General features: G+C 59.8%; 49 protein-coding genes and 3 pseudogenes. 35 read left to right on the top strand and 17 right to left on the bottom strand.

All coding sequences use genetic code 11. The annotated features are described in order from the left end of the window. The 3 genes from NKI66_RS30945 to NKI66_RS30935 form a co-directional block, all read left to right on the top strand. Positions 1-354 (top strand): hypothetical protein (locus NKI66_RS30945; protein WP_352753864.1); only part of this gene is annotated, 354 nt, incomplete at its 5' end. Between the two features lie 603 nt (positions 355-957). Beyond that, complete coding sequence (locus tag NKI66_RS30940) at positions 958-1,440, top strand: Crp/Fnr family transcriptional regulator (protein WP_352753863.1); 483 nt, start codon at positions 958-960, stop codon at positions 1,438-1,440. Between the two features lie 1,283 nt (positions 1,441-2,723). Continuing rightward, positions 2,724-3,179 (top strand): Ros/MucR family transcriptional regulator, encoded by a 456-nt coding sequence (locus NKI66_RS30935; RefSeq protein WP_352753862.1) that lies wholly within the window; start codon positions 2,724-2,726, stop codon positions 3,177-3,179. A 37-nt stretch (positions 3,180-3,216) separates the two neighbouring features. On the opposite strand, the pseudogene NKI66_RS30930 reads toward NKI66_RS30935, so the two are convergent. The 3 genes and pseudogenes from NKI66_RS30930 to NKI66_RS30920 all read right to left on the bottom strand — a co-directional run bounded on the left by NKI66_RS30930 (position 3,217) and on the right by NKI66_RS30920 (position 4,010). Then, a pseudogene (locus NKI66_RS30930) lies at positions 3,217-3,469 on the bottom strand (hypothetical protein). Then, positions 3,420-3,785: a hypothetical protein gene (locus NKI66_RS30925; RefSeq protein ID WP_352753861.1), complete on the bottom strand. Its 366-nt coding sequence runs from the start codon at positions 3,783-3,785 to the stop codon at positions 3,420-3,422. Before NKI66_RS30925 ends, NKI66_RS30930 begins: the two are co-directional and overlap by 50 nt. A 15-nt stretch (positions 3,786-3,800) precedes the next feature. After that, a complete protein-coding gene (locus tag NKI66_RS30920; RefSeq protein ID WP_352753860.1) occupies positions 3,801-4,010 on the bottom strand; it encodes a hypothetical protein in 210 nt (69 codons plus the stop codon). A 625-nt stretch (positions 4,011-4,635) separates the two neighbouring features. Between NKI66_RS30920 and NKI66_RS30915 the strand changes: the two genes are divergently transcribed. From NKI66_RS30915 to NKI66_RS30880, 8 genes are all read left to right on the top strand, one after another. Continuing rightward, entirely contained in the window at positions 4,636-4,977 is a 342-nt protein-coding gene (locus NKI66_RS30915) for a hypothetical protein (protein ID WP_352753859.1), read from the top strand. A gap of 139 nt (positions 4,978-5,116) precedes the next feature. After that, the gene (locus NKI66_RS30910) at positions 5,117-6,640 is read left to right on the top strand and encodes an FAD-dependent oxidoreductase (protein ID WP_352753858.1); all 1,524 of its coding nucleotides are present in this window, start codon (positions 5,117-5,119) and stop codon (positions 6,638-6,640) included. Continuing rightward, complete coding sequence (locus tag NKI66_RS30905; RefSeq protein WP_352753856.1) at positions 6,637-7,923, top strand: SDR family oxidoreductase; 1,287 nt, start codon at positions 6,637-6,639, stop codon at positions 7,921-7,923. Before NKI66_RS30910 ends, NKI66_RS30905 begins: the two co-directional genes overlap by 4 nt. Then, entirely contained in the window at positions 7,923-8,405 is a 483-nt protein-coding gene (locus NKI66_RS30900; protein WP_352753855.1) for a DUF2269 family protein, read from the top strand. The genes NKI66_RS30905 and NKI66_RS30900 overlap by 1 nt, the downstream gene beginning before the upstream one ends. A gap of 272 nt (positions 8,406-8,677) precedes the next feature. Then, positions 8,678-8,830, top strand: coding sequence for a hypothetical protein (locus tag NKI66_RS30895; protein WP_352753854.1), 153 nt, complete (start codon positions 8,678-8,680; stop codon positions 8,828-8,830). A gap of 684 nt (positions 8,831-9,514) precedes the next feature. Continuing rightward, positions 9,515-9,802 carry a hypothetical protein gene (locus NKI66_RS30890; protein ID WP_352753853.1) on the top strand — a complete coding sequence of 96 codons (288 nt, stop codon included), beginning with the start codon at positions 9,515-9,517 and terminating at the stop codon, positions 9,800-9,802. A 716-nt stretch (positions 9,803-10,518) separates the two neighbouring features. Beyond that, complete coding sequence (locus NKI66_RS30885) at positions 10,519-10,818, top strand: hypothetical protein (protein WP_352753852.1); 300 nt, start codon at positions 10,519-10,521, stop codon at positions 10,816-10,818. A gap of 73 nt (positions 10,819-10,891) precedes the next feature. Beyond that, positions 10,892-11,065 carry a hypothetical protein gene (locus NKI66_RS30880; RefSeq protein ID WP_352753851.1) on the top strand — a complete coding sequence of 58 codons (174 nt, stop codon included), beginning with the start codon at positions 10,892-10,894 and terminating at the stop codon, positions 11,063-11,065. A 1,183-nt stretch (positions 11,066-12,248) separates the two neighbouring features. On the opposite strand, the gene NKI66_RS30875 is transcribed toward NKI66_RS30880, so the two are convergent. Continuing rightward, complete coding sequence (locus tag NKI66_RS30875; RefSeq protein WP_352753850.1) at positions 12,249-12,548, bottom strand: hypothetical protein; 300 nt, start codon at positions 12,546-12,548, stop codon at positions 12,249-12,251. 38 nt (positions 12,549-12,586) lie between these two features. Further along, positions 12,587-12,805: a hypothetical protein gene (locus tag NKI66_RS30870; RefSeq protein WP_352753849.1), complete on the bottom strand. Its 219-nt coding sequence runs from the start codon at positions 12,803-12,805 to the stop codon at positions 12,587-12,589. Between the two features lie 406 nt (positions 12,806-13,211). Between NKI66_RS30870 and NKI66_RS32725 the strand changes: the two genes are divergently transcribed. Beyond that, positions 13,212-13,481, top strand: coding sequence for a terminase small subunit (locus NKI66_RS32725; protein ID WP_502900983.1), 270 nt, complete (start codon positions 13,212-13,214; stop codon positions 13,479-13,481). Between the two features lie 400 nt (positions 13,482-13,881). Beyond that, positions 13,882-14,208: a KTSC domain-containing protein gene (locus tag NKI66_RS30855; RefSeq protein ID WP_352679891.1), complete on the top strand. Its 327-nt coding sequence runs from the start codon at positions 13,882-13,884 to the stop codon at positions 14,206-14,208. On the opposite strand, the gene NKI66_RS30850 is transcribed toward NKI66_RS30855, so the two are convergent. Further along, complete coding sequence (locus NKI66_RS30850) at positions 14,184-14,387, bottom strand: hypothetical protein (RefSeq protein WP_352679889.1); 204 nt, start codon at positions 14,385-14,387, stop codon at positions 14,184-14,186. The two genes, NKI66_RS30855 and NKI66_RS30850, sit on opposite strands and share 25 nt — an antisense overlap. Next, positions 14,384-14,572: a DUF3606 domain-containing protein gene (locus tag NKI66_RS30845; RefSeq protein WP_352679887.1), complete on the bottom strand. Its 189-nt coding sequence runs from the start codon at positions 14,570-14,572 to the stop codon at positions 14,384-14,386. The genes NKI66_RS30850 and NKI66_RS30845 overlap by 4 nt, the downstream gene beginning before the upstream one ends. 110 nt (positions 14,573-14,682) lie before the next feature. Here NKI66_RS30845 and NKI66_RS30840 point away from each other — a divergent pair, with 110 nt between their 5' ends. After that, positions 14,683-15,543 (top strand): ATP-dependent DNA ligase, encoded by an 861-nt coding sequence (locus NKI66_RS30840; protein WP_352753848.1) that lies wholly within the window; start codon positions 14,683-14,685, stop codon positions 15,541-15,543. 86 nt (positions 15,544-15,629) lie between these two features. Further along, positions 15,630-16,454 (top strand): non-homologous end joining protein Ku, encoded by an 825-nt coding sequence (gene ku / locus NKI66_RS30835; protein WP_352753847.1) that lies wholly within the window; start codon positions 15,630-15,632, stop codon positions 16,452-16,454. Here the strand turns inward: ku and NKI66_RS30830 are convergent, their stop codons facing one another. From NKI66_RS30830 to NKI66_RS30820, 3 genes and pseudogenes are all read right to left on the bottom strand, one after another. Then, a complete protein-coding gene (locus tag NKI66_RS30830; protein ID WP_352753846.1) occupies positions 16,455-16,832 on the bottom strand; it encodes an SOS response-associated peptidase family protein in 378 nt (125 codons plus the stop codon). Between the two features lie 50 nt (positions 16,833-16,882). Next, a pseudogene (locus NKI66_RS30825) lies at positions 16,883-17,152 on the bottom strand (SOS response-associated peptidase family protein); the annotation flags it as partial. Between the two features lie 17 nt (positions 17,153-17,169). Next, a complete protein-coding gene (locus tag NKI66_RS30820; protein WP_352679876.1) occupies positions 17,170-17,640 on the bottom strand; it encodes a hypothetical protein in 471 nt (156 codons plus the stop codon). Positions 17,641-17,899: 259 nt separating this feature from the next. Here NKI66_RS30820 and NKI66_RS30815 point away from each other — a divergent pair, with 259 nt between their 5' ends. Further along, complete coding sequence (locus tag NKI66_RS30815; RefSeq protein ID WP_352679873.1) at positions 17,900-18,145, top strand: hypothetical protein; 246 nt, start codon at positions 17,900-17,902, stop codon at positions 18,143-18,145. Between the two features lie 43 nt (positions 18,146-18,188). Here the strand turns inward: NKI66_RS30815 and NKI66_RS30810 are convergent, their stop codons facing one another. Then, positions 18,189-19,043 (bottom strand): plasmid partitioning protein RepB C-terminal domain-containing protein, encoded by an 855-nt coding sequence (locus NKI66_RS30810; RefSeq protein WP_352679870.1) that lies wholly within the window; start codon positions 19,041-19,043, stop codon positions 18,189-18,191. Further along, entirely contained in the window at positions 19,043-20,608 is a 1,566-nt protein-coding gene (locus tag NKI66_RS30805; protein WP_352753845.1) for a recombinase family protein, read from the bottom strand. Before NKI66_RS30805 ends, NKI66_RS30810 begins: the two co-directional genes overlap by 1 nt. A gap of 250 nt (positions 20,609-20,858) precedes the next feature. Here NKI66_RS30805 and NKI66_RS30800 point away from each other — a divergent pair, with 250 nt between their 5' ends. Together NKI66_RS30800 and NKI66_RS30795 are read left to right on the top strand one after the other, a co-directional pair. Continuing rightward, positions 20,859-21,173: a YMGG-like glycine zipper-containing protein gene (locus NKI66_RS30800; protein WP_027040217.1), complete on the top strand. Its 315-nt coding sequence runs from the start codon at positions 20,859-20,861 to the stop codon at positions 21,171-21,173. 128 nt (positions 21,174-21,301) lie between these two features. Then, positions 21,302-21,913, top strand: a complete 612-nt coding sequence (locus NKI66_RS30795; protein ID WP_128304605.1) for a class I SAM-dependent methyltransferase — start codon at positions 21,302-21,304, stop codon at positions 21,911-21,913. 104 nt (positions 21,914-22,017) lie between these two features. Here the strand turns inward: NKI66_RS30795 and NKI66_RS30790 are convergent, their stop codons facing one another. Then, the gene (locus NKI66_RS30790) at positions 22,018-22,344 is read right to left on the bottom strand and encodes a GYD domain-containing protein (protein ID WP_352679864.1); all 327 of its coding nucleotides are present in this window, start codon (positions 22,342-22,344) and stop codon (positions 22,018-22,020) included. A 478-nt stretch (positions 22,345-22,822) separates the two neighbouring features. Next, a complete protein-coding gene (locus NKI66_RS30785) occupies positions 22,823-22,978 on the bottom strand; it encodes a hypothetical protein (RefSeq protein WP_352679861.1) in 156 nt (51 codons plus the stop codon). A gap of 32 nt (positions 22,979-23,010) precedes the next feature. Between NKI66_RS30785 and NKI66_RS30780 the strand changes: the two genes are divergently transcribed. From NKI66_RS30780 to NKI66_RS30725, 12 genes and pseudogenes are all read left to right on the top strand, one after another. After that, the gene (locus tag NKI66_RS30780) at positions 23,011-23,238 is read left to right on the top strand and encodes a hypothetical protein (protein ID WP_352679858.1); all 228 of its coding nucleotides are present in this window, start codon (positions 23,011-23,013) and stop codon (positions 23,236-23,238) included. A gap of 189 nt (positions 23,239-23,427) precedes the next feature. After that, the gene (locus NKI66_RS30775) at positions 23,428-23,883 is read left to right on the top strand and encodes a hydroxymethylglutaryl-CoA lyase-like TIM-barrel protein (RefSeq protein ID WP_352753844.1); all 456 of its coding nucleotides are present in this window, start codon (positions 23,428-23,430) and stop codon (positions 23,881-23,883) included. Next, positions 23,882-24,091, top strand: a pseudogene (locus NKI66_RS30770) (SOS response-associated peptidase family protein); the annotation flags it as partial. The gene NKI66_RS30775 and the pseudogene NKI66_RS30770, both read left to right, overlap by 2 nt. Before the next feature lie 192 nt (positions 24,092-24,283). Further along, on the top strand, positions 24,284-25,306 hold the full coding sequence (locus NKI66_RS30765) for a LacI family DNA-binding transcriptional regulator (RefSeq protein WP_352679852.1): 1,023 nt from the start codon (positions 24,284-24,286) through the stop codon (positions 25,304-25,306). Between the two features lie 171 nt (positions 25,307-25,477). After that, positions 25,478-26,491, top strand: a complete 1,014-nt coding sequence (locus NKI66_RS30760; protein WP_352753843.1) for an SIS domain-containing protein — start codon at positions 25,478-25,480, stop codon at positions 26,489-26,491. Positions 26,492-26,518: 27 nt separating this feature from the next. Continuing rightward, a complete protein-coding gene (locus NKI66_RS30755) occupies positions 26,519-27,841 on the top strand; it encodes an ABC transporter substrate-binding protein (RefSeq protein ID WP_352753842.1) in 1,323 nt (440 codons plus the stop codon). 8 nt (positions 27,842-27,849) lie between these two features. Then, entirely contained in the window at positions 27,850-28,812 is a 963-nt protein-coding gene (locus NKI66_RS30750) for a carbohydrate ABC transporter permease (protein WP_352679843.1), read from the top strand. Continuing rightward, complete coding sequence (locus NKI66_RS30745) at positions 28,809-29,669, top strand: carbohydrate ABC transporter permease (protein WP_352679840.1); 861 nt, start codon at positions 28,809-28,811, stop codon at positions 29,667-29,669. The genes NKI66_RS30750 and NKI66_RS30745 overlap by 4 nt, the downstream gene beginning before the upstream one ends. Before the next feature lie 21 nt (positions 29,670-29,690). Continuing rightward, positions 29,691-30,545: a sugar phosphate isomerase/epimerase family protein gene (locus NKI66_RS30740; protein WP_352679837.1), complete on the top strand. Its 855-nt coding sequence runs from the start codon at positions 29,691-29,693 to the stop codon at positions 30,543-30,545. Then, a complete protein-coding gene (locus tag NKI66_RS30735) occupies positions 30,542-31,405 on the top strand; it encodes a PfkB family carbohydrate kinase (RefSeq protein ID WP_352679833.1) in 864 nt (287 codons plus the stop codon). The genes NKI66_RS30740 and NKI66_RS30735 overlap by 4 nt, the downstream gene beginning before the upstream one ends. Further along, positions 31,402-32,820, top strand: a complete 1,419-nt coding sequence (locus NKI66_RS30730) for an NAD(P)/FAD-dependent oxidoreductase (protein WP_352679830.1) — start codon at positions 31,402-31,404, stop codon at positions 32,818-32,820. The genes NKI66_RS30735 and NKI66_RS30730 overlap by 4 nt, the downstream gene beginning before the upstream one ends. Positions 32,821-32,862: 42 nt before the next feature. Continuing rightward, positions 32,863-33,954, top strand: a complete 1,092-nt coding sequence (locus NKI66_RS30725) for an ABC transporter ATP-binding protein (RefSeq protein WP_352753841.1) — start codon at positions 32,863-32,865, stop codon at positions 33,952-33,954. Positions 33,955-34,101: 147 nt separating this feature from the next. Here NKI66_RS30725 and NKI66_RS30720 read toward each other — a convergent pair whose 3' ends face one another. Next, positions 34,102-35,202 (bottom strand): LacI family DNA-binding transcriptional regulator, encoded by a 1,101-nt coding sequence (locus NKI66_RS30720; protein ID WP_352679897.1) that lies wholly within the window; start codon positions 35,200-35,202, stop codon positions 34,102-34,104. Between the two features lie 218 nt (positions 35,203-35,420). On the opposite strand from NKI66_RS30720, the gene NKI66_RS30715 reads away from it, so the two are divergent. From NKI66_RS30715 to NKI66_RS30700, 4 genes are all read left to right on the top strand, one after another. After that, on the top strand, positions 35,421-36,263 hold the full coding sequence (locus NKI66_RS30715) for an ABC transporter substrate-binding protein (RefSeq protein WP_352679824.1): 843 nt from the start codon (positions 35,421-35,423) through the stop codon (positions 36,261-36,263). A gap of 96 nt (positions 36,264-36,359) precedes the next feature. Next, on the top strand, positions 36,360-37,901 hold the full coding sequence (locus tag NKI66_RS30710) for an amino acid ABC transporter permease/ATP-binding protein (protein WP_352753840.1): 1,542 nt from the start codon (positions 36,360-36,362) through the stop codon (positions 37,899-37,901). A 60-nt stretch (positions 37,902-37,961) separates the two neighbouring features. Beyond that, positions 37,962-39,086: an NAD(P)/FAD-dependent oxidoreductase gene (locus tag NKI66_RS30705; RefSeq protein WP_352679818.1), complete on the top strand. Its 1,125-nt coding sequence runs from the start codon at positions 37,962-37,964 to the stop codon at positions 39,084-39,086. A gap of 406 nt (positions 39,087-39,492) precedes the next feature. Beyond that, entirely contained in the window at positions 39,493-39,801 is a 309-nt protein-coding gene (locus NKI66_RS30700) for a hypothetical protein (RefSeq protein ID WP_352679816.1), read from the top strand. A gap of 191 nt (positions 39,802-39,992) precedes the next feature. Here the strand turns inward: NKI66_RS30700 and NKI66_RS30695 are convergent, their stop codons facing one another. Both NKI66_RS30695 and NKI66_RS30690 read right to left on the bottom strand, forming a co-directional pair. Then, complete coding sequence (locus NKI66_RS30695) at positions 39,993-40,661, bottom strand: Crp/Fnr family transcriptional regulator (RefSeq protein WP_352679894.1); 669 nt, start codon at positions 40,659-40,661, stop codon at positions 39,993-39,995. 366 nt (positions 40,662-41,027) lie between these two features. Further along, positions 41,028-41,243, bottom strand: a complete 216-nt coding sequence (locus tag NKI66_RS30690; RefSeq protein ID WP_352753839.1) for a hypothetical protein — start codon at positions 41,241-41,243, stop codon at positions 41,028-41,030. 140 nt (positions 41,244-41,383) lie between these two features. On the opposite strand from NKI66_RS30690, the gene NKI66_RS30685 reads away from it, so the two are divergent. After that, positions 41,384-41,642 (top strand): ATP-binding cassette domain-containing protein (locus NKI66_RS30685; RefSeq protein WP_352753838.1); only part of this gene is annotated, 259 nt, incomplete at its 3' end.

Here is a 41,642-nt window from a genome sequence, read left to right as displayed (position 1 = left end):
TTAAGCGTAAGCTCTGAAATCGTCATGTGTCGAAGCCCTCAAAGGCTCCGAACATCGTCCTTCACGCCGATCACCGAAAGGTGCCGTCGCGACATCGCTTACGACGCTCGCCAAGGTGGCGCCGGATCTCGGCAAGCAGTCGACCGTTGCACTTCGCAAGCCCTGAACGCCGTGTGCGTCTATCGTTGCACCACCATGGAGGAACTCCGCACTAAGGCCGAGTTCTTGAAAGAGTTCGCCACTGGCAAATACGGCGACGTCCAGCCCGAGGACGTTGATGCGCTGCTCTGGTCGTTCCTGCCGGAAGAAGCATTGGAAGACGCGGTCAAGGCTTCGGAAGGCGGTGCAGCCTGAAGCTGTCGCATTTGGCCCGCTGCCTCACGGTGGCGGGCGTTTCTATTCCTTGTGTTGAACGATGTAGCTATTGCTGATGGCTTTGCTCCCAACGCCCCGCGTGACAACAACGGTGGTGTACCCGGCGGGCAATGAACCGGTGACAGTCTCGTCGACAGGATGGCATCGTCCGACGATTTCCCCGTTTGGCGCACCTGCGAGCCTGTCTTTCAGAGATGCCCGACACGCGTCCAACGACGCATATGTGGTCGGCGCGGCATCAATGGGCTTGCAGACAGCCTGGCCTGGGCTGCAAGAGAGTAAAAGCAATACTGCTGCGGTTGCCGGGTCCATTGTCGAAGCTCCACTGAGACCAAGCCTCAACGCGGATCGACGACCTTTGTTGCACAGGCAGCCCGGCGACGGCCCGCTGCCTCACGGTGGCGGGCTTTGCCAACGCTGCTGACGCGGAATGTCCTTATATTAGCGATAAAAGATATATTAACGGCCGTGATGCAGCCTTCCCACAAAGCATGGGGATGGGGGAAACACCTCCTCGTCGACGTTCCAACGCGCGCCCCTTGGAGCCGGCGGACCGTAGACCAATGCGGAGCACACGCATGAGTGTCGGAGCATAGCGACGTTCGAACGGTGAGCGCTTGCAGTGTTGGCTTCATAGATCACTCGGCTATCCGGCTGCTCTGCGAACGCTACCCTAGGCTGGCGGCAAATCTTTGGCGAACGACACTGGTTGATGCATCGATCTTTCGCGAATGGGTGGTCAATGTAGGGAAGCGCCAAGCACTTGGCCGAGTGGCCCATCTTCTCTGTGAGATCATGCTGCCTATGGACGACGCCGGCCTCGCGTTCGATCAAAGCTGCGCTTTTGCTGTGACGCAAGCTGACCTTGGGGAGGCCACAGGGCTGTCAGCTGTCCACATCAACCGGACACTCAAGGCTCTTCGAGAAAAGCAGCTTACTTCGCTCGTGAATGGCCAATTGACCATCCATGATTGGGAAGGACTGGCCATTCTTGCTGAGTTCCGTCACGATTACCTGCACTCAGCAAGGACCAAGCGAAGGGTGGAGTCCTTGTCGATGCACTGATTGCTGCAGGGGGGAATCTTCAGATTGCCGCGGTGAAGAGTTTTTCGGCGGCCCTTGGGGTCGATCTGCTTGCTTGGCTACTCGGCGCGCAGTGCACAAAAATTTCAATACGAATGACGTACCCGGCGCTTGCATGCATTCCGACGAGTCCGGTTGAAGGAAAACATCGGTAACTGTCCTCAGTGCAAACTGCCTGGAGTCCGGATCGCAAGATTCTGCCCAGCCGTAACATCCCATTTATGAATCTGGACCCTCGAACTCGGTGAGAGAGCACGTCGAGCTGCGCAGGTATTCAGTCAAACTTGCCGGCCACTGGGATTGGATGCTTCCAAAATCGAACTGGGCGCCACTGGCATGAAGCAAGGCTGCGACCAAATTCTCGTCGGCTGACTTTTTGCCGGTGTATAGGCGCAAAAGCTCGTGCGCCTGGACTTTCCAATCGCACTCCGGGCTGTCCCTTATGGGTGACGTAAGGGTCCGAGAGAGTATGTCGAAATCCAACAGCGAAATACCCGGTCGGCTTCCTTTCATGACCAAATCCGTCCTGTTGATCTGTGGTGCCCGGCCAGCCAAAACAGCCGTCGAGATCGCACTCTTCACGGCAAGAACCATTTCGGTTCCTAGCCCGCTGAGACGGCTCCACAAAAACTCAAAGGTAAGTTTTGTTGTCGATCACCCGGCAAATCGCAGGTGAGGGGGGTCTTCGGCGGACCAATCAAACTTGATCAGGCGGCATCTCTCATTTCTGCGTCGTTGACGGGAAGCTCCTGGGACGACAGGTCACTCTGTCGAGCCCAATTCCGCTCAGCATCGAGCAGTTCATTCTCTCCAGTCAAGCCGTTCATAAACAGTCTGAGTACGTGTGTAGCTATGCGCTCTCCGTCCTGCGAAGCGACACGTACACCGCGCTCTTTACAGACCGTCCTACAAACATGGGCAAGCACCATAATATCGCTCGGCTCCAAAAACCGACCTGGATATAACATACCGTCCTCCGTGGAAAAGCTACCGTGAGCTTTTGATTACGCGAGGTCACCGGCAGCCACAATTAACTATGATAGTCGTGTACTCGACTCTGCAGAAAGTTCGAGCGGCGCCTCCAAACGCATCCGGGATAGCACTACAGCCGAATACGGGGCTATTTAGCAAGGCGAGGTGCCCTCCAAGCTTAGAATTTAGACAAGGTTCTTCGCGTGAGAGACCCACCATGATCCGCGGGCCGTTGCACTTTGTGCACCTCCTTAATAGAGACAGAGGCACATCAGATGGGAAAGCCTTCAACCATGCAGAATGACGCTGAAGCTCAGCAGGTCCAGTTGTTGCAGCTCACTGCCGACATAGTGGCGGCGTATGTTCAGAAGAACGCGATCCCGGCGGCCGTTCTCCCCGAATTGATCGCCAGTGTGAATTCTGCCTTGTCGCAATTGAGTCAGCCGGTGGTAGCGCCGCCGCCCGCGCTTGTTCCGGCAGTTAATCCAAAGAAGTCGGTTTTTCCCGATTACATCGTCAGCCTAGAGGACGGACGCAAGTTCAAGTCTATGAAGCGCCACCTTGGTTTGCTGGGAATAACACCCGACGAATACAGAGCCAAATGGGGCCTCGCACGAGACTATCCGATGGTGGCGCCGAGCTACGCGGCTCAACGGTCGGAGCTCGCCAAGTCTTCCGGTCTTGGCCGCAAGGCAGTTGCGAAAACGCGAGCAAAGAAAGCGCCAACAAGGCAGAAGGCCAAGGCCTAGCGGCGGTCCGTATACACTCTTCTTGCGGCAACGGTGGTCATTCCATATCTGGCACGTCGCCCGCCCACAAAGAGGGTTGTGGGCTCCCCATATTCGCCAAGCGAAGGATTGGCATCGCGCGACCACGCAGTGACGCCAGCGTGTTTACCCGCCAGCCCCCTCGCGGTCCTTATGGCGCGGTCCTCGGTCTGCTGCTCGGCTGGCCCAAAGACGAGCTGAAGGTCGCCGCTCTCATCGCGGTCAAATGCTGTGACGACGATGAGTCTCGGGGCCTTCTGTTGCGGCAGCAAGCTGTCTGAGGCTCTCCCTTCGCTGGGCCACCGGCTGGCGTGACGTGACCGGCTCGCTGGGAACAAACTCAGACGTGCCTATGATCGGTATCATCGATGCCTCCCGCTCTGGCCGTGCCTGTTTAGCTCTCAGCTCAACGATTTCGTCATCTCGTCTGGCAATTCGGCTTTCCAGATTGGCGATGCGCTCTGCTAAGAAATAGCGCCCAACTGCAAATCCACCGCCTCCGAACAGCACGGCGAATGTGGCGAAGGCTGTCGGCTGGGCGATGACCAGTTCGGCGTTATTGCCAATGAAAGCGATAAGGTCGTGCATCGAGAGCCGCCTAAGTCATGCCAGCACAGGCGGCGTGGGATCGTAGCTGATCGCCACGAAGCCAGGGTACCTGTTGGCGAGAGCGAGGATTTGGGTCTCAAGCTCGCAGGTGTAGGCCATGAGCGCCTTCACGGCCTCAAGCGGGCTTTCGTAGCGAGCGATGAGCTCCTCCGCTTTCGAGTGCAATTCGGCTTCGGCGTCGGCGTCCAGATGCATTGCGGCCATTTCGGTCTCCTAGATCTAGCGACTTGCCCGGCGCGGTGCGGAGAGGGCGGGTCAAGCTGTTCTTGCAGATGGCAATTGAGGACAATCATTTCTTTGAACGCCTTCACAGGGTCGCCCTTATGCTGAGCAACGAACTTGTCAGGGATTGCCTGCAAAGCAGCTTCCTGGCGGCTGTGAGCGTCACAACGTGGTCCATGAGATCGCTCCAAAAGATTGTGCGCACAGTGAACAAAAACGGAACATAATTGTCAAGGTCGAATTGGCTGGGCGTGGATGGAGTTCCTATCTGGGCTACAGTTGGGGCGAGGAATACTGGCCCTAGCAATGCTTCGGCATCGTAGCCCCCGTCGGCGAGCAGCATTGAGCCTAACCCCTTTGCCAAGTCCGCTGCGGAGGCGATGTCGCTCGCCTGGCCTGAGCGGCCTGCCTTGGGCGCCGACAAGAGCGTGGATTTGGTTGTCAGTCCGGCTCGGAAACGTGTTGACGATCATTTCGTTGACCATCAGCCTTGAGGCCCTGCTCGTCGCTTCGATGACGTGCAGCAACCTTGCGATGCGATCGAGATACACCTCAAGGAACAATCAACCCGCAACCCCGTTGGGCAGGATCGCGTCAGGAGAATGCTGTGCGACATATGATGTTGGGAGCTCTGGCCGGCCTTGCGGCGACGATGGCGATGACCAGCGCCATGAGGCGGTTCCATGGGGTGCTGAACGACACGAGTCGCTACCCATTGCCGCCCCGTGAAATTGTTGAGCGCCTGAACATCGGGGGCGATGAAAGGCAGGCGCGAACGAATACTCTGTTGGCCCACTTCGGCTTCGGCGCGATGAGCGGTGCAGCGTTCGCGCTTTTGCCACGCCGTCGCGGCAGCGGCACACTCTATGGCCTCGGTGTGTGGGTTGGATTCCTGCAGCGCGAATTCTTGCCCCCGCATGGCGCCATCCTGCAGAGAGGAATCTGCTGATGATCGCCGTGCACATGGTGTGGGGTATCGTGCTCGCGAAATCGCTCAGCGAACTGGAAGCCGCGGAATCGGAGGCGTTCGGCAGGCCTGTGGACGCCAAACAGTCAGTCTTGGAAAGGCGAGAGAGAGGGCCTGACCGATGAAGTCGATCCCGTTTTGGCTAGATCGAGAGCCGGAGGTTTCATTTCGTGCCTTGCAGGGCGATCACAACTTCGAAGTCGCGATCGTCGGCGCGGGTATCGTGGGACTGCAGACTGCCTGTCTGCTGCGGGGCTCGGGTCTGAGGGTAGCGCTCCTCGAGGCACGTCAGATCGGCCAGCAGGCCACCGGCCGCTCCACCGCCAAGGTCACATCCCAGCATGGGCTCAAATTCGCTTCCCTCATTCGCAATTTCGGCCGCGAAGGCGCGAAGCTTTACGCGGACGCGAATGAAAAGGCCAAGGAGGAGATCGCTGCACAGTGCTTGCTTATGGTGGATAAGGCCAAGCTGGAAGCCAAACCTGCCTTCATCTATGCTGAAGACGAACAACAGGCGGACACGTTACGCCGTGAGGCCGACGCCGCCGCATCGCTTGGATTGCCCGCCGAATTCCTGTCCGATCCGGAGCTGCCCGTTACGGCGACCGCGGCGCTCCGCTTTTCCGGCCAGTACCAGTTCGATCCGTATCTTTATCTTTGCAGGCTGGCCCGTCTGGTGAGCGAGAGCACCATCTCCGTTTTCGAAAACAGCCGCGTTCTTGAGATTGCAGGCGAGGGGCCTTATCAGTTGACTCTGGCTGGCGGCATTGTGACCGCCGGTAAGGTCGTCGTCGCCACGCAGATGCCCATCATCGGAGACGGACTCTTCTTTGCCAAGGCTTTTCCATTCGCGCATCCGGTCGCGGCAGCGCCACTGCCGGAACAAGCAAGAGTGGACGGCATGTTCATCAGTGCCGGCAGGCCGTCTCATTCCTTTCGCACGACGAACCGTGACGGCAAGCGCTTTCTTGTCGCCGCCGGCGGCGAATTCAAGACCGGAGACCGCGAGGCTGCGGATCGCGCCGTCGCCGACATGCTGGCCTTCCTCGAGGCAACGTTCGCTATCAACCAACCGTCGCACCTTTGGATAAACGAAGATTTCCGATCAATGGATGGAATGGCCTTTGTCGGCTTGGCGAGTTCTTCCAAACCAGACCTTCTTGTTGCTACCGGTTTCGACGCATGGGGCATCACACAAGGTGCCGTTGCAGGAGAGATCCTCGCGTCGCAGCTTCTCGGCAAATCCCATCCTGCGGCGGAGATCTTCGACGCGACTCGTATCAAGCCGCTCGCAGGCGGCCCGACGTTCATATCCGAGAACGTCAAGACGGCTACTCATTTGGTGGCCGAACGGCTCCTGGGTTCAAGAACTATGGAAATCAGCAAGATCCGCCCCGGAGAAGGGGGGGTGATCGAGCACGACGGAGAGCAACTGGCTATCAGGAAGGCGCACGACGGTACGGTAACCGCCCGCTCCGCGATTTGCACCCATCTCGGCTGCGTTGTTGGATGGAATCCGGTCGGCCGGACGTGGGACTGCTCATGCCATGGATCTCGCTTCGATGAAGCGGGTGAGGTTCTTTCCGGCCTCGCGACGAGACCGCTCGAGCCGCGAGCGTCGCCGAATGCCGGGCACGCTAAATGAGAGTTCTCGTCACCGGCGCGTCGGGTTTAATCGGGGCCGCGCTTTGCGCGCGGCTGGCGGCCGGGGGACATGACGTCGTTCGTGTGCTCCATCGCCCCAGTGTTGCCCCGTTCACCGGGCCTACTCCCATCTTGCTCGACATGGCTAATGCGCTGCGGACGCAGGACTGGATCCCTCATCTTGCCGATGCCGATGCCGTTGTGAACTGCGCCGGCGTTCTGCAGGACAGCGTTCGCGAGAATACCCAGCACGTCCATACAGGCGGCGCCTCGGCACTCTTTGCCGCGTGTGAACAGGCAAATGTGAAAAAGGTCATCCACTTCTCGGCTATCGGCGTCGATCGCCAGCAGCCGTCCGCTTTCTCCGCCAGCAAGCTTGCTGGCGATGAGGCATTGATGGCGCGCGATCTCAACTGGGTGATCCTGCGCCCCTCGGTTGTGCTGGGGAGGCCGGCGTTCGGCGCAAGCGCGCTTTTTCGTGGTCTCGCTGCTTTGCCACTGTTGCCTGTGATGCCCGACACGGGTCGTCTTCAGGTCGTACAGCTCGACGACGTGATCTCCACCGTTCTCTTCTTTCTTAGGCCCGACAGCCCATCGCGCCTCGCTCTGGAGCTGGCTGGGCCTGAAGCCCTTTCCATGAACAAGGTCGTTGCCTGCTACCGCCACTGGTTCGGATGGAACAGCGCCCGGGAATTCATCCTGCCCAATTGGGCCGCAGCAATCCTATACCGGGCTGGGGATGCGGCGGCTCAGCTCGGCTGGCGTCCGCCGATGCGCAGCAATGCCGCAAAGGAGATCGAGCGGGGCGCGGTCGGTGATCCCCAGCCGTGGATAGCGGAGACCGGCATTCAACCGTCAAGTCTTGCAACCGCACTCAGCCTTAACCCTGCCACGGTGCAGGAACGATGGTTCGCTGGTCTCTACGTTGTTAAGCCTGCCATCTTCGTTGTGCTACCCTTCTTCTGGATCATGACCGGCGTTATTTCCCTCACCACCGGCTGGCGCAGCGGAGTTGAGTTGCTCATCGACACCGCGGTCGGCGCGCTGGCCGGGCCGGCTGTCGTCGCCGGCGCGCTGGCCGACATGATCGTCGGTGCGCTGATCGCCTGGCGCCCGACCGGCCGGCTTGGTCTCTTCGGCGCAATCGCGCTGTCGCTTTTCTATGCGATCGCTGGGAGCATTCTGCGACCGGAGCTCTGGAACGAGCCGCTCGGCCCGCTGATGAAAATCCTGCCGATCCTGGTTCTGCATTTTGTCGCTCTGGCGGTGCTGGAGGAACGCTGATGATCTATTTCGTGCTAAAATACCTGCATGTCATCGGTGCGGCTGTGCTGTTGGGAACTGGCGCCGGCATCGCCTTCTTCATGCTTCTGGCACACCGAACCGGAAATGCCGCGACCATCGCGGCTGTCGCCCGCATCGTCGTCCTCGCCGACTTTCTGTTCACGGCTACGGCCGTTATTGCGCAACCTGTGACCGGAATCGCTCTCGCCCAGTACGCGGGCTATTCGCTTGCTGAAGGATGGATCGTTCTTTCGATCCTGCTCTACATTGCCACCGGCCTGTTCTGGCTGCCTGTGGTGTGGATGCAGATCAAGATGCGCAATCTCGCCATATTGGCCGCGGCGTCCAACCAACCCCCGCCTGAGCGTTACAATCAGTTGTTCAGGCTCTGGTTCGCCTTCGGCTTTCCAGCCTTTGCGGCTGTGCTCGCCATCTTCTGGCTGATGATTGCGCGCCCGCCGATCGAGTGGCTGGCCTTTTAGCCGTCGTGGCTCGCTAAACGCCGCCCTGCGGCGTCTGTTCCCGTGACTAGGAAAAACCAAACCGAGCCATCACGATCGAGGCATTACCTTGCGCCTCCGCGGCGCCAGTGCCCTTCGCCCCGGCTGGCGAGGACAGCAACCACCAAGAATGCGAGGGCCGCTGGTTCCTTCTGGGCGAAGGAGATACCCAAGGCGGCGATTTCAATGCCGAACCGGCGTTTCGCGACGCGTTCCAGTCCAGGCGCTGTCTGATTATGGCCGACGGCTTCTGAATGGAATATCTCGCCCGGCCGATGGCAAGGAAGACCATTGGCAACATCTACCTGCCGGCCATGCGCCGTTCCATCTGCCAGCCTGTGGCCCACAAATCCAATCTCGACATCACCAGTTGCACTATTGTCATCGAGCCAGCGGAGAGCCGATGAGAACCTGCCCGATCGGCGAGCGGTCATTCTCGATCAGGCTAACTATGATGCTTGGGTGGCCCGACGACGCCGAAGGAAGGACATCCTCAGCCATAATATGAAGGGTCAATTGCAGTTCAATCGTGTCGGCCGGGAGGTCAACGCGACGGTTGTCAACAAGCTTTCCATCGACCCAGGCCTTGGTCGGGCCGACCAATCCGACGAACCGCTAAGGTTTGCGGAAGGCATGACGCCGGCGCCTGACGAGCAGGCGCGGATCCAAACCAATTCTGTGAACATGCCGATTGCGGCAAGGGTGCGCCGCGCTTCGCTAATTCAGACGGTACATTGGTGTACTTGTCGGCGATCGATCAGATGTCGAAAATCCAACCCGATCTCATCGATCGGGCGTGTTATTCCAGTGCTCCGTCGCGGTTTGTGAGACGCTATGTATGGGCTTCGAGGACTAGAATTGTAGGTGATGCCGAAGCGAACCTCGTTGTATCAAGCGTCGGCAATAATATGTACCGATGTCTAATGAAGCTGTGCTCGCTCCACACGTTATTGCAAGCCGTTCAAATTTGAACTTCCGCACTAATGCTTTGTCGAGGGCATCCCATGTAGTCACTTGAGCCTTCTGCGCCGTGAGGTTCCACCGTTCTTGAATGGCCGTCGGCGACGATAACGACGAATTAGGAGAACGCAATGACTCGCAGTCACGTTGAACGTCTTGATGAGTTTAGGGAAATTCTGGTCGCGACTCGACGCGAAGGAATTCGTAATGTGCACCATACTCGCGACGCGATGCGGGCAAGTGGCTTTCAAATTGGGGATAGCGACGGCTCCAGCTACGGAGCCGAGCTGAAGGCGCTCCAAGAGCAAATTGAGGCAGTCGACCGCGCCGTCGAAGACGAGAAGCGGCTGACCTTGGCCGTCGAGAGCGCGGCTCAATCCCGGCGAATGACCAAACCCAGAATCGTGAAGAGAACATAAAATTAGATACGGTCCTTGGCGCTCCTCATGTCAATCGACCTGCGGCAGCCGATCTGAATAGCGCCGGCCGGCCGCGCGCACCGCTCGGCGCGTGTCGCACACGGACGAACGCGGTTGATCGTCTTCCGCGCTCGTCGGTGAAGGCGGACACGGCATCGTCGACATGGAGGTGTTGCCGATGTCGTCCCCAGTCGTCCGTCCGCTGGCGATCTCCCTCAGTTCAGCACGATCGGAAGTCGACCGCGACGAAGTCGACCGCCATTGGCGGCCGTGCGTCGGTCGGCCCGACCACGGTCACCAGAGTGCCACAGGCTCGATTAGGCCCTGGGATCGCGTAGGCGCCGGCCTCTCGTGGAGTTGCGCGAAGAGACCACCTTGCAAATGTGCTTTCTTCAATGGGAGAGCCTCATATCGCTGTTCCCAGCTGAGTTGGCGTGCTCGCATCACAGTAAGCCAGTCACGCGCATCCCGGCGCTAAGCAAAGGCTGGCAAGAATCTTTCCGGGCGATGCTCGCACAAACGCAGACCGTGATGTTCCCGAGGTGGTTTATGGCTAACTCTGAAGAGGCAATCGACCTCGAGTACAATACCGAAGCATGACTACGAGCCCGTCGCCATTGCGCGCGATGGGCTGCGGGTATGCGATTGCGCATTTTCTTGGAACCGTCGTTTCGCAGCGAAGTTCGGTGCCGAAGGGAACCGATATGGAGTTGATCATGAAACAGGTTCTTTTCGCTTCAGCCATTATGGCACTGTCAACTGGCCTCGCATTTGCGCAATCGACCGACACGACCACAGGCGGATCGTCGACCTCGGCAACCAAGACCATGCCGAGCACTACGACCGATCAGGGGACGGATTCGACCACCACGAGTGGAACGAACTCGAACTCCGCCAAGGACTGCGCTCCGGGTCAACAAACTGGCAGCGCCAAGCAGGCCGCCCCAGGTCAACAGGACACCGATGCTAACTCGGCTGCTCCTGGTCAGATGAAAAAGACCACGGAAGGCTGCTGACCTGCCGGGACGGCAGGCTTTTTCCTTCCGTGATCGAAAGCGCATTCCGGGAGTTGGTTCAAAGGAGGAGCCAATGAAAAAGGATGGCGATGGACGTGTGGACAAAGACACTCAGCAACTGCTTGTCCGACGTTTGTCTGAAGAAGTCGGCATTTCAGAGCCGGACGCGCGCGATCTGATCAAGCTTATCGGAACAGACTGGAATTCGCTGCTTCGTGAAGCCCGATTTTTGAAGGAGCGCCATTAGAGTCCGCCGCCTATTGGGGCGCGGCGGCTGACGACCTCTATCCGACATTGGTCGGCACGGTCACTCAACTCAATGCTTCGGCTGCTTGATCGTGTCGGCTGCTGCCCGATAATCCCTACACAATGCGCCTGTGAAATTGCCATGCTGCTTGCCGGTAAGTGGCGTAAGAATCTCTGGCAAAAGCCATCGTCGAGACGGTCGAGCGGCTGACGAAGTAGGCCCGCCGCTGAGGGACACTGAAACAGCGACGGGCCTTTTGCTTTGAGACCTGGCCCGGAAGCCAAGCTGCAAACCAAACTTCGATTTCACGAACAGGTTCCAGCCTTACGAAAAATTAGCGCCTGCGGAGACTCGCAGGTAGGCCCGCCAACTGAGGATCTGAAGACCGTCCTTCTAGTTGCGATGTTGCAGCCGGGTCTACCCCGCAGCGGGCAATCAATGAGTAACGGAGGCTTTGAACCGGGTTGCCGCCCACGAGACTGACCTGCCGTAGGCTCTCGTATCCACTGCTTCATTCTCACTGCAACTGCCGCAACAAATGCTGCTGTCGCCGCATCGCACGCCCTCACGGCCCGTTGGATGCCAAGATGACGGCAGCGCTCTTCAACGTCAATCATACTTCTCGGCAAGGTCTGCGGCGTTATACGGGTTGTCGAAGATCCCACCGTTATTAGGCTCTTCCTTGCTGCTCCAAGAGGCGCGGTGTCATCGACTGTGCCGTTGTGAAAGCGAAGGAACACCTAAGCTGCGAGGTCCTCGGCCGCAAGACTGTTTAGTTCAAAGCCGCCCTCGATCGGAACTTGTTCAAATACGCGTTGGCAAAGGGCGAGGTCGCTCGGATAAAGGAGGCCACGATCAACTCAGAGACCCGCTCCACACCCTTACGCTGGTCGATAAGTCGTCGAGGCCCTATCGAGGCGATGCTCGAGATCGATTGCCTCATCGGTTTGGCTGAGGATAAAGCGGCGAGTTCGATCATAGCGATCGATGCTCGGCAATTGGATCGCAAAACCTAACGGGTTCTTGGCTTGTTCCTATTGTGGTATTCCCCTACGTGTTGCTCACGGCACATTCATGCTCGGAGATGCGCCGGGAGCCCGCCCAGTCAGGCGGGTTCTTTGTTAAAATCGCCCGGCAGCCCCGGAAAACGTTTTCCAGCTGGTGCGGAGTGTTGCCACCCCCACTACTGCTGCTCGGGCATTTCAGTATTTTCCTGAGGGTCTTTTTTCACGCCTGGGCTGGGTGACGTGTCCGCTGGCGCACTACCGCCCTGGTTTTGCTCAGGAGCACGCTTGAACGGTGCCATCTGCCAAGAGCCGTTCGATAAAGGCGTAAGTACAAAGAATGCCATCAGGCCGAGAAAAATAAGGGCGATAACCGCCACGCCCCACGCCATGAGTCTTCGCGTGCCGCGTTGTTCTTGCCTGCGAGATAGGTTGTCCGCCATTGCTCCGGCCTTCCGTGAAGTGGCGCTGGTGAGCAACGCGCCTTCCCGAACTCGGTTCCGCCCGTCGCCCGACATTAGGCTTCACCTTGAGGCGGCTTCCCGTCGCACTGACGGTCGACGGTTTCTGCTTTCTGCTCCGGGTGTGGCGTCTCCGCTCGAATCACCGGTTCCAGGTCGTTGGGAAAGTTGGGTGCGTGGACTGGCAGTTTCGGCAGCGAATCTTTTTCGTCCGGTGACAGCGAAGGGAGTATCTCCGCCACCTCGGCCAGGATGTCGTTTACGATCCCGTTCATCTGCGTGCCTGCTGCGAAAATATCTCCTCCCGAACTTCGCTATTGCATCAAAGTTCCGGCCCCGGTGCAGCATCTGCGAATTGAGTAATTTTGAAGCTTAGCAATCTAAAGGCATTGCCGGCTCGGTGGGGAACAGGCTTCGGGTCGAGCCTTTGCCATTGACCGGCTGCGAAATTCCTCGCGAATTCCTCGGTCTCGAAAAGCTGCTGCGTGATCGCGCCGTCCTAGACGATCTGAACCGCCCACTGCCCGTCTAATTGCTCAATCGAAACACTGTTCTTTGGTTGGTGGTCCACCGCCGCACTCCTCCACAGGTGCAACAGTAAAAAACAACCTTAGCGGCCGCCGCTAGCAATGTTCGAAACAAACCAAATTTCCGCACCCGCTCAGACCGGGGAGACCATCCATGCCCGCAAACGAGTTGACCCCGAAGCAAGCGCGCTTCGTTGACGAATTGATGATCGACCTGAACGCCACGCAGGCGGCAATCCGGGCCGGTTACAGTGAATTGACCGCAGATGTGCAGGATCCGCGTCTGTTAGGGAATGTTGGTTGCCGCCGCCCTCGCAGCCAGGCAAGCAGCGTCATCGCACTGCTGCGCCGACTCGGGAGCATCGATGCCATTGAAGCGAATGCGCTGGCCATGAATTTCGATCGTGTCGCCGTCAATGATTGAAGCGACACCGGTGATCACCTCCGGCCTCGGCGCGATCCAGTTAGAAACATGGAGGTCAGGGGCGCCTTCGCTGTGCTGCACTGCGAACTGCGCTACCAAGGCGGCTGCCGCAGCCACCGTCACGAAGACAAGCCGCTTAGGAACGCTTGCAGCAAGCGCGCACGTGCCCGCTGCGCACCACGCCGCGTGCGCTACCGATCAGACATGTTGTCGTATCGATACTTGTCCACGCCCTTCGCCCACGGACAAGATGGGTCGAGTCGGCTCGCGGTTCGCGGCAGCGGCGCCCGGCGGGCCTCATCCAGGGAACAAAAAGCCCCAGCGCTGGGTCGCGGCACCGGGGCTTATGGCATGTACGAGCTACCTAGCATGTCCGCATATGAGACTGCGCTAATCGTAAATGAATGGTGAACCGAACACTCCGCCGGAGGGGAAAGGCGGCCCTATAAATAGGCTGCTTTCCGTGGCGCTTGCCGCGGCAAGAGCGCGGAAATGCAACCAAGGCCTCCGCCATTCGTTGGACGCCATGCCGTCGACCTCGATACGCAAGTTCGACTATGACCCGAACAACATGGTTCTCTCAGTCTGGTTTGTAGCCAGCGGGAAGCACTACGAGTTCTTGGACGTACCGGTTGAGACCTTCACCGCGTTCAAAGCTGCCTTTGCCAAGGGCCGATATTTCAACGACCACGTCCGCAATCGCTACCCATTCCGGCTCGTGACATAGAGCTCCAGTTCCAACGGCTCGTGTTGGGGCTGATCGTGCCAAGCGATCTGGCGGAAGTCACGCATGTCGAGCCGCTGGCCGCATACCGGGCAAATCATAAAATTCTCCCGTTCGTCGGCAGGCTCGCCGCCGTGCTGCTCGCCAAGGATCGGCGGGCCAAGGTCTGACAGCTTGGTCATCTACTGCCCAGCGCTTTTGCTTCTCGTTCCAGCGTCTCCCGGTCATTGCCGTATTTTTTTATAAGTTCACGCACCTCGGGGATCGTAAGCTGAAACTTGCTGGCGAGATAACCGACCTCATATTCTTGGTCGCCTGATACCCGGTCGCGGTCGTGGAAATCACGCTTGCTCTTGTCGTCTCCCATTGGTGTTCCTCCTAGAGGTTGTCGATCCGCAACGCGCACCTGGCCGCATTGTTCATTCTTCTTGGAACTATTTTAGCTAAAGCTGATTGAATCGCGGGTGGGGTCAGTTCATGCGGTTGAAGTTCATCAAGCCGATGGAGCCGGAGCTTGTCGATAACCCACCAGAGGGTGACGACTGGATTCACGAAATAAAGTTCGACGGCTACCGCACGCAGCTCATCAAGGATGAAGGCGGCATCCGCCTGCTGACGAGGAGAGGGTACGACTGGACCGAACGGTACCAGGTTCTTGCCGACCAAGCTGCGGCGACCGAGGCCGACGATTTCATCATCGAGGGTGAAGCCATCGTGGTTGATGAGGCTGGACGCTCCGATTTCCATGCCCTGCAGTCGGCGGTCAGCAGCCGCGAGACCTATCAGGACTATTATCTCGTCGCCTTCGATTTGCTGCACCTAAACGGACACGACCTGCGCAGCATGCCGCTCGAAGACCGGCGCGAGATCCTGCAGGGCATGATCGAGGCCGGCGGCCGCATCCAATTCAGCGAGGCGATGCCCGGCACGGGTGACGCCGTTTACTACGTCGCGGACCAGACTGGACAGGAAGGCATCGTCTCGAAGCGTCGGGACAGTCTTTATCGCAGCGGCCCGACGATGAACTGGCGCAAGATCAAGTGCTACGATGAAAAGGAGATGAACATCATCGGGGTCCAGCGTGATCCGGGGCAGGCGGCAAGAGTTCTCATGGCCGACAAGGGCCGCTATGTCGGCACCGCCAACGTCAATCTTAAGTTCGACAAACGCAGGCGCCTCTGGGACCGCGTGCAGGGCAAAATCGGCGGACCAGTGCCGAAAGGCCTGAAGAGAGACAAGGCGGAATGGCTGAAGCCGGGTCTTGTCGGCCGCGTGGAGTTCCTGAAAGGTGAGGAGCAACTACGCCACGCGAAGCTGCTGGACTATCGTGAGGAATGACAACGCTGGCGACGAGGGCTCCCCCAGCGGAACAGAACCGTGTGCCTTGCGTTGTGCGGAACATCGGCACGTCTAGGAGAAGGGGCATGGTGGCGCCACGCGCGGTCTGGAAGGGCTTTCTGAGGGTCGGTTCCGTGTCATGCGGGGTGAAGATAGTTGGTGCCACAAGCGAGGCCTCCAAGATCCACTTCAAGATTTTGAACCGCAAAGACGGTTTACCCGTCAAGAGCGCTTATGTCGATGAAGAGACCGGCGATGTTGTCGAAGCCGAGGATCAGATTAAAGGCTATGAAGCGGACAAGGATGATTTCATCCACGTCGAGCCGGACGAGATCAAGAAACTGAAACTGACGTCGCAGCATACACTTGACGTCGATTCCTTCGTTCCTATTGCCGAGATCGACACACGTTATCTGGAAAAGCCATACTACTTGATCCCGGCAGATGGCGCCTCTCTGGAGGCCTTTGCCGTCCTGCGCGATGCGATGGCGAAGAAGCGCGTCGCGGCACGCTCCTGCGTCGTACTCTATCAGCGCGGGCGGGAAGTGTTGATACAGCCGCTTGAAAAAGGGATGCTGCTGACCGAGTTGCGCACCCACAATGCGATGACGTCGGAAGACACCGTCTTCGACGATGTGAAAAGCCCGAAATACGATGCGGATTTGCTCGAAATCGCTGGGCTTCTTATCGACAAGAAGGTGACGACGTTCGATCCTTCGAAATTCGAGGACACCTACGAGGATGCGTTGATTGCCATGATCGACGCCAAGCGCAAAGGCAAAAAGCCTCCGAAACCGGCGCCGAAACCCAAAGAGAACGTGGTCGACCTGGCCTCGGTTCTTCGAAAGAGCCTCGCCAACGAGGGCATCAACCAAGACCGGCCAAAGGCGAAGGGCCGCAAGTCAGCATAGTTAGAGAGGATTGATAGGCCCGACCAAGGCGGGATGGTCATTGGGCTGCTTGTTGATTAGCGTCGAGTTGACGTCGCGACCGACGCGATTGAACTGCAGTTGGCCGTCGAGGTCGTGGCTTAGGATATCTTTCAGGTAGCCCTTGGGTGTCGTCGGATCCAGCCACGCGTCGTAATAGCCTTGATCGAGAATGATCGGCTGTCGATCGTGCAAGTTCTTCATCGGCTCGCCGGCCGGCTCGGTGATGATGGTGCAACTGGTGATGTCGAGGTTCGAATTGTAGGCCCACAGGCCGGCAAACGAGAACGGCGCGTGTCCGGGCAGATAGATATGCCAAGGGTCCTTCTTGCCTTCTTGCCGTCGGCCAGCGTGGTCCATTCGTAGAAGCCATCCGCAGGAATCAGACAGCGCTTCGACTTGAATGCGTCACGGAATGCCGGGGCTGCATCGACGCCTTCAATCCTGGCGTTGAACATCGCCGCCTTGGGCATCTCTTTCGCCCAGAACGGCACGAGCCACCAGCGGCCTTCGCGGAGCTTGTGATTGCCGTCCTCGCCTACGGTGACGAAGGGGACTTCCTCCGTCGGTGCGATGTTATAGCGAGGGGCGTCATTGCGGCCGGTCTCAGCCGGCGCCGTCAGGCGGTATAGCTGGTGGATTTCGGACCAGGTCAAGTATCTGGTATAGCGGCCGCACATGCGTTGCCCCTGTTGCCTCAATGCGATGTGGACATCTCGGTCGCAGCTTCAAGGGCGTCGACCGCATCATAGACGGCTTGGCGCTTGGGCTCGATCGGCTCGCCTGGACGAAATCCCGCAAGCTCCAGCCTGGTAAAGGCAACCGTCACCGCCGCAATTAGAGCGCTCGGATTGTCCACATCGACAGCCAACCTGTCCGCCAGTATGCCGATTTGCGAATTCATGAATTCGCCGTTGCCCTCTTGCGCGGCAGTCAGAGCGCGGAGCATGGCCAATGCCGTTGGCCGGTCGGCCAATTGTGTTGCCGGGTCCAACAACAATTGCAGATCGGCTGCAACCGGACGCTTTTCGGCGGGCCAGTCAGCGCAACATGCCTCTAAGGCTGCCCGCGACGCTTCCATCCAGGCGCTCGCTGCTTCGTCCTCTTCCACTGTTGGCTCACCCTCGTCAGGGAAACTGGCATCGTCCGAACCTTCAAGCGCAAACATTCCATCTGCCGCCTCAATAGCTGTGATGCCCGCCCGGTCCAGCACCGCCTGCGCCGCAGCGATGCCGCGCGCATTCGGGCGATGCGCCCGGAATTGTCAAAAGCAGGTCCATATCTGCCTCCTGTGTCTGTCCTGCCATCAGTGAACAAAATGAGAACAAAAGAGACAAGGGCTCTTGACCTGAGAGGAATATGTTCCTCTTTTATCAGCTATAGCGCATGATCCGATCGACACGCTAGGCAAAGCGACCCGGCACAATATGCTGGTGAAAGCAGAGTGCAGTTGCGGCAATGTCCGCTACTGCCGGTCGGCCGACTTAATGATGGTCTACGGAGGCGGCGTCGATCCGCAGACGCTGAAGTTCGATTGCAGTCGATGCAAACCGCAGATCAAAATTACCCTCATGGAGGTGCATCCGGAGCACTTGCCTAAGCGCTTGATGATTCACAAGCCGATGAAGGTCGACGGCAAAATGATTTGGTACACCGAGCGCTTCAGAGGATGAGAAAAACCCGGCTAACATCTGGCCGCCCGCGAAATTTTCTATGTCAATTGCGGGCATACGATGTGCTGAAATCCCCCGATCTCAGCTCTGTAAATTTCTGAATTTCAGAAAGGGTCTCGGGGAATTTCTGCGCGAGGAATCGGACGACGCGCACGTTTTCCAGCAGATGGTTAAGATACCTCCCTGTCGAAATGTGCTCTAGGGCCAAAACTCCGTAGTGCTTCATTGTATTTCGAACGCGTTTGCTAAGATCTTCGAATTCGGTTTTCAACGCCGCCAATTGCGCATCGGTGAGGCGGGCAAATTTCCATCCGGGATTCGATGAATCGGCCAACTGCGATTGTGAACTCAGGGCGACGGCCATCTTCGCGTAGTTATAGGTTACCCTGTTCATGGCGATCATAAGTTTGGTGACTTCAAGCTGCCGAGTGGGAGCTAGCTTTCGCAGCACGCCAAAGATTTTGGGCGGCAGATAACAATCCTGGAACAGTTCAATTACTTCGGGAACAATGCCCCCTATAAGCTCTCCTCCGCCTCTGCCGACGCCACTTGTCGGCGTCCGATCATCAACCCCGAAAGTCGCCAGATCGTACGTCTCATGCAGAATTCTGGCGGCCAGCGTTCGTGGCAATGTTGCGAGATTTTGCGCAACAAGCAGGTCGCGCATTTGTTCGTCTGCCAGCAGGGGTCGAAGAATTTTGGCGACCCTACCCATCCTACGTCGCATCAGGTCGCCCTCACGAATGAAGGCGCGCTTCCTCTTGCATTCAGCTTTGTATGTTTTGAGGAAAAGCGGAGTGGTGAAAGCAGCGACCGGCTCGTCTGGCTTTCCACCCGCCAACTTGACGTGCCTTCCTCGGCTGCTTTTCAGTGTTTGATTACCCAAGGCCGAAACCATTAGCACAACTCCCGGATTGCGGTACGCTCAGCCAATGCGACAAGTGGCCCGAGCGACGTAAAAAGAAACGCGTCGAGCTTTGCCCCATTATTTGCTGTCAAACCCGCCGTCAGGTATTTCATTTCGCTTGTGGCGGCGATTAGGTAGTCTCTGATTGTCTGATTGTCGGGATTCATCCGTATTAAAACGGAAACGTCGGGCTCAGGTTTTCGCTCAGTTCCTGTCACCCATCGAGGATAGCCACAACAAGTGGCTTGGCAGCGGGAGGTTGCCATAGCGACCGTCATCTCTCCGTTAATACGGATAAGGTCGTTTTCTTCATCATGCACAGCATGTCCGCCCACATTTTCAATTGCAGTCAGCAGATTCCTGATGATCCCCGCCCGTATCGCTCGAAGGTGTTTGTTGGTCTCGAACCACGTGAAGTCCCGTCGCGGATTGTGATTAATCATGGCATAGGTTCGTAGTAGATCGCCAAAGCGCGCCGTGTATCGGGCGGCGGGCGGGCATTCCGGCGCCGCGTCGATGATTGAACGGGTTAACTTCCCGCGCCTTTCAAGAAGCTTGGATAGGGCCGCCAGCATCTGCTCCCTGCTCATGAGCACAGATTGGGCTCTCACTATGGCTTGGGCTCGGCTGAAGAGCTTTGGGTCAACAATGGCGTCGAAAGCGTTGTCTGCGCGCACCCATTGGGACGGCGGATTGAAAACCCATTTCAGCTTGAGTTTTGCCGACCGCCGGTTCCAAACATTGTGGCCGATATATTTCTCGCAGCCGATGATGTGATTCACCGATTCCCGCGTCCAGGCCCTGTTGAGATCCGTGACAATTCCACGCTTGTTGAGGAGCCTTGCTATCTCGAGCTGTGTTTTGCGGGCTCTCACGAACTGATCAAATATCAACCTTACAACGGCGATTTCCTCGGGCGGTCCGGGCACGAGGACGATCCGATCCGTCTGCAGGTTTTTGTATTCGTAGCGAGCAAGGATGCCTTTTGGTTGGCCCGCTTTATCAAGCTGCAATCGCCTTAGGCCAAGGCCAGGAATGCCCCCTTGCCAAAAACCCATTCTCACCAATCGGCATTGTCCAACGAAAACCTTCTGTGAGAGCACCCTGCTATAATCTGCCGCCATGCTCCGCTTGATTGCCTTCAGCACATCGGACCCGATGCTGCCGTCGTTTACGAATTGCTCGGCGCAATATTCGATTCGTACACCTGCAATCTGGCATCGGTATTCGTAGGAGGCACTTTCATCGATGTTCTGAAACCGGCCCCATCGGCTCACGTCGTAGACAATGACGGTTTCAAAATTCCCGAGTCTTGCTTCAATGTCGGCCAGCAGGCGTTGCAGCCCAGGGCGGCCGCCAATCTTTAGACCGCTTTTGCCCGCGTCTTCGTACGTGGCGACAATGTCGTAACCCATAATATCAGCGTAGTCGCTGATCGCGTCCTTCTGGTTCTCCATGGAATAAGTCTGGAGGTCGGTCGACCTCCGGACATACTGCGCCGCGCGGATTCTTGGCTTGAACGAGGAAGCCTTGGGAACGCCTGGATCTTTGCCCATCGTTATCGCGCCGGCACGAAGTTTCTGCGACAGTTTACTGAGACTGCCCTGCCGTTTGGTTACCAATTTGCAGACAGTTTATGTCGAATGGCTGCTCCGGGACTCAGCCTTATTTCCGGATTGAAAAACCTTATCGTTCAACGAGCGAGAAACCATGTCTTACATCGTGAGACCTCCCGCCCCCGTTCCGCCGCAATGCGATCGCACGTGGCCAGCCGTAGGGATTTCAGGCCTTCAAGGGAGACCGCACATGAACTTTCACAAAGCCATCGCCGCCGTGCTGATGACCGCAGCACTGGCAGGCTGCGCGCAGACCGAAGGCCAGCAGCGGGCCGGAACCGGCGCGCTGATCGGCGGCGCCGGCGGCGCTCTCGTCGGCCAGGCCATCGGCGGCAACACAGAAAGCACGCTCATCGGTGCGGGCGCGGGCGCCTTGCTGGGCGCGGTTGTCGGCAGCTCCACCACTCCGCAGCGTCGTGGCGAACAGATGTGCCGCTATCAGGACCGCCGCGGCCGCATCTACACTGCCCCCTGCGACGACCGTTATTACAACGGCGATTACTAAGCAGGTATCGCTGAACCCAGCGTCTTAACTCAGCCAGCGCCGCTCTGGGGAGCGGCGCAACCATGTCATTTTTTGCCCACTTGCTTGGGCTAGACTGTTCCTCGCGGCGGGTTTGGGAGGAGGTCGATGTGACGACAAGCCTTGCCGCCCTGAAAAGCCAAAGCAAACGCGCCGTGAAACGGCTCATCGGTTACGATTCCCGCAACTGGCTGCGCATCCGCCAGATCGAGGCATTCACGCTCTTTCTCGAAGCCGGCAACCGCAAGGCTTCCGACGTGATCGAGATCTCGCCCGGCTGGAACCGCTACTGGCGGGCGATGTGCCCCAATTACCGCTCGGTCGATTTTCCGGCCTTCGACATCTGCAGGGATCGCACCGACGAGCAATATTCGATCGTCATCGCCGATCAGGTGCTGGAACATGTGCGGCGGCCGCACGCGGCGGTGGAAAACATCCACGCCATGACGAGGCCCGGCGGCTGGGCGATGGTGGCGACACCTTTCCTGTTTCGCGTTCACGCCAGGCCGCACGACTACAACAGATGGACCCCCGCCGGTCTCAAGCAGCTTATGGTCGAGGGCGGCTTCGCGGAAGCCAACGTCAAGGTCCACGGCTGGGGCAACAAGGCCTGCGCCAGGGCCCATATCGGCGGCCCCGTCCGCGCCTACGGCCTGTGGCGGGATTTGAGCAATGACGAGGAATACCCGCTGATGGTCTGGGCGTTTGCGAAGAAGGCGTGAGAGGCTGACCGCCAAGGACAAAGCTAAGAGCCTTGGATCTGGCAAAGGAGGTCGACAAACGGCGGGGTTGCGCAACGCGCGCTGGCGAGACTCTGGGACGCCCTCTACGATGCCGGCGGGCGATAGCGGATGGACTTCGCCTTCCCAAGGGCTTCTATTGTCTCTTCGACGCTTAGGAGGACGGTGGTCTCGTACGAGCTGAGCGCTCCCCCCGCACCGATGGCAAGCGCGACGGACGCCATCGACACGTTATCTGGCGCCTCCCACAGGTTCCAGCCATCGCGCCCTCCGAAGGCATACCAGAACCCATGCAACTTTCCGCCCACTGACTCGATGTAAGAACGGGCCGCCTCGCGTCGATCCTCGGGGTTTTGGATCAAGCGCGCCCATGTCTCGGGCGTATAGCTGAATCGGGAGAGATACATGGGCATGGTTCACCTCCAAAGTCGCCGCTTGACCAGCTTACGGGTAGGCTCGCCGGCCGACGAAATATGCGCTCAAGCTAATGGAAGCGCAACGTCCCGGCTATTCGCAGCCAGGCCCCCGCGAGTTTCAGATTTGGATGTACCGCCGAGCCTTCCAATCGAACGACACGCCGGCCGGGGTCTGAAAACATCGCGCCGGCTTTTTTTGTGCCTTCGTGCCGGGCCTGCTGACGCTTGGCCTTCCTCATCCTCGGCAAGTCCTGCGTTTGGGTCTTGAACTCGCCGCAAGCTAAATTAGCTAGGACGTAGTTGGTGTTCACGTCCGGGCCTTACAAGCCAAGGGCACGCTTGTGCTCGATCACCCAACGGCGTTGCGGCGGTGGAAGGGCTCGCCACACAGACAGCATGGCGCGACGTTGTGGTGGGTGGCGTGCTAGGAAAGCCATTAGTTAGGCTGAGAATTTTGGACCATAGAGGATAGGGTCTAATTGTACCCGAGCAGATGGCGAAGCCCAACTATCGGCAGATAAACGGTCCAAATCATGCCGATGGCGGCGGCAACGCCAAGGCCGATTGCGGGAGCCCAAGCCTTCCAGTGCATCTGGAGCCGCGCCGCTATTTCAGTCAAACTGTCTTCCATTGATCGCTCCCCAAGTCGATTCGAAGGCGAGAATGCCAATGAACTCCAAGACTGCCGCTCTTGCAATCACCGCAAGTGTTTGCATCGCGGGTTTCGCCTATTCCAGCGGTCACAAGGCCGGTCGGGTGTCCCAATTGAAGGACACCGTGTCGGCTTACAACCGACGCATGGGGATTGACAAGGCCAACAGCCTCGGCCGCGTCGATCTCTGCCTGGAGCTTGGTGGCCTACTTGATGAATGCGAGCGGATAGACCGCTGATCTGCTGAACGGCTGATTTCAACCCTCCCACCTTTATTGCCGACAAGCGGCAATCGGCTCGCTGAGGTAGTGTGCTGAGAGTTCAGCAAATTCGCTGAGAGAGGGCGGTCATGGCAGGCTGGTGATGTTCAACGTCACCTGATTCCCGCGAAGGAACGCCACGCGCTGGCGGCCGAGCATGCGCTGCCGGTGCGTGGCTATGTCTCTTGTGCCGTCGACTGTCCCTATGAAGGCCCGATCGACCCCGGCGCGGTCGCGAAAGTCGTCGCGCGTCTGCGCGATCTCGGCTGCGTGGAAATCGCCGTCGCCGACACCATCGGCAAGGCGACGCCCGAACGTGTGCATGCGATGGTTCTGGCCGCGCTCGAAGAGGCGGCGCCTGGGCTGCTCGCCGGCCATTTCCACGATACCGGTGGTATGGCGCTGGCCAATGTCGATGTCGCCTGGGATCTCGGGCTCAGGATCTTCGATTCCGCGGCGGGCGGCCTTGGCGGATGCCCCTACGCACCCGGTGCCGCCGGCAATCTTGGCAGCGGCGCGCTGGTCGCGCACTTTGCGTCGAAAGGGATCGCCACCTGCATAAACCGCGAATTGCTGGCCGACACCGAAACCATGCTCGAGGCTATGTTCATCAGCGAGCGATGACGGCCAAGGCAACAAGCCACCCACCTTCGCCATGCTGACGACGGAACCCGGGCCTGACGTGGCGCCCATCCACAATCGCCAGATTGTGGTGCTTCGCCCTGAGGACTAGGCCGCATGGATTTACCTCACCAAATCCGAGACAGAGCTTTTGCAGGCCCTGCCGGCCGGGTCGTTGGCGGTAGAGACCGTACGACAGGGCAGCGACTGACTGCGGCTCTTGCGCCAACCCGTCACTCGTCAACACGGATTGAAGAGATGCGAGGCGTCGAACAGGATCGCAAGAAATCGCGCCTGCTATGTTCGCAGTTTGCGAATCAGCCGATATGCCGCACAAAGATGCCAGCCAATACGAGCCGGGATGGTGATCTGACGCAATGTGCAGGTCGCAAGAGGATGAGCCGTGACGCAGAAGGGGATCACTCTCAAAGACGTGGCTGCCGCAGCCAACGTATCGCGCGCGACAGCTGCTCGGGCGCTCAACAGCTATGGCTACGTTGGTGACGAGACGGCGCTGCGCGTGTTGGCGGCGGCGGAAAGACTGGGCTATCGGGCGAACCTCGTTGCCCAGGCGCTGCGCAGTGGACAGTTGCCGATCGTCGGCTTCGTGCCGGGCGACATACAGAACCCTTTCTTCGCCCGAATCGCTCACGACATCGAGGTGGAACTGCGCAAGCACCGCCATAATCTCCTTATCGCCAGCAGCGAGGAGAATGTAGAACAGGAAAAAGAATTGCTTGAGAGCCTGCGCTCGCTCAGCATTCGTGGCTTCATCCTTGCCCCAACGTCTGCGACCGACAGCGAGCACATCGTGCAACTGGCACGCGAAGGCGCACCGATCGTGCTCATCGACCGCGTGGTAAAGGATCTGCAATGCGACAGCGTCGTCGTCGACAACGAGGGCGGGGCGCGCGAGGCAGTTGACTATCTCGTTAGCAATGGTCACGACCGGATCGGTCTTCTGCGCGACGAGTCACGCATCTTCACGGCACAGGAGCGCCTGGCTGGCTACCAAAACTCACTCCAGTCGCATAGGATCGCAATCGATGAAGCGCTCATCGGCATATCGCGCTCGACCGTCGAGCATGCCATCGAAGCCACGATCCGCCTGTTCAGCCGGCGCAATCGTCCAACCGCACTGTTCACGGTTGACAGCCTCATGACGCAAGGCGCGCTTCTTGGCCTGCGTTCAATGGGGCTCTCGATTCCCCATGATGTGTCGGTGGTTGGATTCGATGACTTCAATCTCGCCACCTTCACCGATCCGCAGATAACGGTCGTGGCGCAACCCATCTCAGAGATCGGACCGCTCGCTGCCAGATACCTGCTGGAGCGGCTGGCCGGCAAAAAGATTGCACCGCGGCGTACCCGATTTCAGACTCGCTTGATCGTGCGCGGATCGGTTGCCCGGCGTACCAAGCGCTAATCGGCGATTCCTCATTTCCGGAAAATTTCGTCTCAAGGACTTGCCATTGGCGAAATTGCGTGCCCATTATTGCTTGTGAGATCGATCTCACATCGAAAAAACGAATTGGACGGCACACCGATGCCTGACGCGAGGCAGAGGCCTGTCGCATGCGAATACAAGGAAAACGTCATGCTGAACTTCGATAGGGACCGCTTCGTACAGATCCAAAGCGGGGCCGTCGCCGTCGCAGGTGAGGTCCGCTCACTGATGCGCACACTGCGGGCGGACGGCGTCGAGCGGCTGTTTTTCATGGGCACCGGCGGCGTGCAGTTTCTAACCTTGCCAGCGATCGAGCTGGCGCAGCGCTGTTCCACATTCCCGGTGAGCGGTGCCTATCCGGCGCAGGTCGTGATCGATCCGCCCGCCGGTCTCGACAGCAAGGCCGTGGTGGTCATCCCGTCCTTGTCGGGCACGACCAAGGAAGGCGTCGAGCTCATGGCCTTCCTGAAAAAACGCGGCGTGCGCACGATCTCGCTTACCGGCCATTCGGATACGCCGATCGCGCGGGAGGCTGACCACAATTTCACGAACTTCGCCGAAGACGACACCTCGTCGGAATCCTTCTACCTTCAGACGCTGCTGATAGTCCTGGCCCTGCTGGAAGAGCGCGGCGAATACGATGATTTTGATGGCACTGTCGCCGAACTCAAACTGCTGCCGGACCTGCTTGCCGACGCCAAGGCTGCCTTTGAGGACAAGGCGGCCGAACTGGCCCAGACGATCAAGGACGACACCTATCACATCTTCACCGGCGCCGGCTCGGTGTGGCCGCAGGCACACTATTACGGCATGTGCATCCTCGAAGAGATGCAGTGGATTCGCACCCGCCCGGTGCACGCCGCCGACTTCTTCCACGGTACGCTCGAGCTGGTCGAGCCGGGCGTCAGCGTTTTTGTGTTCAAGGGCGAGGATGCCCTTCGGCCCTTGACCGACCGGGTCGAGAACTTCGCCAGGCGTTACACGGACCGCGTTCGCACGCTGGATGCGGCCTCGGTCAAGTTGCCGGGCATCTCCGCAAAAGTCCGCGGCATGATCTCGCCGGTTCTGCTCGCCACCTTGCTCGAGCGGCTGAGCGCCCATCTCGAGGTGCTGCGCAACCACCCGCTGACCACCCGTCGCTACTACAAACGCGTTGAATATTGATCCCTCTCACCTCTGAAGGAGCTATCTATGAAACGTTCGCTGCAAGTCGTGGCGGTCACGGTGGCCGCTGTATCATCATTGGGATTGTCGATAGGCGGCAGTTCCGCCGCTTCGCCGGTTGTCGCGGCCGACCCCACCGCCAAGGTGGAATACACCGGCACGCTGTCGGTCCTGACCAAGTTCGGGCTGCAACAGCTGTCACCCTATTTCGTCAACCTGGCGCAGGCCTTTCAAAAGCTCCATCCGGATGTGAAGGTCGAACTTATCCAGGAGAGCGACGACAGCGTGAAGGGCAAGACCAAGACGCTGGTCGCTTCCAACTCGCTGCCCGATATCTATTTCTCCTGGACAGGCAGCTGGGGCGGCAATTTCGTGCGCGGCAATCGCGCCGTTGATCTCACGCCCGTCATTGGTCCCGATACCGAGTGGGGCAAGTCGCTGTCTCCGGCCGCCGTCAAGGCGTTCGAATACAACGGCAGGTTCTATGGCATTCCGCTTTACCAGGACGCCAAGTTCATGGGCTACAACAAGCAGATCTTCGCCAAGCTCGGCCTCAAGGCACCCGCCACTTTCGAGGAATTGCTGACCAACTGCGACGCCATCCGCAAATCCGGCGCGACACCGATCTCCTTCGGCAACAAGGAGGCCTGGCCGGCAATACACTTTGCAGGCCAGCTGCTCGCCTACAACGTGCCGCAGGCAACGCTGGAACGGGACTTCGATCCGGCCACCGCCCAATACAGCGATCCGGGCTATATCGCAGCACTCAAGCAGTTCAGCCAGCTTGTCGAGCGCTGCACCGATGGCGCCGGCGTCAACGGCACATCCTATGCCTCGGCTCTCCAGGCCTTCACCAACGCGCAGTCGGCCATGTACTACCAGGAGATCATCGAGTTCGATCAGGCCGCCACGCCGGAGTCAGCGTTAAAGCCCGCCGATTTCGGATTCTTCCGGCTGCCGGTGGCCGGCGGCGCCAAGGGTGACCCCAAGTCAATCGAGGGCGCGCCGGAGGGCTACATGATCAATGCGGCGTCGAAGAACATCCCGCTGGCGATCGAATTCATGAAGTTCGTGACCTCGAAGGAAAACGCGCAGGTGCTTTCCGCGCCACCCTATGGCCAGCCGAGCGCCACCATCGGCGGCGCCTCGGAATCGAACATGAGCGCGGCTGTGGTCGACGGCCTCAAGGATATCAACGCCGCCTCATACCTCATGCCCTGGCTGGATACGGCCAACCCACCGCGCGTCGCCGCCGTCTGGCTGTCCAGCCTGCAGGCGCTGGCGGGCGGCTCGATGACGCCCGAGCAAGTGATGGACGAGGTGCGCAAAGCCGCATCCGCGGCCAAATAAAGCAGACCATGTCAAGGGCCTGGGACACAGTGGACAGCGGCGCCGAGATTGGCGGCGTCGCCAGGCCGCAACGGCCAAAGAGCCGGCGGGCGCGCTTCGCCAATCTGTTGTCGTTGCGGTGGGCCGCGATTGCGCTCATCCTCATCGGCTGGTTCGTCTACTATCCCATCGTCGACAATTTCATCGTCAGCACCACCGACCAGGACATCTACACCGGCGAGGTCACCAGTGTCGGCCTCGCCAATTACGACCGGCTGCTGCATGACCCGGTCGTGTTGCTGGCGCTGTGGAACAACTGCCTCTACGCCATCATCTCCGTCATCTTCCAGGTCTTCGGCGCGTTCCTGCTGGCGGCCATCATCGAGGACCTGAAAAGCGATCGCTGGCGCCGCCTTTGGCGCGCGGTGTATTTCGTGCCGTCGGCCATCTCGATCACGGTGACCGGCCTGCTGTTTTATTTCATCTACCAGCCGCAGATCGGCTTGCTGGATGCAGCCCTCAGCCGTGTTGGTCTCAGCCAGCTCGTCATGCCCTGGCTCGGCAATGAGCACACCGCCATCTATGCCATCATTGCCATGAGCCAATGGCAGGGTTTTGGCTATTCGACGCTGCTGTTTGCCATTGCCATCCAGAAGATCCCGCGCGACCTCTACGACGCCGCGACGATCGACGGCGCCGGTCCGCTTCGCCGCCTGTGGAGCATCACCTTTCCGCTGACCCGGGAAATGACGGGATTGATGATCATCGTCACCATCACCGGCGCGTTCCAGGTGTTCAACGAGGTCATGGTGATGACCGCGGGCGGGCCCAACAACAGCAGCCAGGTGCTGGGCACGTGGCTCTACCAGAAGGCTTTTATCGAGGACAATTTCGGCTATGGCGCGGCGATTGCCGCCGTCATCTTCATGTTGACCATGCTCACAGGTGCGGCACAGCTCTGGTACACCAAGCGCCGCCGGGTGCAGCTATGAGCGCAACGATCGCAGCCGGTCGCGGCCGACACGTCAATGTGTGGTCGGTCATCGCCAGGACATTGCTCTATTCGTTCCTGGTCTGCCTCGGTGTCGTTGTCATCTATCCGCTGATCTGGATGGCGCTGAGCGGCTTCAAGGACAATGCGCAGATCTTTGGCGATCCCTTCTCCCTGCCCACCCATTGGGCGTGGAACAACTACGTGCAGGCGTGGAACCAGGGCGTGCGTGGCTATGTAACAGTCTCGGTGCTGGTGACCGTCGCTTCGGCCATATGCACCGTGCTGATCAGCGCCTGGACGGCCTTCGGCCTGACCCGCACGAAGATGCCGGCAAAGCCGCTGGTTATCGCCATCGTTCTTGGCGGGCTGATGCTGAGCCCCACGGTGGCGATCATTCCACTGGTGAAGATGTTGCAGGCGCTCGGTCTCTACAACACCTACTGGGCGCTGATCATTCTCTACACGGCGTTCCGGGTGCCGTTCACCACCTTCCTCATCCGCGCCTACATGCTGGATCTGCCTGAAGACATCGACGAGGCGGCGACGATGGATGGCGCCAGCGAGGGTCAGATCTTCTGGCGCATCACCTTGCCGCTGTGCCGGCCGATCATCATCTCCTGCGTCATCCTGCACGTCCTGTTCGCCTGGAACGAATATCTCTTCGCCATGATCTTCACGAGCGGCTCGGATGTGCAGACGCTGCCGGTTGGACTGACGTCGATCATGGCAACCCACGGGACCAATTACGCCGTGGTGTTCGCGGCCATGACGATCTCGGCCCTGCCTATCGTGATCGTGTTCTTTGCCGCGCAACGCTACTTCATCCGTGGCCTGGCCGAAGGCATCGGCAAATAACAATTCCCGAAAGGAGCCTTCATGCCGCAGCTCGCTGCCCACCAGCTGATCGGAGCCAATTTCAGCTTTCAGCACATCCCCTTCGATGAGGTCGCCAGGACGATCCGCGACTTTGGCATGCGCGAGATCGAGCTGTGGGGGATTGCCCCGCATCTGGACCTGTTCCATGCTACGGGCGCTCGTGTCGAATCCGTTCGCCGGGTGCTTGCCGACAACGAGCTGTCGGCCTGGTGCTTCACCCCAGAGCAGGTGTTGTACCCAATCAACATCGCCTCCGGCGACGCCGCACTGCGCCAGGACAGCATCGAGCGGTTTTGCCGTGCAGCCGAAATCTGCGCGGCGCTTGGCGCCCGCTATCTCTTCCTGACGCCTGGCCGGGGCTACGAGAGCCAACCCCGGCAACCGGCATGGGACCGCGCGGTCGACGCGATCGGCGAGATCGCCCGGCGTGCCGCCGCAAACGGGGTGCGCTGCCTGCTCGAGCCGTTGCAGCGGTTCGAGAGCAACCTCGTCAATGATGCGGCGGGCCTGCGCCAAATGCTGGATGAGGTGGGCGCCGGCAACGTCGATGTCGTGCTCGACACTGTCGCCATGGCCACGGCCGGCGACACCGTGGCCGGCTATGTTGACCTGTTCGGCTCGCGGCTGGCGCATGTTCATCTGGTCGATGGCACGCCAGGCGGGCATCTGGTGTGGGGGGAGGGCACGCTGCCGCTCGGCCATTATGTCAGCGAACTCGCGCGCCTCGGCTATGCCGGAAAGTTCACCTTCGAGCCGTTCGGCAACGGCTCCTACGCGCTCGATCCGATAAAAGCCTGGACACGCTGCCTTGGCGCCATCGCGCCTTATCTCGATCGCGCAACGGTGCCGGCATGACGTCGAAGAAGCTTGTCGCCGTCGGGGACAATTGCCTCGATGTCTATTTGACCAACAACTTGATGACGGTGGGCGGCAACGCCTTGAATGTTGCGGCGCAATGGCGGCGCAACGGCTGGTCCGCGCGCTATTTCGGGGCCGTCGGGAACGATCCCGAAGGCGACGTGGTGCTTGCCGAGCTGGCAGGTGCCGGCCTATCGCGGGACGATGTCGAACGGCGTCCCGGCGATACGGCCGTCACCTTGCTGCGCGATGAATGCGGCGACCGGAAGTTCCTGCACGAATCCTTCGGTGTCGGCGAAAACTACATGCCGGCGCCCGCCCACTATGCGGTCATCGCCGCGGCCGACTGGGTGCATCTCGGCACCAACGCCAACAAGCACCTTGTCCAGCGACTGGTGGCGGACCATGTGCCGTTCAGCATTGATCTATCGACCGCCCATCTGGCGCTGCCCCTCAACGGCGTCCCGCTTTTGTTTGCGTCCGGCTCGGACGATGTCGATGTTTCCATAGAGCCATCGCTCGGGGCGCTCAGGGCTGCCGGCGCAAGGCAGGTGGTTTTGACCTGTGGCCGCCGCGGCTCCTACTTCGACGACGGCACTAATGTCGTGCATGCGCCGGCAACGCTTGTCGATGTCGTGGATACGTGTGGCGCCGGCGACAGTTTCATTGCCAGTTTCCTCGCAGGCTTCCGTTTCGGCGGCCTTGGCGCCTTGGAGGCACTGCACAGCGCGTCGATCGCCGCGGCGCAGACCTGCACCCATCTTGGCGGGTTTCCCCAGACACCGCGTGCCATACCCGATTGGCTGCCGGCCAAATATGCCAGCTTCATTGTCGATGCGCAGGGAGCCCAAGCGTGAGTACACTTCGTTTGCGGCAGCCTGCGGTCGCGCTTGCATCTGACCGGTCGTTTTGGCTGCAGGACATTGCCGCCGCCCCTGCGACCGAGCCATTGCGAGGCCACGAGCGCGCCGACGTGGTGATCGTCGGTGGCGGCTATACCGGTCTGTGGACGGCGCTGCGGATCCTTGAACTGGCGCCGCAAACGCGGGTGATCATCCTTGAAGCCGATCTCTGCGGATCGGGGGCCTCGGGGCGCAACGGCGGTCAGGTCCATTCATGGTTCGCCGAAATCGACCAGATCAGTGCGGTCGTCGGTCTCGAGGAAGCGCGCCAGCTCTGCGCCGACACGGTGGCATCGATCGCGGAGCTGAAGGCGCTGCAGCAAAATGGCACCATAGACATGGACCTGAGGCTGGACGGATGGCTGTGGACCGCAAGCTCCATTGCGCAGGAAGGCGCCTGGGAGAACGCCGTCGCCTTGACGGCGGCTGTTGCAGAAAACCGTTTCAGGCCGCTGACAGCCGAGGACATTCAACGCCGCACCGGTTCATCGGCCTCCTATGTCGGCGTCGTCGAGACCACCGCCGGCACGGTCCATCCCGCCAAACTTGCCATCGGATTGCGCAAGCTGGCACTGGCACGCGGCGTCATCATCCACGAGCGCAGCCCGGTCCTCGCCATCGAACCCGGCACGACATGCACCGTGCGCACGGCGCATGGCGCGGTACGGGCTGACAAGATCGTGCTTGCCGCCAACGCCTGGCTTTCGGCGCTGCCGGAACTGCGGCGACATCTTTATGTCGTCGCCAGCGAGGTGATTGCCACTGCCGCCGTCCCCGAACTGCTCGACAGCATCGGCTGGCGCGACGGTGCCTCGATCTGCGATTCCCAGGCCCAGGTGCTCTACTACCAGCGCACCGTCGGGGGCAGGGTGGTCTTCGGTCGTGGCAGCGGCAACGTCGCCTTCAGTGGAAATTTCGGCGCCAGCTTCAACCGCAGCCCCGAGCACGGCCGCGACAATATGCGAGAGCTGCATCGGGTCTACCCCTCGCTGCGCGGTGTGGCGATCGAATATGACTGGTCGGGGCCGATCGACTGCGTGCCTGAACACGTTCCTGTCTTCGATCACCTGCGCGATCATCCCAACATTTTCTACGGCATGGGTTTCAACGGCACCGGCATCGCGCAGACGCCGATCGCCGGACGCATTCTGGCCAGCCTCGTGCTCGAGCGAAAGGATCGCTGGAGCGCAAGCGGTCTGGTCGGCATCGAGCGGCGCATGTCGCTGCCGCCCGAGCCTTTGCGTTATCTCGGCGCCAGACTTGTCCGCGCCGCGGTGCGCCACAAAAACGAGGCCGAGATCGGCAACCGCAAGGCGGGCAGGATCACCAATCTTTTGGCGGCACTGAAGCCAGGCAGGCGCAAGAAGTAGCCGGGGCATCTGGCTCATCGTCACGCAATCGAGGGGAGCACAATGGCTGATCTGAGCCTCCGGCAAATCAGGAAATCATACGGCAATCTGCACATTCTCCACGGCATCGACCTCGATATTAAGTCGGGCGAGTTCATCGTCTTCGTCGGCCCGTCGGGCTGCGGCAAGTCGACATTGCTGAGGTCGATCGCCGGGCTCGAGGAAATCACCTCCGGCGAGCTCAGAATAGCCGGCGAAGTGGTGAACGACGTGCCGCCGTCGAAGCGCGGCATCGCCATGGTGTTCCAGTCCTACGCGCTCTACCCGCACATGACCGTCTACGACAACATGGCGTTCTCGATGAAGATCGGCAAAGAGAACAAGGCCGAGATCGACCGCCGCGTGCGCCAAGCCGCCGAGATCCTGCAGCTGACCAAATATCTCGACCGCCTGCCCAAGGCGATGTCGGGCGGCCAGCGCCAGCGCGTCGCCATCGGCCGCGCCATCGTGCGCAATCCGAAGGTGTTCCTGTTCGACGAGCCGCTTTCGAACCTCGACGCCGCGCTTCGCGTCGCCACCCGCATCGAAATCGCCAAGCTCAAGGAATCGATGCCCAACACGACCATGATCTACGTCACCCACGACCAGGTCGAGGCGATGACGCTCGCCGACCGCATCGTGGTGCTCAAGGACGGCCATATCGAGCAGGTCGGCACGCCGATGGATCTCTACAAGAAGCCCGGCAATCTGTTCGTTGCGCAATTCATCGGCTCGCCGGCCATGAACATCCTGCCCGCGACCATCGACAAGTCAGGCAATTCGACCGTCGTCAGCCATGTCGGCGGACGCAAGGCAACCGTGCCGATCGCAACGCCTGCTTCGGCGAAGGGTGCTGCGGTGAGCTTCGGCGTGCGGCCGGAAGACCTGATCATCGCCAGCGGCGCTGACTATCTGTTCGAGGGGACGGTCGACTATGTCGAGCAGCTCGGCGAGGTTCAGCTGGTCTATGTCGACATCGGTCGCGCCGACCTGCCGCTGGTGACCAAGCTGCCCGGCAATGTCGAGGTCAAGCGTGGGGCAAAGCTGCGGCTGAATGCAAACCCGGCCGATCTCCACATCTTCGATGCGGCTGGGCGTTCGCTCTTCAAACCATGAGCCGGCACGTGCCGGTCGCCATGAGGGTGGACGCAGCATTGCGAACAGGGTGTTTGCTGGGCTTGATCGATCCCATAAGTGTGAAAGCGGGAGTGCGTCGAGCTTCGCCTTGTTGCGTTCGCGTATTTCAATGGGGTCGTGTCGCCGTCAGGCCTTTGCCTGGCGCCCTTGCGGCCTTTCATTTGCGGGCGGGCCGACGGATCCACGTTCAATGATGGCGGTCGGCAAGATGAGCCGTTCGGGCGGTCGAACTTCGCCCTTCAATCGCCGGATGAGCAATTCCGCGACGCTCTTACCAAGCGCGTAAACCGGCTGGTCGATGACGGTAATGGGCGGAGTGGTGACGCTCGTCCAGTCCGCATCATGGAAGGTGATGAGCGAAATGTCGTCGGGAACCCGCAGGCCGCGCTCGCGGATCACCTTAAAGATTTCCAGCGCAATGACGCTGTCCGAGGCAAGGATCGCCGTCGGCCGATCCGGCGCGGACAGCATCTCGCCTGCAATCCTGCGCGTTTCGGCGGGGCTTGTTGCGCCAAGGCGAACATAGCGTTCTGGCCGATCAAGTCCGGCCTCTCGGCACACGGTGAGGAAACCGTCGATGCGCTCGCGGACCGACGAGGTGTAGATCTGCCCGAGATCGCGGTAGTCATGGCCTTCGGCATCGACCGCGGTCACATAGGCGATGTTGTGGTGGCCGGCTTCCGCCAGACAGCGGGTCGCCTGCATGGCAATACCGTGATCGTCGATCGTGACGGTATCGACATCCAGATCCGGCAGCGCCCTATCCAGCAGGGCAAGCGGTCGGCCTGAGCGGTGGATATCGCGCAAATGCGCAATGTCGCGCGATTCCGATGGCGTGACGATCAGCCCGTCGACACGCTTGCCGATCAGCAACTTCACGGCTGCCTTTTCCGCCTCGATCTTTTCGCCGGAGTTGGCCAGGATGACATTGAACCCGGCTGCTTTTGCCGCGTCGCTGATGCCGCGTACCGCGAGGCTGAAGAACGGGTTCTCGATATCGCCGACAACCACCCCGATGATGCCGGAGCGGCCGGTCGTCATGCTGCGGGCGAGCTCGTTCGCACGGTAGTCCAGAGCCTTGGCCGCAGCCATGACATCGGCCCGGATCATGTCGCTGACGACGCCGTATCCGCCGAGCACGCGCGCAGCTGTCGCTTTCGACACGTTCGCTGCGCGAGCGACATCGCTGACCGTTATCGACTGGGTCTTGGGCGCGGTTTTTTTCATCGGATGAACGACTACAAGAGTTGTTGACGGAAGGTCAATCTGACGATAACGACTACCAAAGAGACCGGTCTCACGCAATAAGAGACCGGTCTCTTCTGAAAGGGCAGACCAAGAGTCATGACGACGCGGCGGATGCTGCGACGGGGTGCGGTCAGGCGCCAGATGGCGAGCCCCACGCAAATATCAATAAGAACAGACCTTCAGAGTGGAGATAAGACATGAGCAGGACAGAAATTCTCAAATCGTTGATGTCGCCGGTCAGGACCGGCGCAATGGCGCTTATGGCGATGTGCGTCGGCGCCGGGTTGGTTTCGGGAGCGGCCTCCGCGGATGACAATCCCTATGGTCTTATTGATGCGAAAGTCATCAGCGTTGGTACCATGGGTGATGCCAAGCCCTACGCTTTCACCCAGGCGGACGGCACATTCACCGGGTTCGACATCGAATTGTTCCGCAACGTCGCGAGCCGCCTTGGCTTCAAGCCGGACCAGGTGATCTTCACCGGCCAGGAATTCTCGGCGCTGATGCCTTCTGTTGCCAACGAGCGCTTTGATGTCGCGGTCGCGGCAATCGGCACGACGGAAGCACGCAAGAAGACCGTCGACTTTTCCGACGGGTATCTTGCAGGCTATCTCTCTGTGCTTACCGCCGACAAGGCCATCACGTCGGCGGAGGGGCTCAAGGGCAAACGCCTCGGCGTGGTGCAAGGCACGCTCCAGGAAATTTACGCGGCGAAGAACTTCGTCGGAACCGATCTCGTCAAGTTCCCCGACAACAACTCCGCCGTTTCAGCACTCAACAACGGAACCGTGGCTGCTCATTTCCTCGATTACGAGGCCGCCAAGGACTATGGCGTTCGCTATCCGAACCTGAAGGTCGCGGTCAATATACCTTCCTTTGACGCGCCGGCTGGCTTCGTCCTGCGCAAGGGCAACGACAAGCTCCGCAATGCTCTGAACTCCGCTCTTCACGCGGCCATGCAGGACGGAACCTGGAAGACGCTTTACGAGAAGTGGTTCCCCGGCTCGCCGATGCCCGACCAGTATCTCCCCAAGAAGTAAACCGCACCCGGCTGCCGGCATTTAATGCCGGCGGCCGAACCCGGGCTACCGTCCTTGATGCGGACGATGCGGATAGCGCAACCGAAAGGGGGGCGAATGAACTGGCTCGAAAACCTGCGGCGCAGTTTCCTCGACTGGCAGGCCATGGCGGACGTGCTGCCCAGCATGATCACGATCGGATTGAAGAACACCTTGATCCTCGCCGCCGCGTCGACGGTGCTGGGTGTCATTCTCGGCATGATCCTGGCGGTCATGGGCATCTCGCAATCGCGCTGGCTGCGCATTCCCGCCCGGGTCTACACGGATATTTTCCGTGGCCTGCCGGCGATCGTCACCATCCTGCTGATCGGCCAGGGCTTTGCCCGCATCGGCCGTGAAATCTTCGGGCCTTCGCCCTTTCCGCTCGGCATTCTTGCGCTGAGCCTGATCGCCGGCGCCTACATCGGCGAAATCTTTCGCTCGGGCATCCAGAGCGTCGAGCGCGGGCAGATGGAGGCCTGCAGGGCGCTCAGCATGAGCTATGGCCAAGGCATGCGCCTGATCGTGATACCGCAAGGCATCCGCCGCGTCTTGCCGGCCCTGGTCAACCAGTTCATCGGCAACGTCAAGGATTCAAGCCTTGTCTACTTCCTCGGTCTGCTCGCCTCGGAGCGCGAGATTTTCCGTGTCGGTCAGGACCAGGCGGTGGTCACGGGAAACCTCTCGCCATTGCTTCTGGCCGGCGTTTTCTATCTCGTCATCACCGTGCCGTTGACCCATGTGGTCAACTACATCGACAACTCGCTGCGAGCCGGAAAGCAAAAGGCCGCCCTCGTCATCAGCGGCCTTGCCGAAGTGAGCGAACTGGAGGGCGCCACCGGCAGTGCACCTTCGCAGGCCGGCCCTGATGCCGGCTCCGCGCCGCCCCGCTTCAAGGGCGGCAGTCTTGCCATCACAGATCTCGACATGGCCTACGGCGATCTCGATGTTCTCAAAGGCGTCAGCCTGGCAGTCAAGCCTGGCACCGTCACATGCGTGATTGGCCCATCAGGTTCGGGCAAGTCGACCCTGCTGCGCTGTCTCAATCGCCTGGTCGAGCCCAAGGGTGGGGAGGTGTTGCTCGATGGCGCGAGCATCCTGGCGATGAAGCCCGAGAGACTGCGCCGACGTGTCGGCATGGTTTTCCAGCAGTTCAACCTGTTTCCCGACCACACGGCGCTCGAAAACGTCATGCTGTCGCTGACCAAGGTCAAGGGCCTCCCGGTACAGGAAGCTGAGCGCATCGCCGAGGCGCGCCTTGCCGATGTCGGCCTTGCCGCCCGCAAACACCATCGTCCCGGCAGCCTATCCGGGGGTCAGCAGCAGCGGGTGGCGATCGCTCGTGCATTGGCAATGGACCCGGAGGTCATCTTGTTCGATGAGGTAACGAGCGCACTCGATCCCGAACTGGTGAAGGGCGTGCTCAACCTCATGGCGGACCTCGGCCGGCGCGGCATGACAATGGTCGTGGTGACGCATGAAATGGGCTTTGCCCGGAAGGTTGCCGATCAGGTCGTCTTCATGGATGAAGGCCGCATCATCGAGGCCGGCACACCTGCCGCGATTTTCGATACGCCGAAAAGCCCGCGTCTAAAGCACTTCCTTGCCGAAGTGCTTTGATTACGCATGAGCCCTTCAAGTCGGCCGCCCAATCCAACCTCCACCAGTGAAAGATATCTCATGGCTGCATCTCATCAGGTCTCCAAGGTCGTTGTTGTCGGGGGCGGTATTTTTGGCGTCTCCTCGGCCGTTCATCTTGCAAGGCTCGGCATCGAGACCGTTCTGGTCAATGATGGACCGCTCGCCAAGGGGGCGTCCGGCCGCTCGCTCGCCTGGATGAATTCGGCGCGCAAGCGCTCGGCTGAGTATCATCGCCTGCGCATGATCGGTATCGACCGCTACCGCACGCTGTCGGCGAGATATCCGGATGCTGCCTGGCTGCGTTTCGACGGCGGCCTGACATGGGATGCCGACGATGCCTCAAACGAGATCGCCGATGTCTTCGCCCATGAAAAAGGCCTCGGCTATGATGCGCAACATCTGTCCGCGGGCGACATAGCGTTGGTCACGCCGGGTGTCTGCGCAAGCGCTGTCACACCGCAAGGCGCGATCTTCAACCCGGGCGAGGGCTGGGTCGACCTGCCGTCGCTGATCGAAATATTGATCGCGGAATTCGTGGAGCGTGGCGGGCGGCTTCTCACCGGCGCCGGAAGCGCTACCGTCACGGTCGCCAACGGCCGCGCAACCGGCGTCACGACGACCAGCGGCATCAGCTTCGCCGCCGACGCGGTGCTTCTAGCGACCGGTGCGGATGTGCCGCGAATGGTTGCCGACTCCGGTCAGCGTATCGCCGACGGGACACCGATCGCGCTGCTGGTCAGGACCAAGCCAGTCGACTTGCCGCTCCGCGCCGTGCTCAACACGCCGCGCGTCGCCGTCCGGCCAACGCCAGATGGCGCGCTCGCGCTCGATTCCGCCTGGTCGGAAGAAGAGGTGGTGGTCAATCCGGATGGCACTTATCGCGTAAACGCATCGACCATCCAGGGACTTCTCGACGAAGCGTCGAATGTTCTCGAGGGTCATCCGAAATTGGAACTGGACAGCTACGGTGTCGGGCCGAAGCCAATCCCCGGAGACGGTGAACCGGTCTTCGGCCAGTTGCGGGAGGTCAAGGGATACTACGTCGCCTTCAGCCACAGCGGCGCAACACTTGGCCTGATTGCCGGCGAACTGCTTGCAAGCGAGATCGCCACCGGGACAGAGCACCCACTCCTCGCAGGCTTTCGACCGGCTCGATTTTCTTGAGGAGCGCAACGACCTCTGCCGCGCACGCTGCCAATACCGCGTGGAGAGCCTCCGGCTTTAGATGGGTGTAGCGCTTCAACATTTTCCAGTCCTTGTGCCCAGTTACCAGTGCAACTTGTTAGATCGTGAACCCGGCCTCGAAAAGGCGGCTTGTCCCTTCGTGCCGCAAGTCATGAAAATGAAGGTCGTGGATGTCCAGGTCCGCGCACCCTAGACGGAAGGCGGTGCCGACTGACCTATGATTGAATGGGAAAATTCGATCATCGTCATTGCTTCGCTTGGCCAGTCGGTCCTCGCCCATGCGACGTACCCAGTTGCCGCGAACAAGGGTATGCGTTGATTGTTCCCGTTTTTGTTTCGCGGGTCTTTCCGGTCACGGATGAGAAGCATCCGCGTGCGGGCGTCCATGTCGGACCACCGCGCCTTGCAGATTTCCTCCTGGGCGCATCGCGGTTGCGACGGCGAAACGTATTATCTGACCAACCGGCGCTATTTGACGAGGATTTGCATCGAAGTGGGCGATGAGCCTGTCGAGTTCATCCTGGGTCGGCCACCTGTCGCGCTGACATTGGTTTCGCTCGCTGATGCGATTGCGGAAGTTCGCAGGGTCGTCAGTACCAAACTCGCCAATGACGACATTGAAGTGCTTATTGTCGAAATGGCCTTATCGCGCGGCTTGGCTGTGATACTTGACCGACGAGTGGCCCGAACCTAACGGTGGGCAAGCTTCTAAAACCCACCCAAGGCCGGCGTGATGGCGCCGAACCCCGATGATGAACGGGAGAATTCCCTTCGGCAGTCATGTGGCATGAAAGGTCAGCACATACGCCGCCCGATCTCGGCGATGATGCAAACCGGCTGATTGCAAGATGCGGCCTGCCCGGGGATTGAAAGTCCACCTCAGTGTCAGTGAAGCTGCCCGATCAAGCGCGCGTACTCGGCTTCGGGCTTTCCGTATGAGCCGGCCGCAGTCTCGATGAGACCGGCCCGGTCGCGGATGACGACCTTCCCACGCGTTGAGCGGATCAAACCCTGGCCCTCTAGTGTCTGGAGCGCAATCGTCACGCCCGGACGTCTCGTACCGAGCATCACCGACAAGAATTCATGGGTTATTGCCAGACGCTCGCGCTCGACTCGGTCAGCACACATCAGCAGCCATCTGGCCAGTCGCCCGACGATGTTCAGTCGGGCATTGATCAGCCCGGTGTAGCTGGCCTGCAGGTGAAAATAATGGACGTACCGGAGGAGGAAAGGCCGCAAGGTCGGGCTCTTTGCAAGCGCTGCGGCGAACGGGCCAGCATCGATGCTCAGAGCATCGGCGTCCACTTGAACGTAGCAGTCATGCATGGACTGATCGTCCCCCATGATGAGGGCCGATCCGGTCATACCTTCAAAACCGATGATGCCCACCTCGGCTTCGATCGTCGAACTCAGTTCGGCCACCACCGACCCAACCCCGCTCTCGAAGAAATATACCGCCTGGATTTTTGCCCCCGCTGTCTCAAGCTGGGTTCTCAGCGGGAGGGACACGCTATGTAGATGAGGCCGCAGCAGTGCCAAGTCTGCTGGGTACATCCTCAGCAAGAGCTCATTCCTGTAAACAGGCTCTTGGATGATGATTGGTTGGGCAGAAATGTCCGATTGTCGATTGGAGCTAGTCATAGCCACCTGCCTGGTTGGGGCGGAAGCACGATGATCGCTCACAGCCGGCGGTGCCCTGAAAAGTGACCGCCGATCAACGCAGGGTACGCTTATCTCAGCGCATGTCGAACCTTCCTTTACCTTCAGCGAAGCCACGTGCGCTTTTACTCTGCAGCAAATCTCGTACCGATTCCGCCATGAAGGAGCGATTACGACGGCATTCCTCCCGAAGAGCCTTGCCGTCCTCTGAAAGGACCATGTGAACGTGCACAACCTCGTCGAGGTGTTGCTGAACTGGGTTCATTGTCCCTTGCCACGCAAGATCTCGTAGAAAGCAGCTTCGTCGAAAACCTCGCCGGTGTGTTGGAAGAGCGACATTGCTCGCGCGCTCAATTCCGCCGCGTCCGGGCTACCGTCACGCAGCACATTTTCTCGGCAAATTCGGTCATACACCCTCCGCAATGCGGCGAGTTCTTCTGGATACGCGATGCGAGTTGAGAGTGGGAGTTCGGTCATGGCTTCCTCCTCATTGGAGCGGAAGCGCGATGGTCGCTCACAGCCGGCGAGGCCCTGAAAAACTTCCGCTAACAGAAATGGTAGAACCGAATTCGTGTTCCTGACAGTTGCGGCGCTGTCAGCAACAAGCGGGTTGCGGGATGAAAAGTAGCGGCCCAGGCCCACGCGAAAAAGGAAAGGATCTGCTTCAAATCCGCAATCTGCATGTGGAGGGGTTCTCGGATGAGCGGTGGCATCCCATTGTCCACGGGGTCGATCTGACGCTGAAGCGGGGCCAGGTTCTTGGGCTGATCGGCGAGTCAGGCGCCGGCAAGTCCACCATTGGCCTTGCCGCAATGGGTTATGCCAAGCCGGGCTGCCGGATCACGCAAGGCTCGGTCCTGTTCGACGGGATTGATC

This window comes from Mesorhizobium sp. M0518 (assembly GCF_040321125.1).
Classification (GTDB): Bacteria; Pseudomonadota; Alphaproteobacteria; order Rhizobiales; family Rhizobiaceae; genus Mesorhizobium.
This window is presented reverse-complemented; position numbering and strand designations above follow the sequence as displayed.

What these genes read in the sequence shown, in the direction of transcription:
- NKI66_RS30735 (WP_352679833.1), top strand. Translation starts at nt 30,542, where the DNA reads ATGACGTCGAAGAAGCTTGTCGCCGTCGGGGACAATTGCCTCGATGTC.
- NKI66_RS30805 (WP_352753845.1), bottom strand. Translation starts at nt 20,608, where the DNA reads ATGGGCAAAGATCCAGGCGTTCCCAAGGCTTCCTCGTTCAAGCCAAGA.
- NKI66_RS30925 (WP_352753861.1), bottom strand. Translation starts at nt 3,785, where the DNA reads ATGCACGACCTTATCGCTTTCATTGGCAATAACGCCGAACTGGTCATC.
- NKI66_RS30840 (WP_352753848.1), top strand. Translation starts at nt 14,683, where the DNA reads ATGCGGTTGAAGTTCATCAAGCCGATGGAGCCGGAGCTTGTCGATAAC.
- NKI66_RS30880 (WP_352753851.1), top strand. Translation starts at nt 10,892, where the DNA reads ATGAAAAAGGATGGCGATGGACGTGTGGACAAAGACACTCAGCAACTG.
- NKI66_RS30815 (WP_352679873.1), top strand. Translation starts at nt 17,900, where the DNA reads ATGCTGGTGAAAGCAGAGTGCAGTTGCGGCAATGTCCGCTACTGCCGG.
- NKI66_RS30710 (WP_352753840.1), top strand. Translation starts at nt 36,360, where the DNA reads ATGAACTGGCTCGAAAACCTGCGGCGCAGTTTCCTCGACTGGCAGGCC.
- NKI66_RS30935 (WP_352753862.1), top strand. Translation starts at nt 2,724, where the DNA reads ATGCAGAATGACGCTGAAGCTCAGCAGGTCCAGTTGTTGCAGCTCACT.
- NKI66_RS30870 (WP_352753849.1), bottom strand. Translation starts at nt 12,805, where the DNA reads ATGAACGGGATCGTAAACGACATCCTGGCCGAGGTGGCGGAGATACTC.
- NKI66_RS30705 (WP_352679818.1), top strand. Translation starts at nt 37,962, where the DNA reads ATGGCTGCATCTCATCAGGTCTCCAAGGTCGTTGTTGTCGGGGGCGGT.
- NKI66_RS30920 (WP_352753860.1), bottom strand. Translation starts at nt 4,010, where the DNA reads ATGGCCGCAATGCATCTGGACGCCGACGCCGAAGCCGAATTGCACTCG.
- NKI66_RS30850 (WP_352679889.1), bottom strand. Translation starts at nt 14,387, where the DNA reads ATGACCAAGCTGTCAGACCTTGGCCCGCCGATCCTTGGCGAGCAGCAC.
- NKI66_RS30900 (WP_352753855.1), top strand. Translation starts at nt 7,923, where the DNA reads ATGATCTATTTCGTGCTAAAATACCTGCATGTCATCGGTGCGGCTGTG.
- NKI66_RS30895 (WP_352753854.1), top strand. Translation starts at nt 8,678, where the DNA reads ATGGAATATCTCGCCCGGCCGATGGCAAGGAAGACCATTGGCAACATC.
- NKI66_RS30695 (WP_352679894.1), bottom strand. Translation starts at nt 40,661, where the DNA reads ATGTACCCAGCAGACTTGGCACTGCTGCGGCCTCATCTACATAGCGTG.
- NKI66_RS32725 (WP_502900983.1), top strand. Translation starts at nt 13,212, where the DNA reads ATGCCCGCAAACGAGTTGACCCCGAAGCAAGCGCGCTTCGTTGACGAA.
- NKI66_RS30720 (WP_352679897.1), bottom strand. Translation starts at nt 35,202, where the DNA reads ATGAAAAAAACCGCGCCCAAGACCCAGTCGATAACGGTCAGCGATGTC.
- NKI66_RS30745 (WP_352679840.1), top strand. Translation starts at nt 28,809, where the DNA reads ATGAGCGCAACGATCGCAGCCGGTCGCGGCCGACACGTCAATGTGTGG.
- NKI66_RS30910 (WP_352753858.1), top strand. Translation starts at nt 5,117, where the DNA reads ATGAAGTCGATCCCGTTTTGGCTAGATCGAGAGCCGGAGGTTTCATTT.
- NKI66_RS30810 (WP_352679870.1), bottom strand. Translation starts at nt 19,043, where the DNA reads ATGGTTTCGGCCTTGGGTAATCAAACACTGAAAAGCAGCCGAGGAAGG.
- NKI66_RS30820 (WP_352679876.1), bottom strand. Translation starts at nt 17,640, where the DNA reads ATGTTTGCGCTTGAAGGTTCGGACGATGCCAGTTTCCCTGACGAGGGT.
- NKI66_RS30690 (WP_352753839.1), bottom strand. Translation starts at nt 41,243, where the DNA reads ATGACCGAACTCCCACTCTCAACTCGCATCGCGTATCCAGAAGAACTC.
- NKI66_RS30750 (WP_352679843.1), top strand. Translation starts at nt 27,850, where the DNA reads ATGTCAAGGGCCTGGGACACAGTGGACAGCGGCGCCGAGATTGGCGGC.
- NKI66_RS30715 (WP_352679824.1), top strand. Translation starts at nt 35,421, where the DNA reads ATGAGCAGGACAGAAATTCTCAAATCGTTGATGTCGCCGGTCAGGACC.
- NKI66_RS30905 (WP_352753856.1), top strand. Translation starts at nt 6,637, where the DNA reads ATGAGAGTTCTCGTCACCGGCGCGTCGGGTTTAATCGGGGCCGCGCTT.
- NKI66_RS30700 (WP_352679816.1), top strand. Translation starts at nt 39,493, where the DNA reads ATGTCGGACCACCGCGCCTTGCAGATTTCCTCCTGGGCGCATCGCGGT.
- NKI66_RS30725 (WP_352753841.1), top strand. Translation starts at nt 32,863, where the DNA reads ATGGCTGATCTGAGCCTCCGGCAAATCAGGAAATCATACGGCAATCTG.
- NKI66_RS30885 (WP_352753852.1), top strand. Translation starts at nt 10,519, where the DNA reads ATGAAACAGGTTCTTTTCGCTTCAGCCATTATGGCACTGTCAACTGGC.
- NKI66_RS30790 (WP_352679864.1), bottom strand. Translation starts at nt 22,344, where the DNA reads ATGCCCATGTATCTCTCCCGATTCAGCTATACGCCCGAGACATGGGCG.
- ku (WP_352753847.1), top strand. Translation starts at nt 15,630, where the DNA reads ATGGTGGCGCCACGCGCGGTCTGGAAGGGCTTTCTGAGGGTCGGTTCC.
- NKI66_RS30890 (WP_352753853.1), top strand. Translation starts at nt 9,515, where the DNA reads ATGACTCGCAGTCACGTTGAACGTCTTGATGAGTTTAGGGAAATTCTG.
- NKI66_RS30755 (WP_352753842.1), top strand. Translation starts at nt 26,519, where the DNA reads ATGAAACGTTCGCTGCAAGTCGTGGCGGTCACGGTGGCCGCTGTATCA.
- NKI66_RS30830 (WP_352753846.1), bottom strand. Translation starts at nt 16,832, where the DNA reads ATGGACCACGCTGGCCGACGGCAAGAAGGCAAGAAGGACCCTTGGCAT.
- NKI66_RS30800 (WP_027040217.1), top strand. Translation starts at nt 20,859, where the DNA reads ATGAACTTTCACAAAGCCATCGCCGCCGTGCTGATGACCGCAGCACTG.
- NKI66_RS30740 (WP_352679837.1), top strand. Translation starts at nt 29,691, where the DNA reads ATGCCGCAGCTCGCTGCCCACCAGCTGATCGGAGCCAATTTCAGCTTT.
- NKI66_RS30760 (WP_352753843.1), top strand. Translation starts at nt 25,478, where the DNA reads ATGCTGAACTTCGATAGGGACCGCTTCGTACAGATCCAAAGCGGGGCC.
- NKI66_RS30845 (WP_352679887.1), bottom strand. Translation starts at nt 14,572, where the DNA reads ATGGGAGACGACAAGAGCAAGCGTGATTTCCACGACCGCGACCGGGTA.
- NKI66_RS30855 (WP_352679891.1), top strand. Translation starts at nt 13,882, where the DNA reads ATGAATGGTGAACCGAACACTCCGCCGGAGGGGAAAGGCGGCCCTATA.
- NKI66_RS30785 (WP_352679861.1), bottom strand. Translation starts at nt 22,978, where the DNA reads ATGGAAGACAGTTTGACTGAAATAGCGGCGCGGCTCCAGATGCACTGG.
- NKI66_RS30780 (WP_352679858.1), top strand. Translation starts at nt 23,011, where the DNA reads ATGCCAATGAACTCCAAGACTGCCGCTCTTGCAATCACCGCAAGTGTT.